Origin of the sequence: Clostridium sp. NSJ-145, from assembly GCF_021044725.1 — a bacterium.
GTDB lineage: Bacteria > Bacillota > Clostridia > Clostridiales > Clostridiaceae > Clostridium > Clostridium disporicum_B.
In genome coordinates, this window is sequence record NZ_JAJNOS010000005.1 from 1 (window position 1) to 57,671 (window position 57,671).

A 57,671-nucleotide genomic window follows, 5' to 3' on the forward strand; every position below is an offset into this window, starting at 1 on the left:
AATGCAAATCCTATTTGTTGCATAGGAATCACATTTTTTGTGAAGTTTTTCATATTATTACTATGCGCAAAAAAGGAAGTTCAAATTCGAACTTCCTTTTCTTTATCGGCAAATATCAAATTTTTTTTGATACAGCCCCTTTTTTATTTGAAAATTGATTTCGGTTTTGAATTAGAGTAATTAAGAAAAGCTAAAACTATAAACATAGTAATAAGTAGCTTAGGTGGAGTATAAAAATTATCTATAATATTCATCCATTGAAATGCAAAAAAGGAAGAAATAAATCCTATTATAAGAATTTTATTATTTGTATGATAATTTTGCTTTAAGGATTTATAACATGTAACTACAACACAAATAATAAATAGCAAAAAGGTTATTGTCCCTATAATTCCTAATTCTGTTTGTACTTTTAATAAAATATTATGTGGATGATATGCTTGATATCCATCCCATACTCGAAGATGCATATTTTTACTAACATATGTTTTATATAAATATTGAAAGTTTTCATATCCTACACCAGATAAAAAGTTATCTTTAATCATTAATAAACTTATCTTCCATACTTTTAATCTTGATATATTTTGTGAAAAATCAAAGATTTCAAAAAATCTAACTCTAGCAGCTGGAATTATAAGTAGTATAATTGGAAGAACTAAAGTAATAATAAGATATTGCTTTTTATAAAGTATTGCAAATAAAAATGATCCCACAAATAATGCTAATAAAGCGTTTCTTGATTGACAAGTTATTAAACTAAATAGTTGTGCTATGAAAACTAAAGCATACATAAATTTTATAGATATTTTTTTACTTTTACAAATAAGAGCAAATACAATGAAAATTGATAATATAGTATATGCACCAAGATTATTAGAATTTTCTAAGGTAGATGTTATTCTGTGGGCTTCATCAATAATAGATGACTTAAATATACTTTGGTAAATAGCATAAAGCCCTACTATTAAATTGGAAAAAACAAATGTATTTAAAAATAAATAAAATCTTTTTTTATCTCTTAAATTAAATAGTAAAACTAAAAAGATAAATAAATACATAGAGAATCTTATGCTGTTACCTATAGTTGTAGCTTTATTAGTAGCTGGTATTACTGAAATATACATACTTAAGTTAAATAACATCAATGAAATAAATATTATATTATTTTTTAAATTAATTAGATAATTAAAAAATGATTTACGAATACTTTTATTAAGTAACAAGTTTAAGATTTGTATAAGGGCTAACAAAACTATTAGCATATCAGCATTAAATTTACCGTAGCTAGGCAGTATGGGATATAAAATTAAAAGTGCAATTAAGACCAATTGTACTAAATTTTCAAAAATATACATAATTAAACCTCTTAAGATATATTTTTGAGTAATACAGAAAAAATCTGTATTACTCAATTTAAATTTATTAGCGTGGAATTAATCCAATTTTCTTTTGCATTTTTCTAAGTGTTTTATTAGCTGCGTAGCTAGCTTTTTGTGCGCCGTTTTTATATATATCTTCTAAATACTTTTTATCTGATAATAATGTTTTAACTCTTTCTTGGACAGGAGATAGTTCATCTATAATTATATCCGCAACATCATTTTTTAAGTCAGCATAGCCTTTTCCTTTATAACTTTCTACGACTTCGTCAGGAGTTATATTTTTTATTGCACAAATAATATTAATTAAGTTTTTAACTCCTGGTTGATCATCAGTGTAGTTGATAACACCTATGCTATCAGTAACAGCTCTAGATATTTTTTTTCTAATAACTTCAGGAGAATCCATAATTAATATGTAGCAATTTGGATTTTCTTCTGATTTAGACATTTTCTTAGTTGGATCTTGTAGGTCCATAATTTTAGCCCCTTCTTTTGGAACATATCCCTCAGGAATAGTGAATGTTGGGCTATAAGTATTATTAAATCTAGTTGCTAAATCTCTAGCAAGCTCTAAGTGTTGCATTTGATCTTTTCCAACAGGAACTAAATTAGAATTATATAGTAATATATCCGCTGCCATTAATACTGGGTAATTAAATAAGCCAGAACCAATTGATTCACCCATCTTTTGAGATTTATCTTTATATTGAGTCATTCTACTTAATTCACCCATATAGCTATTACATGTTAAAAGCCATGAAGCCTCTGAGTGGGCTGGTACATGTGATTGTATAAATAGAGTATTCTTTTCAGGGTCTATACCTGAAGCAATATATATTGCTAAAACTTCAAGAGTTCTTTTTCTTAAATCAGCTGGATTTTGCTTAACTGTTATTGCATGTAAATCTACAACACAATAGTAGCAATCATATTCATCTTGTAATTTAACCCAGTTTTTTATAGCCCCAAGGTAATTACCTAAAGTTAAATCACCAGATGGCTTTATTCCACTAAATATTATCTTTTTTTGTTGTATATTATTTTCCAATGGAAACACCTCATTTCAATATTTTACGAAATACTTTACATAAGTATAATTATAGATTTACCACAATTTTATGTCAATGAAATGGTGGTAATTTGAGTTTTTATATAAACTTATTAAATTAAAGAAATTCTTTTATTAGATAAGTACATACTATTAATAGAGAATTCTATTATATTATTAAAAATTAAGAATAATTTAATAGTAGAAATTTGCTTTAGAAGATTAAAGTTGATATAATTTGTATGTTAATAAAATCCAAGTAAAAATGTTTATTGTGAAAGGATAATAATTATGGAACATGAAAATAAGTTTAAGATTTTAATGTTAGTAATACTGGATATTATTCTAATTAATGCAGCTTATATGATAAGCTTTTATATAAGATTAGGATCAATTTATAATGAACTTTATAATGATATATATGTTACGTATTTACCATTAATATTGATTTCTTATATCGGAATACTAGCGTTGTTTAAGATGTATAGAAGTATTTGGAGAATAGCAGGTATAGATGAAGTTATTCTTGGAATTGCAGGGTGTTTTATTGCAGGATTAATAAACTTTACAGTTTTAGAGTTTATGCCATTTAGAATCCCAAGAGTAGTTACAATATTATCTTGCTTCTTTATAACAGCGTTTGTATTAGGAATAAGACTTTCTTATAGATTTATTAGAAGAATATCTTTATATGGAAACATATATTTAGGTAATGGAGAAAGAGTTCTTATTTATGGAGCAGGAGCTTGTGGAAGTTTACTTATTGAAGAGCTTAGAAGAGCAACTGATAAAAAGTATAAAATTATTGGATTAATTGATGATAATCCTAATAAAAAAGGTAAGTATATAAAAGGCGTAAAGGTAATTGGTAATAAAAATATAATAGTAGAAGCTGTTAAGGATAATAGAGTAAAAACTATATTTTTTGCTATGCCATCTTTAGATGCCAAAACAAAAAGTGAGATATTAGATATATGTAAGGAAAGTAAAGCTAAAGTTAAGATAGTTCCAAGCTTTTATGAAACTATTGATGAGCAAATAGATTTAAGACATGTTAGAGATATTGATCTTAAGGATTTATTAGGAAGAGATGAAATTGTCTTAGATAAAGAAGGAATAAATGAATATATTAAAGATAAAGTTATATTAGTTACTGGTGGAGGTGGATCAATAGGATCCGAACTTTGCAGACAGATAGCAACTTTCAAGCCTAAAAAGCTTGTTATACTTGATATATACGAAAATTCTGTTTATGATTTACAAAATGAATTAAGCAGAAATATGCCAGAACTTGATAAGGATGTACTTATTGCATCTGTAAGAGATAAGAAGAAGTTAGAAGAAATATTTGCCGAATATAGACCAAACGTTGTATTCCATGCAGCTGCTCATAAGCATGTACCTCTAATGGAATTTAACCCTAGTGAAGCTATAAAGAACAATGTTAAAGGAACTTTAAATGTTGGAGAATGTGCAGATAAATATGGATGTGATAAGTTTGTATTAATATCCACTGATAAGGCGGTTAATCCAACTAATGTAATGGGAGCAACTAAGAGATTCTGTGAAATGATAGTTCAAGCTTTAAATGCAAGAAGCAAAACAGACTTTGTTGCTGTTAGATTTGGTAATGTTTTAGGAAGCAATGGATCAGTTATTCCATTATTTCAAAAGCAAATATCAGAGGGTGGCCCTGTAACTCTTACTCATCCTGATATAATACGTTATTTTATGTTAATACCTGAAGCAGCACAATTAGTTCTTCAAGCAGGAGCTTATGCGAAGGGTGGAGAAATATTTATATTAGATATGGGTAAACCTGTTAAGATTTATGACCTTGCTGTTAATTTAATTAAGTTATCAGGTTATGAACCAGGTAAAGATATAGAAATAAAGGTTACAGGATTAAGACCAGGTGAAAAACTTTATGAAGAATTGTTAATGAGTGAAGAAGGTCTTACAGAAACAAAGCATAAAAAGATATTTATAGGGAAACCTTCAACTTTTGATTTAGATATTCTTAAATTGAAGATTGATGAAATAATGAAGATTGCTGAAAGTGGAAATAAAGTGATGCTTAGAGAGAAGCTTCATGAAATTGTTCCAACATATAATCAACAAAAAGATGCTGAAGTTGCTGCAAGTAAAGAATAGATAAAAAAACCCTAACCAATTAAGGTTAGGGCTTATTTTATGCAATTATCTTCTTTCTCTGTTAGGTCTTTGAGCTTTTCTAGCTTTTCTACATTCAGGACATCTAACTGGATCATTTTCAAATCCCTTTTCTTTGTAGAATTCTTGTTCTCCAACTGTGAAAACAAATTCCTTTCCACAATCTTTACAGATAATCTTCTTATCTTCCATTTTAAAATACCTCCTAGAAATTCTTTGGGTTAATCTCCATAATTACATAATTACCTATACACCCCAAATGAATTTAAAGGGTAAAGACTACGTTATCTTATTATAAGAGAATTTCCAAATTTTTGATTACACTATCATTATAGCATAATATGGTATAAATGCAATTAAAATACATATGGTATTTTTAATTATTTTTTAGCTATTTTATGCACATTTATTTGGAAAGATAAAAATGCTATAAGTGGTACTAATACAAAGGTTACAAGGTTAATGTATTGATAATATTTTAATACATTAAATAATGTGTAATTATTTCGGGATAAAAAGCAAGCAAATATAAATATAGCTATTGAATATATAGTTATAAAAGCTTTTCTGCTTTTTATTTGCTTTTCGTAAATTAGGTAGATACCACATGTAGCAATTATGTATTTAACAAACATTCCGATTACAGTTTGAAATACAAAGAAAAATTCTCCGAATTCTAAAAATCCACCAATTTGTACAAGTTGACTTTGAACATATTCAGGGTAAAAGATATTGCTAGCTCTTAATGGACCAAAGGTAGCAAGAGTTCCAATAATAGAATATACACATATAAATCCAACAATAGCTAAGGCTATTAAACTATGTTTTTTTAATTTATTATTTTTATTTAAATATTTTAAAAATGGCAATGCAATTACAAAAGCAGAAAGAGAGCCAATTATCAATAATGAGGTATTTATAAGTTCTATTCCAATTCCATTACCAAACACAGGTAGAATATATTTCATATGTTTATATTTTTCTGTTACTAGTGAAAGGTTTATAAAGTTAAGTATTAAGGAACCAGAAGTTAATATAACAAAGATTAGTAGTGTAGTAAATTTCTTTCCTATTATAAAAAATGATGGTAATAGGAAAAAAAATAATATATACCAAACTGGGGTTTCTATAAAGAAGTTTGTTTTTATAGCATTTGCTTCTACTGTTGCAGATTCAAGTGCAGCTAAAAAAAGTCCTATAGAAAATATAAATAATAGTATGTTACCTAGTGTTTTTGAAAGTCCTAAGGTGAAAATTTGAGTTAAATCATAAGTCTTTCTTGAGTCCATAATATAAATTAAGTACATAGCAAAAGCTAAAAAGACTATGTATGCTATTATTGTATAAATCCATGTATCCCTTCCCCCTTCAGCTATAAATAATGAAGAATATGTCTTAAAGGATATGAAGGTCACTCCAAATATAAAAAGTACAAAGTGTTTTGCTGATAATTTACTCATATTTAACCTCTCTTTTTCAATATATAAAGTTTACTCTATTTATTATTAGCTAAAAAATGAATATTAAACCTAGCTGGAGGAATAATATCTTTAGGTGATGAAGATGGATAAACTAAAGAAAATTAAAGACAATTTTGAAGGTTGTTTTGATGTAAAATATAGAGATATTAAAACTATATTAGGTGATGCAACTTTAATTTTTATTGATGACTTATGTAATGGAACTTGGCTAATGGAATATACAATACTTCCATTAAGAGGTTTTGGAAAGTTAAAAGATAGTAAAATAACTACACCTCAAGACCTTTTAGATAAGGTCCTTGATATGAATATGGCTGGCTTGGCAAAGGATGTAGATGATGCAATATCGCATGTACTACAAGGAGACGCAATTTTAATATATGAAAACTTTGAAGAAATAATATATTGCGAAGCTAAGAATTTTCCTAGAAGAGGTATTGGTATACCGGAAACAGAGTCAGTATTGAAAGGGCCAAAAGAAGGATTTAATGAGCTTATTGTAGATAATGTAGCACTAATAAGGAGAAAACTTAAAAATCCTAATCTTAAATTTGAAGCTGTAGTATTAGGAGAAGAATCTAACACAGCTGTTGCGATAACATATATTAAAGGAATAGCACCAGATGAATTAGTTAACTCAATAAAAGAAAAAATAAAAAATTTAGATTTAAGATTCATTTTAGATACAAACTATATAGAAGCTAATTTAAAGAAGCAAAAATCTTTCTTTGATACTGTAGGTTATACTGAAAAGCCTGATGAAATAGCGGCAAAGCTAGTAGAAGGAAGGATTGGTATAATAGTTGATGGAACACCGTTTGTTATTACAGTACCATATTTCTTTTTAGAAAATTTTCAAATGCCTGATGATTACTATTTAAACAGGTATTATACAAATTTTAATCGTGTGTTAAGATGGATAGCGTTTTTTATAGCTGCATTTTTACCAGGATTATATGTGGCAATAATCACATATCATTTTTCAATGATACCAACGTTATTTATTTTTAGATTAGCTGTATCTAGAGCAGGGGTTCCTATACCAACATTTATAGAAGTATTAGTAATGATGTTTGCATTCCAATTTATAAAGGAAGCAGGTTTAAGGCTACCACACCCAATAGGTAGTGCAATGAGTATAGTATCTGCACTTATTTTAGGAGATGCGGCTGTAGGAGCAGGAATAGCTTCAAGGATAACTATAATTGTAATAGCTCTTAGTACTTTAAGTTATTTCTTAATCCCTAAGATACATGGAGCGTTATCTTTTTGGTCAATAGTAATATCCTTAGCTAGTGCAGCTTTTGGATTGCCAGGATTTTTTGCAGGTTCATTGATATTTATAATTCAAATATGTGAATTAGATTCAGTTGGATATCCATTTTTATTCCCAATGGGAAGTACAGAGCAGTATAGTTTTAAAGATGTACTTTTTAGAGGTAGATTAGATAGGATATCAAAGAAGGTTATACTTAGGAGGGAAAAAGTTGATTAGAAAATTTAGTGCAGTAAGTCTTTTAATTATAATTGTTTTGCCTCTTTTATTAACTGGGTGTTTTAACTATAGAGATATTAATAGAGTAACCTTTAGCACAAGTATTATATTTGATGTCGACGAATTAGGAAGAACTATAATTTATTTAGATTGTATAAAACCTTATAGAAGTACTAATGACAGTTCAGACAAAGGTAAAAGAATTATTTATAAGGGTGAAGGAAAAACAGTAGTTGAAGCTTTAAGTAACATAAATATGATATCAGGATATAAGCTAAATTATAGTCAAACTAAGGCTTATATATTTACTGAGAGAGCAGCGCAAAAAGGTATAAAGAAGTTTTTAGATTTAATAAATGACAATAACGAATTTCAAATGAAGAGTAGCGCATTTGTATATTATGGGGATGTGCAAGAACTTTTAAAAATAACATCTAGTGATGAGGAGTATTTAGGGTTATTTTTAAATGAATTAGTTAAAACAGATAATAATGATGCTAAATTTATTAAATCTAATATAAACTATTATTTAAGCAATACTCTAATGGGAAGCAATACATTAATGTTATCTGCTATGAAATTAAAGAAAGATGCTATAGATGAAAAAGTAGAGATTGGTGAAGGAGCAGTATTTAAAAATAATAGGTTAGTGGAAAATATGCCAGCAGAAGATGTTGTTGCATATAATCTTTTAACTCGTAATATTAAGCAAGGAAACTTAGAAATACCTAATCCACAAAGTGATGATGGATTTATTACACTTCAAATTTTAGATAGTAATGTGAAAGATAGTCTTAAATATGAAGGAGGTAAATTTATATTAGTTAAGGATATAGGTATTGATGTATCTGTTGCAGAAGCACAGGAACAATTTGTAGTAGATAGTGATGTGTTAAATTATATAACTAAAAATGAAGAAGCTTTTGTAAATGAATATGCAAAGTTTATTTTTAATAAATATAAGGATAAGGACTTAGATTTATTTGATATAAAAAGAATGGTAGAGGTTTACTATCCGAAGAGTGAGATAGCTAATCCGTTAAAGTATACTGATATAGAAGTTAATACAAAAGTAACTATCAAAGGTACAGGAGTTACAAGAAATAGCCTTTGATTTATTTAAGAGTTAAAAGTTAAGAATTATTGAAGAAACTGTTTAGGCAGTTTCTTTTTTTGTGTGTTAAAAGCAATACTGCTAATTTTATTCATAAATTATTAATTATTCTTTATTAAATATTAATTGAAAGTAGGGCATTTTTACAATTAAATGAATATTATATAGTATACCAATATTTTGGGGCTTAAGTATGGAAGAAAAAAAATTATTATCTATAATTGCAAAAGGTGAAGGAATAAAAGTAGATTTTAAGAGAGAACTATATTTAGATTATGAGTCTTGTAAGAAAGAGCTTGCTAAAGATGTATGTGCAATAGCAAATTCTCGAGGGGGAAGAGGATATATCATAGTTGGTGTAGAAGATAAAAGTAGAGAGATTGTTGGTGTTAAAGATTTAAATTCTTTAAATGAAGAGAAGATACAACAAATAGTATCTAGTAGATGTGAACCACCTATACCAATAATGGTAGAGATAGTAGATGTGAAAGATAAGAAAGTTGGAATAATAGTCATTTATGATGGAGGACAAAAACCTTATCAGATTAGAGAGACAGGTGCCTTTAATATACGTAGAGGGTCAACAACTGATACTATGAGAAAAGAGGAATTAGTAGCAGCATTTGAAGAAAATCTACTTTTGATAGTTGAAACATGTCCTATAATGAAAAGTACAATAGATTTTTTAAATATGGAGTTAGTAAGTAAATATTTTCAAAGTAAAGGAATATATATAAATAAAGAGAATGAAAAATATCTCTTAGAAAGTGCAGGTATTATATATTTAGATACAAGTAATAAAGTTTATAGATGTACTCTAGGGGGATTATTAGTATTTTCAGATATAAACAATATATGCATCCCACAAAACATGGTGAAAATAGTAGACAAGAGTAACGATTCTAAAGATAACGTTATCACTATAGGTGGGAATCTTTTAAACATAATCCACGAAACAGAGAAAGAATTAAGAAATATATTAAAAGTGGGTTATCCTATAGATGCTGTTATGGAAGCAGTAAAAAATGCAGTACTATATAGGGAGTATTCTATTTTCAATAAGATGATAGAAGTAATAGTAACTAAAAAATCAGTTATTATTTTAAGCCCAGGTCAAATGATTATTAAAAATAATAAAGGAAAGAATATAAAATATAACAGTAGGAATATGTGGATATATGAAAAACTAATATCTTTAGATAAAGATAATACCTTTACCAATGATGGCTTCGGTATTAAAAGAATGAAAAACGCATTTAAAGGAAGAGGATCAGTGAAACTAATAAATTCAGTTGTTGAAAATTGTTTCAAAGTGATTTTGCCATACTATAAAGATGAATAATAAAAGATTATTTGCGAACAATAGTGTTAAGGAAAAGTTAATAAATAAACTTAATAAAAAATTTTAATAGGTCAATAATTAGATGTATAAACATCTATAATAATTTAATAGAAGGAGTGATTCCAATGATTCAAGTTTTTTGTGCAAGAAGAGGTTCAGGAAAGACTAAAAGATTAATAGAATTAGCTAATAATCAATATTTAGAATCAAAAGGAGATTCAGTTTATATCGATGATGACTGCAGACCGATGTTTCAATTACACACTGGAATAAGATTTGTAGAAACTAATGAGTTTAGAGTTTGTGATTGTGATAGTTTTTATGGGATGCTTTGTGGAATAATATCATCTAATTACGATATAGAAAATATCTATATCGATGGCTTATCAAATATAGTTAAATGCACTATGAAAGAATCTACTGAGTTATTTAAAAAGATTGCAGGTATAACTGAGAAATTTGGAATTAACGTTTATATTAATGTAAATGTAGATAGTACAGAAGAAGTACCAGATTGCATAAAGGAATATGTAGCATAAATACGGAAAAACTAACTTGATATATACAAACAAAGAGGAGTTGCGGGTGCAACTCCTCTTTTAGTAGGGATTATATTAATGATACATTGCTTATGTAATAGTGAGTGAAGCTAACTTGAAATTATATAATTGTAGTGTAATGATGAATGGTGTTTTTTGAAAAGTTTCTTGATAAAGAAAGTTTTTATAGATATACTGTATATAGAGAAAAACGTAGGAGGTTACTGTAATGGCTAATGTTTTAGACGAATTACTAGATCGTGGATATATAAAACAATTTACTCATGAAGATGAGACTAGAGAATTATTAGAAAAGGAAAAAGTTACTTTTTATATAGGTTTTGACCCAACTGCAGATAGTTTACATGTAGGTCACTTCATAGCTATGATGTTTATGGCTCATATGCAAAGAGCTGGACATAGACCAATAGCTTTAATCGGTGGAGGAACAGCTATGGTTGGAGATCCATCAGGAAAGACAGATATGAGATCAATGCTTACTAAAGAACAAATAGCTCATAATGTTTCATGCATCAAGAAGCAAATGGAAAAGTTTATAGACTTCTCTGATGATAAAGCTATATTAGTAAACAACGCTGATTGGTTACTTAACTTAAATTATGTTGATTTCTTAAGAGAAGTTGGAATGCATTTCTCTGTAAATAGAATGTTAACAGCTGAGTGCTTTAAGCAAAGATTAGAAAAAGGTCTTTCATTCTTAGAATTTAACTATATGTTAATGCAAGGATATGACTTCTACGTATTAAGTGAAAAGTATGGATGTAAAATGCAACTTGGTGGAGATGACCAATGGTCAAATATGTTAGCTGGAGCTGACCTTATAAGAAGAAAGAGTCAAAAGCAAGCAATGGCTATGACATGTACTCTTTTAACTAATAGCCAAGGACAAAAAATGGGTAAAACAGTAGGTGGAGCTTTATGGTTAGATCCAAACAAGACATCACCATTTGATTTCTACCAATACTGGAGAAACGTTGATGATGCAGACGTTGAAAAATGTTTAGCGTTATTAACATTTGTACCAATGGATGAAGTAAGAAGATTAGGAGCCTTAGAAGGTTCAGAAATAAATAAAGCTAAAGAAGTATTAGCATTTGAAGTTACTAAGCTTGTTCATGGAGAAGAAGAAGCTACAAAAGCTCAAGCTGCAGCAAGAGCATTATTTGCAGGTGGAGCTGATATGAGTAACGTTCCAACTGTTACAATATCAAAAGAACTTCTAGGAACTTCAATATTAGATATAATGGCTCAAACTAAGATAGTACCATCAAAAGCAGAAGGTAGAAGACTTATTCAACAAGGTGGATTATCTTTAAATGGAGAAAAGGTTACTGATATTGCAACAGTGTTAACAGAAGCTGACTTAAAAGATGGTGAAGCTTTAATTAAAAGAGGAAAGAAAAACTACAATAAAATAGTAGTAGAATAATAATGCTGTAAAAAGAGTTGCTAGTTTGGCAACTCTTTTAAATTAATAATTAAAGATAATATCATTAAGTATTTTTTAAATATATTTTATAAATTGAGTAGAAATTTCTAAAATAATTATTAATTATTATCTATTAATTATTTGATGTTAGTTAATAATTATAAATGTAGTATAAAAATTTTACAGACAAAGTAATTAGAATATAATATAAATTATGAAAGAAAGATTTTATTAAAGGAGAAAATTTAATGGCTTTATATGCGATATCAGATTTGCATTTGGCTTTTAATGTTGATAAGCCTATGGACATCTTTGGTGAAAGATGGTTAAATCATGATGAAAAGATAAAGAAGAATTGGGAAAGTAAAATTAACGAAGAAGATACTGTTCTTATAGCAGGAGATATTTCTTGGTCCATGAGAGCTGAAGATAGTAAGTATGATTTAGATTGGATAGATAGTTTACCAGGAAAGAAGATTATTTCCAAAGGGAATCATGATTATTGGTGGCAAAGTATTAGTAAACTAAATAAGATGTACGAAAATACTAAGTTTATACAAAATAACTTTTATACTTATGAGGATTATGCAGTATGTGGAACTAGAGGATGGACTTCACCAGATAGTGATAAATTTACTCAGCATGATAGGAAAATATATGATAGAGAACTTATAAGATTAAGATTATCATTAGATATGGCAAAGAATGCTGGATATTCTAAGTTTATAGTTATGGTTCATTATCCACCAACAAACGAAAATTATGATGAAACAGAATTTACTAAAGTTTTTAAAGAGTATGGAGTGGAGAAGGTTATATATGGACACCTTCATGGGCCAGCAAATTTAAAAATTAAAAATGATACAGTAGATGGAGTAGAATATGTGAATACGTCTTGTGATTTTATAAATTTCGATCCAGTAAGATTGCTTTAAAATAAATTTTTATGAATGTGTAACAAAAGATAGTATAATTACATAAACATATTATTTTGGTATAATGGAACAGTGAGTAAAATTAAGGGTGGTTTACGAATGGCTATACAAAGTTGGAAAACTTTTTTATTGCCTTATGAGCAGGCAGTTGAAGAGTTAAAAGTAAAGTTAAAAAGTTTAAGAAAAGAATATAGAAAAAGAAATGAATATTCACCTATTGAATTTGTTACAGGAAGAGTAAAAGAAGTATCTAGTTTATTAGAAAAAGCTAATAAGTTTGGAATACCTTTAGATAGAGTTGCTCAAGAGATGGAAGATATAGCTGGAATAAGAATAATGTGCCAGTTTGTTGATGATATTGATAAGGTTGTAGAGCTTTTAAGAGCTAGAAAAGATATGCAAATACTTTATGAAAAAGATTATGTAAGAAATGTAAAAGCAAGTGGATATAGAAGTTATCATGTAATAATAAAGTATTTAGTTAATATGGCTGATGGACCTAAAGAAATATTAGCTGAATTTCAGATAAGAACTTTAGCTATGAACTTTTGGGCTACGACTGAACATTCTCTAAATTATAAATATAAACAACACATTCCAGATGAGATTAAGGTAAAATTAAAAAGAGCAGCAGATGCAGCTTTTGACCTTGATGAACAGATGCTGGAAATAAAGGATGAAATAAAAGATGCTCAAAAGTTATTTGAGGTTAAATCAGATATTATTTCTAACATTATGAATAATATTTTAATTTTAATGTCATCTGGGAAAGTAGCTGAAGCAAGTAGATATCAGGTAGCTTTAAATAGACTTATTGAAGAGGGAGAAGTTTATGAACTCTCAAATCTTTTAGCAATGATAAAGAAGGATATTGAAAAGTATAAAGACAACTAATGAAAGGTGAGATTATGAGCTGTATATTTAAGATAAAAGAGGGATTTAATAGCTTTACTAATACTGAAAAAAAGTTAGCTAATTATATTCTTAAAAATAAGGAAGAGGTTGTGAACTTATCTGCACAAGAACTATCAGACAAAGCGGATATATCACCAGCAGCAGTGGTAAGATTTTCGAAAACTTTAGGATATAAGGGTTTTACTGCATTAAAGGTTGATTTAGCTAAAGATAGAGATGAAAGAGAAAATGACACTAGTGTTATAATAAGTGAAAATGATTCAATTAATGACATAATAAGGAAAGTTAAGGTATCTAATACATCTAGTATAGATGAAACTATAGGGCTTTTAAATGTTGATACTATTAATAATATAGTAGAAGCAATGGTTAATGCAAAAAGAATATATTTATTTGGAATAGGCGCTTCGGGAATAGTTGCAATGGACTTGCAACAAAAGTTACTTAGAATAAATAAGAACTCATTATACCAAATGGATCCTCATACTCAAATATCATCATCTGTTCATATTACTAATGAGGATGTTGCCATAGGAATAAGCTATAGTGGTGAAACCAAAGAGGTAAATACTCCATTAAAGATAGCAAAAGAAAATGGAGCAAAAACTATAGCTATTACAAGATATAATAAAAATTCATTATCAAAGATAGCTGATTATAGTGTATATTTGCCAAATGATGAGAAAGATTTAAGAGTTGGAGCTATAACTTCTAGAATTGATGCATTAACTATAGTTGATATATTATATCTTGGAGTAGCTAAAAATGATTTTGAAAGAACTAAGAGAGATATAAAGAAAACAAGAGATATAATTAATAGAATTAAATAGCAGCTTAAAAAGTAGATAGACTATTTTTGGTCTATCTACTTTTTTTCTATAATTTAGGTGAAATAAAAATAAAAATTAAAAAAGAATGAAAAAAAATAAAAGAAAATTACAGAAAATGTTTACAAGAAAATGAAACAATGTTACAATACATATATAAATTATAGGAGGTATTGAGCGTGACAAATAAAGAATTAGTTGTAAAAATTATTGAAAAGCTTGGTGGTAAGGAAAATATACTAAGCGTTGAAAATTGTATGACAAGATTAAGATTAGATATTAAGAGTATGGAAAAAGTTAATATCAACGAACTTAAAAAACTAGAAGGTGTACTTGGTGTAGTTGAAGGCGATGGTGTACAAGTTGTTGTTGGACCTGGTAAATCAGCTAAATTATGTACAATAATGAAAGAAGATTTAGGGGTAAAAGAAATTACTCAAAATGTTGGAGAATGGGAAGCTAATAAAGAAAAGATAAAGTCAGGACAAAAGCAAAATGCACTTAAAAAGGCTTTAAAGACTATAGGTGAAATTTTTGTTCCATTAATACCTGCAATTATAGCAGCTGGTATATTTAATGGATTCTCTGGATTAATTACAAACTTACAAAGCACTGGAAGTTTAGCTGTAGATAGTAACGTATGGAATACAATAAGATCATTCCTTTCATTAATGGGTGGAGGATTCTTAAGTTATTTTGCAATTTTCACTGGTATTAATGCAGCTAAGAAGTTTGGGGCAACACCAGCTTTCGGGGGAATGCTTGGTGCTATGTCATTAATGACAGGTATAAATGATATTTCTAGAATATTTGGTTTATATAATGAAGAAGTAGCCCTTAAATCTATATTAACTACAGGTAAGGGTGGAGTTATCGGGGTAATTATCGGAGTATTTATATTATCTATTATTGAAAAGAAAATAAGAAAGATAGTACCAGATGTATTAGATATAATATTAACACCAATGTTAACGTTAATAATTTCAACTGTAATATTTGTCATGATAATCATGCCATTATCAGGGTTTGTATCAGATTGGTTAGTTGCAGGTTTAGGATTATTAATAAACTCAACTAATCCAATAGTTAGTGTAATCTCAGGATATGTTTTAGCAGCATTATTCTTACCAATGGTATTATTAGGATTACATCACGGATTAATTCCAATATATGCATTACAATTAGAAGCTTTAGGTGGAGTTTCATTATTCCCAGTTTTAGCTATGGCAGGAGCTGGACAAGTTGGTGCAGCAATTGCTATATATATAAAAGCTAAGAAAGTTAAAAATCAAAGCTTAACTCAAGTTATTACAGGTGCATTACCAGCAGGTATATTAGGAATAGGTGAACCATTAATATATGGAGTTACTTTACCATTAGGAAAACCATTTATAACTGCAGGCTTAGGAGCAGGTTTTGGTGGTGCATATGCCATGTTTACGCATGTAATGGCAAATGCGTGGGGGCCATCTGGAATAGTAGCTATTCCACTAATGCAACCAGATTCTATGCTTAATTTCTTCATAGGATTATTAATAGCTTATGTAGGTGGATTTATATTAACTCAAATCTTTATAAAAGAAAATGATGTTAAAAATGTTTAATTAATATTTGAATTATATTTGTAAAAAACAAAATATAAATAGATAAAGTACCAAAGATTATATATAATCTTTGGACTTTTTTCTTAAAATTATAAAAAGGATAAAATGAAATTTAGAAATTTAATTTCCTAAAAATAAATAAAATATTGAAATAATATTCAAAATGTTATATTATAAATTTATAAAGAATACATGGAGGTACATCATGGAAATCAATTTACAAAGATTAGATACAGAGCAAGTAAATGAAAATACTAAAAATATAGATAATTTATCAACTTTAGATATGGTTACTGTAATTAACAATGAAGATAAAAAGGTTGCTTTAGCTGTAGAAAAAGTTTTACCTAATATAGCAAATGCAGTTGATGAAACTTATAAAAGAATAAAGTCAGGTGGAAGACTTATATATATTGGAGCTGGAACTTCAGGAAGATTAGGCGTTTTAGATGCATCTGAGTGTCCTCCAACTTACGGAGTAGAATTTGAATTAGTTCAAGGTATAATGGCTGGTGGAAGAGATGCCATGTTTAAAGCTAAAGAAGGAGCTGAAGATTCTAAGGAATTAGCTGTCGAAGATTTAAAAGCAATAAACTTAACTGAAAAAGATATGGTTATAGGATTAGCAGCATCAGGAAGAACACCTTATGTTATTGGTGGACTTGAATATGCAAAAGAAATAGGGGCAGGTACAGGGTCAATTTCTTGTGTGCACGATTCAGAAGTTTCAAAAGTAGCAGAATTCCCAATAGAAGCTGTAGTAGGAGCTGAAGTAGTAACAGGATCAACTAGAATGAAATCAGGAACAGCTCAAAAGATGATACTTAATATGATTTCTTCAGGGGTTATGATTAAGCTTGGTAAGGTTTATGGAAATCTTATGATAGATGTTAGACCAACGAATGAAAAGCTTGTAGAAAGAGCTAAAGGAATAATAATGAAATGTACAGATGTTACAAGAGAAGTAGCAGAAGAATACATGAGATTATCAGGAAATGATGTACGTCTTTCTATCTTTATGATATTATCAAAACTAGATAAGGAAGAAAGCATAAATGTATTAAATAAGAATGATAACAATATTAGAAAAGCATTAGAGAGTATTAAATAATCTGATAGAGAAGGTTTAGTTATTAAAATATATAACTAGAATAATTAAAGGTTATTTTATTAAAAAATATACTTATAGTAAATATATATCTAATTTGAAAGTAGATATTAATTACTATGAGTATTTTTTATTCTTTACGAGGGGAAATTATATTTTTATAAATATATTAATAACTTTATAAAATGTTAAATGAGGAATATAGTTGATTTAAAGAATAAGAATAAATAAATGAATTAGCGCACAATAATAAAAAATATTTTACAAAAATATTATATTGAAATTAAGTTGTATATACATGTATAATACAATGTATATATGTTATAAAAACAATAAAATAAATTTATTTAAATTGGAAATCATAAATAATAAGAAGATTAATTTGGGAGATGTGATTATGGGGAAATTAGGAATTTCTATTTATCAAGAAAAATCAACAGAAGAGGAAATTTTAAGATATATAGATAAAGCTGCTGAAAATGGTTTTTCTAGAATATTTTCTTGTCTTCTATCTGTAGATGAAAGCAGAGAAGAAATAGTTAAAAAGTTCAAAAAGACAAATGAATATGCTAAAAGTAAAGGTTTTGAAATAATAGTTGATGTAAGTCCAGCTGTATTTGATAAGCTAGGAATCAGCTATGATAACCTAAGTTTCTTTAAAGAAATAGGAGCAGATGGAGTAAGATTAGATGAAGGTTTTGGTGGATTCCAAGAAGCATCTATGACATTTAACCCAGAAGGTTTAAAGATAGAAATAAATATGAGTAACTATACTCACTATATTGATACAATAATGGATTATATGCCAAATAAAGAAAAATTAATAGCTTGTCATAACTTCTATCCTCATAACTATAGTGGACTAAATTTTGACCACTTTATGAGATGTACAGAAAAGTTCAATAAACTTGGATTAAAAACAGCTGCATTTATAACAAGCCAAAATGAAAATACATTTGGTCCATGGCCAGTAACTGATGGACTACCAACTTTAGAAATGCATCGTAACCTACCAGTTGATGTTCAAGCTAAGCATTTAATTGCTTTAGATAACATAAATGATATTATAATTTCAAATTGTTATCCTACAGATGAAGAATTAGAAGCTATAGGATCAATGAGAAAAGATATGGTTACATTTGATATTGTATTAAATGAAAATACACCAGAAATAGAAAGAAAAATACTTTTTGAAGAAATGCATTTCCATAGAGGGGATTACTCTGATAATTTCTTAAGATCAACACAAAGTCGTGTTAAGTATAAAGGACACTATTTTGCATTATTTAATGCTCCAGAGATAATAAGAAGAGGAGATGTAATAATAGAAAGTAGTGAATATGGCCATTATGCAGGAGAGCTTCAAATAGCTTTAAGAGATATGGTTAACAGCGGTAAGACTAATGTAGTTGGACATATAAGAGAAGAAGAAGTATTTATCTTAGATTACATTAAACCATGGCAAAGATTCTGCTTTAAAGAAGCAAAATAAGGTGTGAGCAATAGCTCACACTTTATTTTTTTATTGATTTGGTTATTTAGGAGAATTTTAGTTAAGTAAACACTTAATTATAATTGATAATAATTATTAGATAATATATAATACTTTATATAATAAGATTTTGAAGGTGAAGTTATGAGTGTAAATATTAAGAAGTTATATAATGATCCACTATATATAAGAAATATTGAGAATCCTACAGAGGATGAACAAATTGAAGCTGTAAAGAGAAACGGGATGGTTATAAAATTTATAAATAATCCATCAAATGTTGTTAAGAGAGAAGCTATTTTAAATAATCCATTATGTATAGAATATATAGAGGATTTACCAGAGGAGTTAGCAATATTAGCAGTACAACTTTTATGGAACTCTATAAAATACGTAAAAAACTTAACTAACAATATTATGAGAGAAGCTGTTAAATCTAAAGGATGGGCTATTCAGTTTATAGAAAATCCACCAGAGGAGATTAAGCTTTTAGCAGTAGAAAAAGATTTTGATGCAATAAAGTACATAAAGAATCCAAGTGAAGAAGTTCAAATAAGAGCTATAGAAACTTACTGGGGAGCTATAAGATTTATAGATAATCCTACATTAGAAGCTAGAAGATGTGCTATAAAAATTGATGAAGAATCAATAAATTATATTATGAACTATGATTTTGATGATTTAAAGATATTTATCGGAGATAACATAAACATAGTAAAGTATGTTTATGATTCAATAGATATAGATACTATATTAGAGATTATACAAGAAAAGATATGTAAAGATGATATTGATTATAAATATATGAGAGACTTCTTAGAATTAGAAGTATTAGAGATGGATAAGATAGACTTCGTTAAGAATTATGGAAGTAAAAATGCGAAGATGACATTAATAGATTATAAATTAGGGCTTTAGTAAGTAAATAAGGAGCAGATAAAAATGAATTTTACAGAAGCAATGAATACTATTGAATTAGTAACAATGACTAATGATGTTCCACTAATAATAGGGGAAAGTGGTATAGGAAAAACTTCAATGGTAAGACAAATAGCTAAGAACAATAATTTAGCTATAGTAAATATAGATGCTAACCTTTTAAAGGAAGGTGAAATAGGGGGGCTTCCATTTGTAAATAACGGAAGAACTGAGTATGCTACACATTACAAGTTAACAGAAGTATCTTCTTTATTGAATGATAACAAGTATGATGGTGTAGTGCTATTTATAGATGAATTAAACAGATGTGAACATGCTGTTCAACAAGAATTAATGAATTTGATTTTGAATAGAGAAATAAACGGATACAAGCTTGATTCATCAGTAAAGATAATTGCAGCAATGAATCCATCAAATAAGTATGATAATTTTGAAAATAGTGATTATCAAGTTATTGATATGGATGCTGCCCAAGAAGATAGATTCGTATGGGTTGAAGTTGATTCAGACAGTAAAGAATGGATTAAATGGGCAATGACTGATGAAGCTGATATTGAAGAAGAGGTCATAGAATTTATATCACAATTTCCAAACTACCTTCATATGCCTTATGCAAATGAGAATATAAAACCAACGCCTAGAAGCTGGGAGAGAGTATCTAAAGCATTTAAAATGTATAAAAATAATAAAGATAAATATAGTGAAGCTATTATTTTCAATGCTGTAAAAGGTAATGTAGGTGGAGGAATAGCTACAGACTTTATTGGATTTGCTAGAAACTTTAATAGTCCCCTTATAAAAGCTGAAAATCTTCTAGATTATGATTTTATACCATATGAAATTAAGGAAATGATTCAAAAAGAAAATCATTCAAGATTATATATGTTAGCAAAGAGATTAGTACAATTATTAAACGAAGAAGAAAATAGAGATAAGATTAAGATATTAGGAGAGGTTTTAATGTGCTATCCTAAAGACTTAAGATTAGGCGTTATGAAAGATATAAAAGAGGATTATAATGGTGGATTATATAAGGAAATTTTAAGTCAAGATACCTTTATAGAAGCTTTCTTTGATATCTACGAATAGAGGTAGTATTATGAACTTTGATGTATTTAAAGATGAGCTTATTAAGGATTATATAGAGCTAAATACTAAATCAGATTTTGATAAGAAATTTTTGAGTTTAATAGAAGCATTAGTTATTGAAATGATGGAAAATGAAGATACTTTTTTCGGTTCTTTTATGATTCAGACTAAAAGAAATGTTGATTTTGCTATAGAATGGCCAATTGTAACAATACCTGTAACTGATGGATTTAGAATGAGTTTTAATCCAAAAAGTTTTTTATCTTATACTAAAAATGAAATGAAGGCTTTAATAAAGCATGAAATATATCATATTATGTTTAATCATTATGAGCGTGAAAGAGATTTAAGGCAAAGATATGATAAATTAGCAGTAAATATTGCATTAGATATATCAATAAATCAATTTATAAAAAATATACCTATGGAGTATACTAGGCTTCATAATATAAATATGAAATATAATTTAGAATTACAAGAAAATATGAGTTGTGAATATTATGCTGAAAAGCTTCATAAGGCCATAAATGATAAAAAGGAACCTTTAAAGATAGATACAAAAGATAAGAGCGATATAAATATAAAGAATGCTCATGATTTATGGTGGCAATCTTCAATTTCCCAGGAAATTAGCAGAAACTTAGCAAAAACTGTAGCTATAAACTCTTATAATGGAAAAGCCCCAGATGAAATAGGACAAATTATACTAGGCTACGAAGAAAAAGCTGAAATATCGTGGCAGAAGTTATTAAAAAAAATGATTCCATCTCTTAGAGCAGGAGCAAAAAAGAGTATAACTAGAAGAAATAGAAGACAGCCAGATAGACTTGACCTTAAGGGAGAGCTACCTAATAATATACCGGAAATATTAGTGGCTATAGATATAAGTGCTTCAATGACTGATGAAGAAATAAATAAGATTATGATAGAAATTTTAGAAATTTCAAAATCAAGAGGTAATATAATTACTGTTATAGAATGTGATGATGAGATAAGAAGAATATATAAAATTAATTCTATTAAAGATATTAAAAAGAGAAAAAGTAATAATGGGTCTACAAAGTTTTCTCCAGTATTTAAGTACATTAAATCTAATAATATGAGAAATGTAATATTAATTTACTTTACTGATGGTGTGGGAGAAAAAGAATTAGAAATAAGACCAATAAATAAAAATACAATTTGGGTATTAACAGGTAAAGAAGAATTATCTCTAACTAAATCCTATGGACAGATAAAGAGAATAAGTAAAGATACTGTAGAAGGTACAGGTGGGAGCACCGGACTTGATATGCTAAGAAGCACAGTAGATGAAATACATGTATGTAAATACAACTAAATAAAATATGAGTGAAATTTACAGGTGAAAAGTCGACTGTGTCGAAGGGGAAATACTACTATCGTATATGGAAAGGTAACTATGTTAAAGAGAAAATGCTAGTGTCATTGCAGTGAAAGTAGCAATATATATATTTTCTCTATTGCTGTTGGCAATGGTTTCTCTGTTACGTCAGTGATATTTTCCTTTCAGCTTTAACTGATTTTCCCCTTTGCACAGCCCACCTTCAACCAAATTGCCTCTCACTTTCCTTTATTTACAATGCTAAATTAAGTTGTAATTTATTTAACTCTTTCTCGAAGTTAACAATTATGATATAATTACCATGTCGGGGGGAGATTTATGAATAATAAATTAGATAAAAAAAGTAGTTGTATATTAACTATTACTTTAATTTTATTAATAAGCTTATTAGTAAACGTTTACCAAAGTATAGCTGGAATAGAATATAAAAAAGAAATTGGAAATGAAATAAATAAGAGTATAGAGGAGATAAGAACAAGAAATGAATCTATCCTATTAACTCTTGAGGGATGTATTTCATCACAGAGTATTACAAGTGAAGAAATATTAACATTGTATAAAAATTATAATTTAATAAATATTGCAGAATTAAACTTATGGGAAAAATACTTAAAGAATATAGAAACTTCATGGTTTAAAAAGGATAATAAGGTAGATTTAACGGGAACTGACCAAAATGAGGTATTTGCTAATATAGAAGGACTAATATATAACTTGTTGATTAATTATATGTCAAATGATATGAATTCAATTAAGTTAGATGATAAATTAGCTATGGATATTTCGGTTATGAAAGAGATATCTTATGAGTTGAACACATATATCAATAGTTTTATGGAAGAGAAGTTAAGTAATTTAGAAGGTGAAGAAAAAGCCGAAAAGATGATTAATAAAGGATATTGGATAGATATATTAAAAGGTATAGAAGAAATAAATAGTAAATATAAAAATTATATGTTTAAATTATAAAAATAGAGCTATTGATATATCAATAGCTCTTATTATTTTTAGTGGTGGCAACCGCCTCCACAAGATCCACATCCACCTTCAACTTCGATAACTGGTTTTAAAGATAAACCTCTTCCGCCATTTTCTTCTGAAGATAATAATTTAAATCCACCAAATTCATCGATTAATTTTGATTCAGCTATGAAAGTAATATCATTCATAGTTTCAACTACGTCATTTTCATTAGCATCGTCAACAGTTATGTTAAATGCTGGACCACTACATCCAAACCCTGCTAAGTTAATTCTTATGCTGAATTTTTCTATTTCATTATCTTGTAAAAATGCCTTAAATTCGTTGTATGCTTCTTCGCTTATTATAAATTTATTCATATTTATTCACCTCATATTATTTATATTCAAATTATATTTATAGTATACCATAATAGTCGGAAATGGCAAGAGGTTTTTTAGGTATATATTGTAAAATAATAACATATGAGAAAAACCTTGAAATTTCTATAAATTGTAAATATAATATTTACTATGTTTAGCATAATATAAAGTGTATAATGGTATTGGGATAAAATTAAAGTACGAAAAATAGAAAGGGATTGTTAAGATTGAAGCCTTTTGATAGAGACTATGTCTTAAGTAAAATAAAGGAATATAATAGGAAGATAAGACCTCGTAAAATTGGTGATTTTGAGATAAAGAGGATAGATGGATTACAAGGAATCGTTCAAGGGTACTTGTATGAAAGAAAAGATAGAATAAGGTTAAAGATAGCAGAACTAGTTCATGATTACGATCATGTTTGGATGAGACTAACACCTTTAGAAATAGAAGGTTCATATTTTGCCATAGAAAGAGCAAAAGGAAAAGTTGGTATAGTAGGACTAGGTCTTGGATATGTTGCTCAAGAAATGGCAAAGAAAGAAGAAGTAGATGAAGTTATAGTTTATGAAATAAGCAAAGATGTAATTGATTTATATAATTGCAATTTCAAATATAATCCTAAGATTACTATTATTAATAAAGATGCTTTTGAAGCAGAATCAGAAGAATTTGATTTTTTCTATGCCGATATTTATGAATATAAAATAACTAGTCAGATTGTTAAAGATTATGAAGCTTTTAATACTTTACATAAGATAGAGGAGTATTCATTTTTTGGAATGGAGCATTTTTTATTAAGCTGTAGCTATGAAGAAATAGTATGGGTTTATATACCGGAAAATTGGATGGAAATGGCTAGAGAAGCTTATGATGCATTAGAACAATCAGAATTATTAGATTATTATAAGCCTTTAGATAAAGAGATTGTTAGTGCAGTTTTACAAAAATTTAAAATAGTTCTTGATAAGATGTAGCGAAAGCTACATCTTTTTTTATATAGTTGTCATAAAATAAGTTGAATATATGAAAAAGTTAGTAAAATACAATAATTTGTAGTACTAAATTTCTTGAGAAAATATAATAGTTAAAGATAAAATTAAAATATAATTACATAATACTTTAATATAGTCAATTAATTTTTATTTCTTAATTTAAAATATAGATAACATATTTTCGATAAAAACTTTTACAAATATCTAAAAGATAAGTACATATATAGTACCTTAATCAATGAACATAGTAATCAAATTTATATATGAAAGTGAGAGAATTATGTTTTTTAAAAGTAATTATTTAAAAGAAAATAAATATCATAAATTAAAAATAAATTTGATTATATTATACTTATTAAACTTATCTGATTTATTTTTTACTAAACTTCTTTTGAAACTTGAACCTACAATGTTTATAGAAGCTAATGTTTTTTTAGCACCAGTAATAGATGGATTATTGCCATACTTTTTTAAAATTGTAGTTATAGCAGTAATTCTTTATTATTGGTACTTTAGAAGTAGATATTCAAATGAAAAAGAAATTAAGAGATCATTAATTGCGAGTATAGGATTAGTGAGTTTTTATATATTAATAAATTTATTACATCTATTTAATGTTGGATTTATGATTTTAAATTGGCAATATTAATTAGCTTTATAACTTAAGTTTATGAAAAAAAGGTGGATTAAAAAATCCACCTTTTTCTAGTTTATAGACTGACTAAATTGCAATAGCCTAATTAATTTAGTTAATTATAAAATTACTTTACAACAATATTAACAAGTCTACCTTTAATAACTATAACTTTAACTATTGTCTTGCCTTCAGTAGCTTGAACTATAGCTTCATCAGCTAAAGCAGCAGCTTTAATTCCTTCTTCATCTAAATCAGAAGCAACGTTGATTCTAGCCTTAATCTTACCATTAACTTGGATAGCTATTTCTATTTCATCTTTAACAAGAGCTTTAGCATCATATGAAGGCCAAGCTTCGTTAAATACTGAATAAGAACCAGTTAATAGATTCCATTGTTCTTCAGCAAAGTGAGGAGCAAATGGAGCTAAGATTTTTATAAAGCTTTCACAAACTGTATTTAAGAATTCTAAATTCTTAACTTCTTCTTTAATATATTTAGATAAAGCATTTATGAATTCCATCATTCTTGCTATAGCAGTGTTAAATTGCATCTTATCAGCATCTTCAGTAACACCCTTAATAGCATTGTTTAACCAGAAGTTTAGTTCTTTTTCAGCTTTATCCATTGTAGTTTTATTATTTTCACCACTTTGAATAGCTTCTCTACACATATCAAGGTATCTTTCTATTCTATCAACGAATCTAGCTACTGACTTAATACCATCATCACTCCAAGCTCCACCTTCTGTGTAAGCAAAACCAAACATTAGGTACATTCTAAATACGTCAGCACCGTATTCTTTAATATAATCATCTGGAGATATTGTATTTCCTTTAGATTTTGACATCTTTAATCCGTCTGGTCCTAGGATAAGTCCTTGGTGAGTTAAGCTCTTAAATGGTTCATCGAAGCTTAAGTAACCCATATCTCTTAAAGCTTTAGTAATAAATCTTGCATATAATAAGTGCATACAAGCATGCTCTGGTCCACCAACATATTTGTCAACTGGAAGCATCTTATCTACTAATTCCTTATCAAATGCCTTTTCAGTGTTTTTATTATCAACATATCTCATTTGATACCAAGATGAACATACGAATGTATCTAATGTATCAACTTCTCTCTTAGCTGGTTTACCACAGCAAGGACAAGTAGTATTTACGAACTCTTCACACTTAGCAAGTGGTGATTTACCATCTGGAGCAAACTCAACGTTGTAAGGTAATTCAACTGGAAGATCTTTTTCTGGAACTGGAACAGCACCACAATCATCACAGTATATTATTGGAATTGGAGCACCCCAGTATCTTTGTCTTGAAACTAACCAGTCTCTTAATCTGTAATTAACTTTAGCAGAACCTAAGTTGTTCTCAGAAAGTTTTGCAACTATAGCCTCCTTAGCTTCTTCAGTAGTTAATCCATCAAATTCTCCAGAGTTAACTAGTTTTCCATATTCACAGTATGGAAGTTCGATTTCTTCACCTTTTTTGCTCACTATAACTCTTTCTATTGGTAAGTTAAATTTAGTAGCAAAAGCAAAATCTCTTTCATCATGAGCAGGAACAGCCATAACAGCACCAGTACCGTAAGTTGCAAGTACGTAGTCACCAACCCAGATTGGAACTTCTTTACCGTTTATAGGATTTATAGCATATGAACCAGTAAATACACCAGTTTTTTCTCTTGATAGAGATTGTCTTTCTATATCAGATTGCTTCTTAGCAGCCTCTTTATATTCTTCAACTGCAGCTTTATTTTCAGCAGTAGTTAATTTATCTACTAATTCATTTTCAGGAGCTAAAACAACATAAGTAACACCATTTAAAGTATCAACTCTAGTTGTGAATACATCAAAGCTAAGATCTGAATCCTTAACCTTGAAAGTAACTTCAGCACCAGTAGATTTTCCTATCCAGTGCTTTTGCATAGCAACTGTCTTTTCAGGCCAATCTAAAGTATCTAGTTTTTCTAACAGTTCATCAGCATACTCAGTTATTTTGAAGAACCATTGAGTTAAGTCTTTTTTAGTAACTTCTGTTGAACATCTTTCACAAGCACCATCAACTACTTGCTCATTAGCTAAAACTGTATTACAAGATGGACACCAGTTTACAGGAGCTTTCTTTCTGTAAGCTAATCCGTTCTTTAATAATTGTAAGAACACCCATTGAGTCCATTTATAATATTCAGGAGTACAAGTTATAACTTCATTTTCCCAGTTAAACATAGCCCCCATAGCTCTTAATTGTTCTTCCATTGTCTTGATATTCTTTTCTGTAGAATCCCAAGGGTGGATACCTGTTTTAATTGCAAAGTTTTCAGCTGGTAATCCGAAAGCATCAAATCCCATTGGTTGGAATACGTTGTAGCCTTGCATCTTTTTTAATCTTGCCCAAGAATCAACAGGTCCATAGTTAAACCAGTGACCAGCATGTAATTGGCTTCCTGATGGATAAGAGAACATCTCTAAAACATAAAGCTTTTCACCTTCGGCATCAGGATTAAATTTATAAAGTTCAGTTTCTTCCCACTTTTTTTGCCATTTTTTATCTATGGCAGTTCCGTAGTTACTCATATTTAAAACCTCCTCGTTTAGTCAATTATAAATTAAAAAAAGCCCTCATCTCAATTAAGAGACGAAAGGCATTGTTTCGCGGTACCACTCTTATTAAAACTTTAACTTATAACAGTTTAAAGTTTTCACTCAAATCCGTAACGGGGAATCCGTACTTGCTTTTAACAAGTAAGCTCAAAGGCAAGTTCCTATAATTGTATCACTGTTTTCCACCAAACAACAGCTCTCTATAGATTACAAAAATATAGTACTACTCCTTATCAGTGCAATAATTATTTATAAAAATATGTATTAATTATATAGTAAGTGGTTGTGATAAGTCAATAATGATATAAAAAATGAAAGACAATATTATAAATTAATATATGAAATTATAATATATGATTAATTATCTAATAAGAATATTAAATGCATTTTTGATAAAACTAAACTAAGAAATAATATTTTACAAAGGATGGAGTGTTTTTATGGCAATTTTAAACAGTATTCTAGGGATAGCATTTATATTCCTAGTAGCTTTTTTGCTTTCAAACAACAAGAAAAAGATAAATTGGAGAACTATTATAATTGGATTTTTAATTCAATTTGGATTTGCGCTTGCTGCATTAAAATGGAGCGTAGGTAAATTTATATTAAGCAAAATAGCATTAGGAGTACAGTCTGTAATAAACTATGCAAATGAAGGAATAAAATTCTTATTTGGTTCATTAACTAATGATGGAAGTATATTTGCAGTTAATGTATTAGGGGTAATAATATTCATATCAGCAGTAGTTTCAGTATTATACTACTTAGGTATTATGCAATTTGTTATAAAAATAATAGGTGGAGCCTTATCTAAACTTTTAGGTACTTCTAAGTTAGAAACTATATCAGCTTCAGCTAATATATTCTTAGGTCAAACAGAAGCACCACTTTTAATTAAGCCTTATGTTGAAAAACTTACTGAATCAGAACTATTCACAGTAATGGTTGGTGGATTAGCTTCAGTTTCAGGTTCAATTTTAGTTGGATACTCTTTATTAGGTATTCCAATAGAATACTTAGTATCTGCAAGCTTTATGTCAGCACCAGCAGGATTGATTATGGCAAAGATTATAATACCTGAATTAAAACAAGCAAAAGTAAATGATCAAATAGAAATGGTAAAAGACGATTCTGCAAATGTTGTTGATGCAGCAGCTAAAGGGGCTATAGATGGATTAGGTTTAGTTTTAAATATAGCGGCAATACTTTTAGCATTTGTAGCTTTAATAGCACTTATTAATGGTGTAATAGGATGGGGTGGAGGATTCTTCGGAATAGCTAACCTAAGCTTACAATCTATTTTAGGATATATTTTTGCACCAGTAGCAACAATAATTGGTGTGCCGATGAAAGAATCAATTGCAGTAGGTTCGTTAATAGGTCAAAAGATTATATTAAATGAATTCGTAGCATTTACAAGTCTTTCACCACTAATGGAAACATTATCTGCTAAAGCTTCAGCAATAGCAACATTCTCACTATGTGGCTTTGCTAATATTTCATCTATAGCAATCCTTATTGGTGGAATTGGTGGTATGGCACCGAGTAGAAAAGGTGATATAGCGAGATTAGGATGGAAAGCTATTATAGCGGGAACTTTAGCTAACCTTCTAAGCGCAACTATAGCAGGACTTTTATTAACAATATAGTTTAAATAATACCCTCTGAGATAGATCTAATTATTAGATAGCTTTAGAGGGTATTTTTTATTGATAAAATTAATAACTTAATATAGATATTTATTAAATAGGTTATTGATATAATGACAAATTTTAATTGTATTATAATATAGGAAAATTTAAATTGTATTATTTTGAGTATTGATATTATGAAAAATTTTTATATAATAAGAATGTTTGTAATGTTTTATATTTAAAATAGGAGGTAAAGATATGAGCTGTTTAGGAAATATAGTGTGGATAATATTTGGCGGATTCTTTGGAGCTATAGGATGGATATTTACAGGAATATTATGGTGCATAACTATAGTTGGAATACCTGTGGGAAAACAATGTTTCAAAATGGCAAAGCTACAATTCTCACCATTTGGAAAAGAAGTTATAACTGTAAGCGATAGTAGTACAAGCCTTATTTTAAATATATTTTGGATAATCTTTGGTGGATTTGAATTATGCATAGCTAATCTTATAAGTGCATTGATTTTATGTATAACAATAGTAGGTATACCATTTGCAGTTCAAAGTTTAAAGTTAGCCAAACTATCATTAATGCCCTTTGGGAAAAAAGTAAAATAAGCATATTAAACTTGGTATTTAAAAGTACTAAAGTTAAATAAATTTATACAAAAGAAAAGGAGAAAATATGGCAATTTTAAACAGTATAGTAGGAATTGTTTTTATTTTTCTAGTAGCTTTCTTATTATCAAATAATAAGAAGAAAATAAACTGGAGAACAATTATAATTGGATTTTTAATTCAATTCGGATTTGCTGTTGCTGCATTAAAATGGAGCGTAGGTAAATTTGTATTAAGCAAAATAGCATTAGGAGTACAATCTGTAATAAACTATGCAAATGAAGGGATAAAATTTTTATTTGGTTCACTAAATAATGATGGAAGTATATTTGCAGTTAATGTATTGGGAGTAATTATTTTTACATCAGCAATAGTAGCAGTTCTGTATTATTTAGGTGTAATGCAATTTGTAATAAAAATAATAGGTGGGGCACTATCCAAACTTTTAGGAACATCAAAGTTAGAAAGTTTATCAGCTTCTGGTAATATATTCTTAAGTCAAACAGAAGCACCGCTTTTAATAAGACCTTATGTTGAAAAATTAACTGAGTCAGAGCTTTTCACTGTAATGGTTGGAGGAGTTGCATCTGTATCTGGATCAGTATTAGTTGGATATTCATTACTTGGTATTCCAATAGAATATTTAGTATCTGCAAGCTTTATGGCAGCTCCTGCAGGACTTATTATGGCTAAGATTATAATACCTGAATTAAAACAAGCAAAAGCAAATGAACAAGTTGAAATGGTAAAAGATGATTCAGCAAATGTTGTTGATGCAGCGGCTAAAGGTGCTATAGATGGATTAGGTTTAGTTTTAAATATAGCAGCAATACTTTTAGCATTTGTAGCTTTAATAGCACTTATTAATGGATTAATAGGATGGATTGGAGGATTCTTTGGAATAGCTAACTTAAGCTTACAATCTATTTTAGGATATATTTTTGCACCAGTAGCAACAATAATTGGTGTACCGATGAAAGAATCAATTACAGTAGGTTCATTAATAGGACAAAAGATTGTATTAAATGAATTCGTTGCATTTACAAGCCTTTCACCACTAATGGCAACATTATCTACTAAAGCTGCAGCAATAGCAACGTTCTCACTATGCGGTTTTGCTAATATTTCATCTATAGCAATTCTTATTGGTGGAATTGGTGGTATGGCACCAAGTAGAAAAGGTGACATAGCAAGATTAGGATGGAAAGCTATTATAGCAGGAACTTTAGCTAATCTTCTAAGCGCAACAATAGCAGGACTTTTATTAACAATATAGTTTAAATAATACCTCTGAGGTAAATCTAATTATTAGATAACCTTAGGGGTTATTTTTTTGTTTATAAAATTATATTTAAAAAATTCTAAAGTAATTTTATATATTACTTTTTATGTTAACTTAGAATTTTTTATCTTAAGAAATTTTTAATAATTATCTTGAAAGAATTGTAAGATTTCTATTCTATTATATATATAAGAAGAATCTAGATTGTTAGAAGTCTTAAAAGAGGATGATATGATAATTCTCATGATATAATAAATAAATGAAGAAAGGGGAGTAGGAACATATGAATAAAAATAGAGTATTAGTAGTAGATGACGATAAGGAGATAGTTGAAGCAATTGATATATATTTAAAAAATGAAGGGATTGAAGTTATTAAGGCTTATGATGGTATGCAGGCTATAGAAGCTTTAATAGAAAAAGAAGTACATCTTATTTTAATGGATATAATGATGCCTAAAATGGATGGACTTAGAACAACTATGAAAATAAGAGAAGAAAAAAACATTCCTATTATATTAATATCAGCAAAATCTGAGGACACAGATAAAATATTAGGTTTAAATATGGGTGCTGATGATTATATAACTAAGCCATTTAATCCGTTAGAAATGATTGCAAGAGTTAAATCACAGCTTAGAAGATATACTATGCTTGGAAATTTCGGAACTGTACAACAAAGAGGAGAATCTAATTCAATAATTAGTAGTGGTGGTTTATCTTTAAATCTTGATAGTAAAGAAGTTGTAGTAGACGGTGAAATTATTAAGGTAACAGCCACAGAATTTGGGATACTAGAATTACTTTTAAGAAATCAAGGAAGAGTATTTTCTATAGATGAAATTTATGAAAAAGTGTGGAAAGAGCCAAGTTATAATGCTGAAAATACTGTGGCAGTTCATATTAGAAGGATTAGAGAAAAGATTGAAATAAATCCTAAAGATCCAAAATATTTAAAGGTGGTGTGGGGTATTGGATACAAAATTGAAAAATATTAAAAGTAAATATTCTGATTATATAATTTATGGTTTAATTCTTATACTATCTTCATCTATATTTTTATCTGTAATGGAAATTAGAAATAATTACAGATTTTTTTCTGAGAAGTCATTATATTTAGGTGGAGAATTAAATAGTGAAATAGAAAGTTATGCTGCAAAAGCTGTAGATTATTCTTTGTTTTATAAGTCTTCGGATTATGCAAAAGATAAAGAGAACATAACGGAAAATGATATAGAGATATGTAAAGATGAAATAAGAGTAAAGATAGAATCTGAGACATCGGAGAAAATTAATTCATTATATAATGATTCAAGTTTTAAATACATGTCAGATGAGCGGATAGAAAAGAAAATAGAAGAAGTAAGCAAAGAAGTAGAGGATAAATATAATTTTACAGATGATGAGTTTGAGCAATATGTATTAGAAAGAAAAATTAAAAGTTACAATACTTTGAGTAATGAATTAAATTCTTATAAAAACTTAAATTTTAGTGCTTATGATGAAACAACAAAAAAATGGATTAGTAATGAGAAGAAAGATATAGCCAATCTAAAAACTAATAGCGGATATTTTGCAGAAATAAATATAGCTACTAACGGAAAGTTAAGTAAGAATATTTACGTAGATGGAAAAAGCATAGAAGAAGAGGATTATTATAATTATTATGATTATTATTATCCTTATACGTACTATGAAAGTGTAGTTTCAAGTGAAACAAAATATGAAGGCTATGATGCTGATTCGATTGAAAATCATAATATAGTAGCTTATGTTTGGGTTCCTAAGCAGATAGCAAAGGGAGATTCAGTATACTCAGCATGGCAAATAGCTAATGAAAATAGAAATAGACTTTTACTTAGCGGAGTAGTTTTACTTGTATCAGTTTTAATTCTTTTATGTATAGCACGAGTGTTAAAAAAGAAGAATTATATTAATAATATAATAGATATAATAATAAATAAAATAAAGGATTATCCAATAGAGTACAAATTAGCAGTTGGATTAGGAATTTGGATAATATATATGATGAGTAGATCATCGATATATTATAAGGGATATATATCGTGGTTTAATTTTAAAAATATTATATTAACAGCAATTCTTTTTGGAGTTTGGTATATCTTATTAAGAGATTTATACTTAAATTACAAGGAAAAAACTATATTAAAAAATAATATTAGTGTAAAACTGTGGGCTCAAATTCAAGTATTGATGAAAAATGGATCAATATTTAGAAGTATTTTATTAATGTTTTTAATATATGCTACAATTGGAGGAATACTATTATTTATGGCTATGGTAGCATATGATTTATTTCCGGTATTTTTAATTGCAGGAATAGTAGTAACCATAATATTTATTATTATAGTTCTTAAAAAATTAGCTTATTTAGAAAAAATAATGGATGGGGCCAAAGATGGAGCTGAAGGAAGATTAACTTATAAGATTGAAGAAAAAGGTCAAGGCAGATTTAGAGACTTAGCTCATAATATCAATAATATGAAAGAGGGGCTAAGGGAGTCTCTTCAAAATGAAGTCAAAAGTGAAAGAATGAAAACGGAGCTTATAACTAATGTATCTCATGATTTAAAAACTCCATTAACTTCGATAATAAATTATATTGATCTTTTGAAAAGGGAAGATATAGAGCCAGAATCAGCAAGAGATTATGTTAATGTACTTGATAATAAAGCACAGCGATTAAAGGTCTTAATAGATGATTTATTTGAAGCGTCAAAAGCTGCTAGTGGAGCAATGGAACTCAATATTGAAAAGATTGAAATAGTTCAATTGCTTAAACAAGTGCTTGGTGAAAATGATGAAAGAATAAGTAATCATGGATTAAGCTTAAGAGTAAATACTCCTGAAGAAAAAGTGTTTATAAAAGGTGATGGAAAAAGATTATATAGAGTATTTGAAAACTTAATTTCTAATATAGTTAAATATTCTATGGAGAATACTAGAGTATATATAGATATTATTAAAGAAGATGAGTGTGTAAAAATAGTGATGAAAAATATTGCTGCATATGAATTGAACTTTGACGTTAATGAGATAACTGAAAGGTTTAAGAGAGCAGATGAAGCACGTACTAGTGAAGGTTCAGGTTTAGGGCTTGCTATAGCTAAGAGTATAGTGGAACTACATGGAGGAACATTTTATATAGAAGTAGATGGTGATTTGTTTAAATCCATAATAACTCTGAAATGTAGTTAAGTTTAATAAATTATATAATATTATAGGATTGAGTTAGAATGAAAAATCACTATGATATTATTAATAGATAATAATTGTTAGATAATAAAATTGGATAAAAGTACTTTAAAAAGACTACCATTAGAAATGATGGTAGTCTTTTTTATGCTTAAATGATAATATTATCAAATGATAATTAATATCAAATAATATATTGGAAAATAAGATGTTTCAATAACTGAGAGTCATTATCAACTATAAAAAATATTTAAAAAATTTCAAAAAAAGACTTGCAATTAATAATTATTATTATATAATAATAAATGTAAGGTGCATTAAGCACTGATAATAAATCGTAAGACAAAGAGTAAAAGATGTTAGAAGATAGATAATAAATGTTTGAATAAATAGGAGGATTTAATTATGAAGAAATTTGTATGTACAGTATGTGGATATGTTCATGAAGGAGATGCTGCACCAGCAGAATGTCCAGTATGTCACGTTGGAGCTGACAAATTCAAGGAACAAGGTGAAGGATTAAACTGGGCTTGTGAACACGAAATTGGAGTTGCACAAGGAAGTCCAGAAGATATAATGGCTGATTTAAGAGCAAACTTTGAAGGAGAATGTTGTGAAGTTGGTATGTACTTAGCAATGGCAAGAGTAGCGCATAGAGAAGGTTACCCAGAAATCGGTCTTTACTGGGAAAAAGCAGCTTATGAAGAAGCAGAACACGCAGCTAAGTTTGCTGAATTATTAGGAGAAGTTGTTACAAGCTCAACTAAGAAGAACTTAGAATTAAGAATAGCAGCAGAAAATGGAGCAACTGAAGGTAAATTTGATTTAGCTAAGAGAGCTAAGATTGCTAACTTAGATGCTATCCATGACACAGTTCATGAAATGGCTAAAGATGAAGCTAGACACGGAAAAGCTTTTGAAGGATTATTAAACAGATATTTTGGTTAACAAACTGTAAAAATGTTATAAAATAACCATTAATATATTTACTTTGCTAAATTATTCTATATAATTAAAATGTATAAAATAATAATTAATTGTTGAAAGATGGAGGGTTTAATTATGAAGAAATTTGTATGTACAGTATGTGGATATGTTCATGAAGGAGATGCTGCACCAGCAGAATGTCCAGTATGTCACGTTGGAGCTGACAAATTCAAGGAACAAGGTGAAGGATTAAACTGGGCTTGTGAACACGAAATCGGAGTTGCACAAGGAAGTCCAGAAGATATAATGGCTGATTTAAGAGCAAACTTTGAAGGAGAATGTTGTGAAGTAGGTATGTACTTAGCAATGTCTAGAGTAGCTCATAGAGAAGGTTACCCAGAAATCGGTCTTTACTGGGAAAAAGCAGCTTATGAAGAAGCAGAACACGCAGCTAAGTTTGCTGAATTATTAGGAGAAGTTGTTACAAGCTCAACTAAGAAGAACTTAGAATTAAGAATAGCAGCAGAAAATGGAGCAACTGAAGGTAAATTCGATTTAGCTAAGAGAGCTAAGATTGCTAACTTAGATGCTATCCATGACACAGTTCATGAAATGGCTAAAGATGAAGCTAGACACGGAAAAGCTTTCGAAGGATTATTAAACAGATACTTCGGATAATAAAAAGAAAAATCTAATAAAAAACAAAACCTATCATAAAAATATGAAATAAAAACCAGAAGATATTAATTCTTCTGGTTTTTTTGTTTATATCTAATGTTTTAAAAGGAAAAGTTTGATTATTAACTAACTTAATTAAGTGTTTCATAATGTACATAAATGTGGATTTTATATATTTAAACCAAATAAAAAAGAAAAAAATGGATTTAATAGAAAAAATAGTTGACTAAAATTGTTAAATATAATACAATAATTTCGAACTGGTTTTAGAACATGTTCTATATTTGAGGGGGGAATTACAAGTGAAAAGAAAAAAATTAAGCACTGTTATTATTAGTGCACTAATGACTTTAACTATTGCCACAGGTTTAGTTGGCTGTGGACAAAAATCAACTTCAGAAGATTCAGCTATTACTTTTAAAGCTGGTACTTATGAAGCAACAGCGAAAGGGCATAATGCAGATTTAAAATTATCTGTTACTGTCGATGAAACATCTATTAAGGAGATAAATATTTTAGAGCATAATGAATCTCCTGGAATATCAGACCCAGCGTTTGAGAAAGTTCCAAATGAAATAATTGAGACACAAAGTGTAAATGTAGATAGCGTTTCAGGGGCAACTGTTTCAAGTATGGCTATAATAACAGCTGTAACAGAAGCACTTAAGCAATCAGGAGTAGATATAGATGCTTTAAATAAGAGAGCAGAAGGAAATGCTGTCGAAGTTGAAGATATCGAAAAAACTACTGACGTTCTTGTAATCGGTGCAGGGGGAGCAGGTATGGCTGCTGCAGTTACAGCGCACCAAAATGGAGCTGAAGTATTAATAATTGAAAAAATGGGTAAAGTTGGTGGTAATACTATGATATCTGGTACTGCTTACAATGCTGTTGACCCAGTGAGACAAAAAGCACAAGGAATAGAGGACTCAGTTGAAAAGCATTATGAGCAAACTTTAGAGGGTGGAGACAATTTAGGAAATCCAGAATTAGTAAAGACACTTACTGAAAATGCTTACTCAGGAATTGAGTGGCTTGAAAGTTTAGGCATGCAATTTAAGGATGAGGTATTCACTGTTTTAGGTGGATTATGGCCAAGAGCTCATAAACCAGTTTTACCTTTAGGTACAGGATATTTTGAACAAGCATATATGCCATATTTAGAAGAAAATAATGTGGAAGTTATGCTAGAAACAAAAGCTACTGAACTTATCGTAGAAGATGGAAAAGTAGTTGGAGTTATAGCTGAAGGTTCTAAAGGAAATAAAGTAACTATAAAAGCAAATAACGGTGTAATATTAGCTACTGGCGGATTTGGTGCTAATGTTGAGATGAGACAAGAATATGATGGTATTTGGGGAACTTTAGATGAATCAATAGGTACTACTAATCATCCAGGAGCTACTGGAGATGGTGTTGTTATGGCTGAAGCTATAGGTGCTGAATTAGTGGGTATGGATAAAATTCAATTACTACCAATGGGTGATCCTGAAACAGGAAGTCTTACTGGTAATATAGAGCAAGGCGTTGAAGATCGTATATTTATTAACAAAGAAGGTAATAGATTTGTTGATGAAGGTGAACGTAGAGACGTTATGACTAAAGCTTTATTTGAGCAAACTGATGACTTTATGTGGATAGTTGTTGACCAACACTCATATCCAACAGGAGATACAAAAAATAACTTTAACGAAACTATAGATGAGTTAGTTGAAGCAGGAAGAGCTTATAAAGCTGATACTTTAGAAGAATTAGCTGAAATGATGGGTGTAGATAAAGATAACTTTATAAATGCTGTTAATAAATTTAATGAAGCTGTTGATGGAGCAGAAGATGAGTTTGGAAGAACTTTATTTGCGAATAAAATAGATACAGCACCATTCTATGCAGCAGCTAGAAAGCCAACAGTTCACCATACAATGGGTGGAGTTAAGATAAACACTAATGCTGAAGTTGTAAATACTAATGGAGAAGTTATTTCAGGATTATTCGCAGCTGGAGAAGTAACAGGAGGAATCCACGGATCAAATAGATTAGGTGGAAATGCTCTTGCAGATATAACTGTATTTGGAAGAATTGCAGGTGAAAATGCAGCTAAAGCAAACAAATAAGAATATAAGCAGATAATAGTTAATCCCCTAAATTGATTATTATTATATAGGCCATAGAAGTTTTCTTCTATGGCCTAATTTATTTAATTGAATAGATAAAGTAAAGTGGTGATTATAGGTACCTTATGATAAAATAGTATAAAATATTAAATAGAATGCAAGAGTATTTCAGGAGTATAGATATGAGCAAATGCACTAGAAAGCAAATAGAAAAAAGAAAACAAATAATTGAGGCTACAAAGAGCATTATGGATGAAATAGGATTTGAAAATGTAACGGTAAGAGGTATATGCAAGGCAGCTAATATTTCTATAGGAACTTTTTATCATTATTTTAATGATAAAGGAGATATAATAATTCAATTATATACAAGTGTTGATGAGTATTTAAGCGAGATTGAGATAGAAAAATTAAGTGATGAAGATGAACTAAAAAATATAATTACATTTTCAGAAGAGTATGGTAGATTCGTAGCTGATAGTGGGTTAAGTGTAGCAAAACAAATATTTGGAGCAGCAATTAATACTGAATCTGATCAGATTTATAGATCTATAGAAAGAGATATAAATAGGATTATATTTAACATAATAAAAAGGGCTAAAGAAAAAGAACAAATTAATACTGACTTTAGTACAGAAGAAATTTCAAATATGATATTAATAAATATTAGAGGAATAGTTTTTGATTGGTGTAAGTTCCAGGGTCAGTATGATTTAGTTGCACAAATAAGAAATAGTATCAGTATATTTGTAAGAGGCATTAAAAGATAGTAAAAATATTTTATAAAAATTAAAGAAGTAGCCTTTGTATTAGCAAAGATTAATATAGTATATAATATTAATTGTATATAAATATAATAAGGGAAGTTGGTGAAATATTGGGAGCGTATATATTTTTAGCAGCATTAATATTTTTTATAAATATGGTATTAGTGTTCTCGTTAATATTTATTGAGAGAAAAGAGCCTGATACTACATGGGCATGGTTATTGATATTATTAATATTACCAGGTATAGGGTTTATAATATATTTAATGTTTGGCCAAAATCTAAGTAGACAAAAATTGTTTAGGGAAAAAAAGATAATAGATAAAGTTAAGACTAAAGCAGTAAAAGAGAAACATGAATTATCTAAAAAGGATGATAAAAAGTTTATAGATAATTATAAGAGCTTAATACTTATGAATTATAATCATTCAGGGTCAATATTTACTAATGGAAATGATGTTAAAACTTATATAAATGGAGAGGATAAGTTTAGAGATCTATTTAATGATATAAGAAACGCTAAAAAATTTATACATATAGAGTACTATATCTTTAGATTTGATGATTTAGGAAAAGCTTTGATAAATGAGCTTAAGTTAAAAATTGAAGAAGGTGTAGAAGTAAGATTATTAGTAGATGGAATGGGCTCTAAGAGTCTTAAAAAGAAAGAAATACGATATATTGAAAGCATAGGAATCAAATTTTCAGTATTTTTCCCAGGAATATTACCTCATATAAATACCCGTATAAATTATAGAAACCATAGAAAAATAGTTGTAATAGATGGAGATATAGGTTATGTTGGTGGATTTAATGTAGGAAACGAATATGTAAATAGAGGAAAACAGTTTGAGTTCTGGAGAGATACTCATATAAGGGTTCAAGGTGAGGCTGTAAATGAATTAAATAAGAGATTTATCTTGGATTGGGATTATGCTGCAGAGGAAAATATAAATGATATGACGGAGTTTTTCCCAGAGCATAAGATTTATGGAGATGTAGGTATGCAAATAGTATCTTCTGGGCCAGACCATATGGAAGAGTATATTAAGAATGCATATATGAAAATTATTAATGATGCCAAAGAATATGTATATATTCAAACACCATATCTAGTTCCAGATGGACCTGTTATAGAAGCATTAAAGATATCAGCATTATCAGGCGTTGATGTAAGGATAATGGTTCCTGGAAAGCCAGATCACTTTTTTATGGAATGGATGTTAAGTGCTAATATTGGACTATTACTTGATTATGGAATTAAATTTTATAGATATCAAAAAGGCTTTATACATGCAAAAACTATAGTATCAGATGGAAAAGTATGTAGTATTGGGACAGCGAATTTGGATATAAGAAGCTTTAAATTAAACTTTGAAGTAAATGCTATTATGTATAATGAGGAAATATCAAAAGAACAAGAAAATATTTTTTATAAAGATCAAGAAAAGTGTAAGCTTGTCACCAAGAAAGAGTACGATAATAGAAGTAGATCCCTTAGAATTAAAGAGTCATTAATAAGGCTAATTGCTCCTATCTTATAAAATGCGTGTTGACAATATGGTTAAAATTGGTATAATTAACACAAGAGAAAAATAAAACATTATACGAGGTATTATTATGAAAGGATTAAGAAAAGAATTATTTGCAAAATTATATAGCTATTTTTACTTTTTTATGTTCTGGGGCTTTTATTTTAGCGCTGGCTATTTCTTTTGCAAAAATAAATATAATTCTATCTTAATGGGAGTATAATAATAGTACACATTTTTATAATGTTATATAAATAAGTGTTAATAATTTTGTTATATCAAAGAGAACTCATTAAGAGTTCTCTTTTTATATTTAAACTCCAAATTTAAATTTGGCTAGTTTGAAATACTCCTACGAACGTATGTGAGTAGCGAGTTTCATTTAAATAGTAAATTTTTAATTTGGAAAGCTTATAGCACACCTACGAGTGAATGCGAGTAGTGTGTTTCATTTAATTATTGACTAAATAAAAGGGGGCAATTTAAATGGTTGTAATTTTAAAACCAAAAACAAGTACAGAGGAGATTAATAAATTAACTAAGGACTTAGAGTCAAAAGGGGTTACAGTTAATCCTGTAATTGGAACAGAGCTTATTATTTTAGGATTAGTAGGAGATACAAGTAAAATAGATCCATGTTATATTGAAGCTAATCCTTATGTAGAGAGAGTAATGCATGTTCAAGAGCCTTTTAAGAAAGCAAATAGAATGTTTCATCCAGAAGATAGTATTATAGATGTAAATGGAAATACTATTGGTGGAAGAAAGATTTCTATTATTGCGGGACCTTGTTCTGTTGAAACTGAAGAACAAATATTAACTGTAGCAGAAGATGTTAAGAAATATGGGGCAAGTTTCTTAAGAGGGGGAGCCTTCAAGCCAAGGACTTCACCTTATAGTTTCCAAGGGTTAAAATATGATGGATTGGAGCTATTAAAGATAGCTAGAAAACAAACAGGATTACCTATAGTGACAGAGATAATGTCACCATATGATATAGATATATTTGCTGAGAATGTAGATGTAATTCAAGTTGGAGCAAGAAATATGCAAAACTTTGACCTTTTAAAAGAACTTGGTAAAATAAATAAACCAATACTTTTAAAGAGAGGTTTATCAGCTACCATAGAAGAATTACTTATGAGTGCTGAATATATAATGGCAGGTGGTAATGAGAATGTAATTCTTTGTGAAAGAGGAATAAGAACATTTGAAACTTATACTAGAAACACTTTAGATTTAAGTGCGATACCTGCAATTAAAAAGTTAAGCCATTTACCGGTAATAGTAGATCCAAGCCATGCTGCAGGAAAGTGGTGGATGGTTGAGCCTTTAGCAAAAGCTGCAGTTGCAGTAGGTGCAGATGGACTTATAATAGAAGTACACAATGACCCACAAAAAGCATGGTGTGATGGACAACAATCAATTAAACCGGAATTATTCAGAAATATTATGAATGATTTAAGAGTAATAGCAGAGGCAGTTGGTCGCGAAATTTAGGAGGAGTAAAAATGGATTTAGTTGTTGATTTAGGGGAAAGAAGCTATCCTATTATAATAGAAGATGGATTATTAGATAGAGTTGATGTTGAGATAAAGAAAGTCTTTAATGGTAATAAGATATTTATATTAACTGATAATAATGTTAATAAGTATTATGGAGATGTTATTTATTCAAAACTAGAAGAAGTAGGTTATGAAGTTAAAAAACATGTATTATCTGCTGGTGAAGAAAGTAAGAGCTTCTTTACCTTACCAGAGGTTTATAATTCATTATTAGAATTTAATCTTACTAGAAGTGATTTGATAATTACTTTAGGTGGTGGAGTAATTGGAGACCTTGGAGGGTTTGTTGCATCAACTTATCTTAGAGGTGTTAGCTTTGTCCAAATACCAACATCACTTTTAGCTCAAGTTGATAGTAGTGTTGGAGGGAAAGTTGCAGTTGATTTAGAAAAAGGAAAAAATCTTGTAGGTAGCTTCTATCATCCTAAGTCAGTACTAATAGATCCATTAGTATTAAAGACTTTAGATAAGAGATTCTTAATTGATGGAATGGCTGAAGTTATTAAGTATGGATGTATAAAGGATAAAGAACTTTTTAAATATCTTGAAAATATTAATGATTATAATGAATTAATCAACAATATTGGAATTATTATCCACAGATGCTGTGGTATAAAAAGGGAAGTTGTGGAAAAAGATGAGAGAGATAATGGAGAAAGAATGTTATTAAATTTCGGTCATACTATAGGTCATGCAATAGAGCAATATTATAATTACTCTAAATATACTCATGGAGAAGCTGTGGCTATAGGAATGTATAATATTTCTCTTATAAGTGAAAAGTATGGTCTTACACAGGTAGGTACAAGTGTGAAAATAAGAAGTATTTTAGAAAAATATGACCTTCCATATAATATGGACATTGATATAGAAAATATTTTAGATACTATGAATTTAGATAAAAAGAAATTAGGTAAAAAGTTAAATTTAATTATTTTAAATGAAATAGGAAAATCTGAAATTTATAAAACTACAAATGAGTTTTTCAAAAAGTAAAGGTGAGATATTATGGCAGATTTAAAAGTATATCCATCAAAATTAGAAGGAAGTATAAAAGTACCTCCTTCTAAGAGTATGGCACATAGAGCGATAATTTGTGCAGGTCTTAGTGATGGAAAAAGTAAAATTGATAATATAGATTATTCTGATGATATAATTGCAACTATTGAAGGGATGAAAGCTTTAGGTGCTAATATTATTAAAAAAGGTGACAGTTTAGAGGTAGAAGGCATATATTCATCTTCATTAAATAGAAAAGTAGAGAGAGTTATTGATTGTAATGAGTCAGGGTCTACTTTAAGATTTTTAGTTCCAATAGCATTATTAATCCCTGGTAAAAGTAAATTCATAGGAAGAGGTAATTTAGGGAAAAGACCTTTAAAGACTTATTATGAAATATTTGATAAGCAAGGAATTAAATATTCTTATGAAAATGAAAAGCTTAATCTAGATGTAGAAGGAAATTTAAAAGGTGGAGAGTTTTATGTTGAAGGTAATGTAAGTTCTCAATTTATTACTGGATTACTTTTTACACTTCCATTATTGAAGGAAGATTCAAAAATAGTAATAACTACAGAGATGGAATCTAAAGGATATATTGATTTAACACTATCAGCTATGAAAGAGTTTGGAATTGATATAATTAATAATGATTATAGAGAATTCATTATAAAAGGAAATCAAAAGTATACTTCTAGAGATTATAGAGTTGAAGGTGATTATTCTCAAGGAGCATTCTTCTTATGTGCAAATGCATTAGGGAATGATATTGAAGTAAAAGATTTATCTCTTAAATCCCTTCAAGGAGATAAAGAAGTAGTAGATATATTAGAGAGAATGGGTGTTGAATTTATCAATTCTGAAAATGGTATTAGAAGCAAAGTTAAGAATGAAATTAATTCAACGATAATAGATGGATCTCAGTGTCCAGACATAATACCAGTACTAGCTGCAACGGCTGCGTTGGCAAAGGGAAGAACAGAAATAATAAATGCGAGTAGGCTAAGAATTAAAGAGTGTGATAGATTAGCTGCCGTAAATAGCGAATTATCAAAGCTTGGAGTAAATGTGGTAGAAAATGAAGATGGACTAATTATTGATGGTATTGATAGTTTAGATGGTGGTATTGAAGTTTGGAGCCACAAAGATCATAGGATAGCAATGACATTAGCAATAATTGCTACTAGATGTAAGAATCCTATAATTATAAAGGATTATGAATGTATAGCTAAATCTTATCCAAATTTTTTTGAAGACTATAAAATGTTAGGAGGTAAAGTAGATGAGTGGAATGTGGGGAAGTAAAATAAAGATATCTATATTTGGTGAATCCCATGGAAATGCTATAGGAATAAATATTGATGGATTACCTAGTGGGTTAGAATTAAATTTAGAAGATATAGCTTATGAAATGAGAAGAAGAGCTCCAGGTAAGAGTCCATTATCTACAGCTAGAAGTGAAGAAGATATTCCAGAAATATTGAGTGGATATTTTAATGGAAAAACTACAGGAACACCTCTTTGTGCAATTATAAGAAATACTAATACAAGATCAAAGGATTATAGTCTTTTAAAGGATGTAATGAGACCAGGTCATGCAGATTATAGTGGAAATATTAGATATAACGGTTTTAATGATTATAGAGGTGGAGGGCATTTTTCGGGAAGAATAACTGCACCTTTAGTTTTTGCAGGAGCTATATGTAAGCAAATATTAAAAGAAAAAGGTATAGTAGTAGCAGCTCATGTTAAGTCAATAAAGGATATTAAAGATAAGAGTTTTCTTGATTCAGATATAGATTTAAATTCTGTAGAGGCATTAAAAACTTTTGAGTTACCTTTAATAGATAAAAGTATTGAAGAGAATATGAGAAAAGAAATATTAGAAGCTAAGGAAGATATGGATTCAGTAGGTGGAACTATTGAATGTGGTGTATTTGGAATAAATCCAGGTGTAGGAGATCCATTTTTTGATTCAGTAGAATCAACATTAGCTCATCTTTTATTCTCAGTACCGGCTGTAAAAGGTGTTGAATTTGGACGAGGATTTGAATTGACTAATATGAGAGGTTCTCAGGCTAATGATGAGATATATTATGAAGATGGAAAAGTTAAAACTAGAACTAATAATAACGGTGGAATATTAGGGGGAATAACTAACGGTATGCCAATAATATTTACAACTGCCATAAAACCAACTTCATCTATTGGAAAAGAGCAGAAAACAGTAAATATTAATACAAAAGAAAATACAATATTAAAGGTTGAAGGAAGGCATGACCCTTGTATAGTTCAAAGAGCTATCCCAGTGATAGAGGCTGTTACTGCAATTGGAATATTAGAGCTATTATCGTAAAGTGAAAAGTTTAGATTGCGCAAAAGGTAAAAGGATTACCCTTGGTAATAGAGAAAAGTTTTGCTATACGAAAGGGGAAAAGTTGCCTAAGACAAGATTATGGTTTTGATTTGCAAAAGGTGATAGATTCCATTTGAATAGTGATGCTTTTGCTTTGCAAAAGGTAAAATAATTGCAGTTGGAAATTGAGATAGAGGAATGAACGTAGAGAAATATAAATAGAAGTGAGGTGGAGATTATGGATCTTTCAGATTATAGGAAGGAAATTGATGAGATAGATGAAGAGATGACTAGGCTTTTTGAAAGGAGAATGGATATCTCTGTTAAGGTTGCAGAATATAAAATTAATAATAAATTACCTATCTTTAATGGTGGAAGAGAAGCTGAAGTAATTCATAAAAATGTTAAAAGGTTAAAAAATTCAAGCTATGAATCATTAATAAGAAAGTATTTTAATCATTTAATGGAGTTAAGTAGAGCACTTCAACAAAGGAGATTTAATGAATGTAATAATTGCTCTACAGAAGCAAATGGAAAAATTAGAGATGGTAAGTTAGGATTTCAAGGTTTAGAAGGCTCTTTCAGTGAAGAAGCAATGATAAAGTATTTTGGAGAAGAGAGAGAAACATCTCACTATGAAACTTTTGAAGACGTATTTGAAGCTTTAAAAAATAATGAAATAGATTATGGAATTTTACCGGTAGAAAACACTTCAACTGGTGCTATAACAGAAGTTTATGACCTTATGAATAAATATGGTTTTTATATAGTTGGAGAAGAGTGTATTAAGATAAATCAACATCTTATAGGATTAGAAGGAGCTACTTTAGATAATATAAAGGAAGTTTATTCACATCCACAAGGTTTTCAACAAAGTAGTGAATTCTTGAAAACTAATAAACAGTGGATATGTATACCTTACTACAATACAGCAACAAGTGTTAAAAAAGTATATGATTTAAATGATATAACAAAAGCAGCTATAGGAAGTGAAAGAGCTGCTAAGCTATATGGGCTTAAAATATTAGCTCATAATATAAATAACCAATATGAGAATCAGACTAGATTTTTAATAATAGGTAGAAATTTAGAATTTGATGAAAATTCAGATAAAGTAAGTGTTGTTTTTTCATTAGAAGATGAAGTGGGAACATTATATAGTCTCTTAAATCACTTTGCAGAAAATAACATAAACTTAAAGAATATTGAATCAAGACCAATTAAGAACTCACCTTGGAAGTATTTATTGTATGTAGATTTTGAGGGGAATTTAAATAGTATTGAAGTTAAAAATGCTTTGAAATTAATTCAAAAGAATAGTGGGTATTTTAAGTTGCTTGGTAATTATAAAAAATTTAGCTAATTAGGAGTTAATGTTATGGATTTTTTTGGGCTATTAGGAGAAAAATTAAGTCATAGTTTATCACCTGAAATTCATGGTACTATATTGAAAAGTATAGATAAATGTGGAGAGTATAAGCTTTTTGAAATAGAAAGAGATAAATTAGGTGAATTTATTGAAGCAGTTAAGCTTTTTAATGTAAGAGGATTTAATATTACTATACCTTACAAACAAGAAATAATGAAATATTTAGATTTTGTATCTGAAGAAGCTAAAAGAATTGGGGCTGTTAATTCTGTAGTATTAAAAGATAATAAACTATATGGATATAACACAGACTACTTTGGATTTGGAGCTACTTTTGAGAGGAAAAAAATTACTTTTAAAGATAAGATAGCAGTAATCTTAGGAACAGGTGGAGCTTGCAAAGCAGCTTTAACATATATTTTAGATAATGAAATAAAAGAATTATATTTAGTTAGTAGAAATCCGAAGGATGTAAGCTTGAATGTGGATGATAAGAGGTTGAAAGTTATTAGCTATGATGAATTAAAGTGTATAAAAGGCAATATTATTATTAACTCTACGCCTGTTGGCATGTATCCTAATAAAGATAGATGTCCGATAGGAAAGGATATAATTGATAATTATGATGTAGTAATGGATCTTATATATAATCCATTAGAAACTAAATTTTTAGAGTATGGAAGAAAGAAAGAAAAGATAACTTTAGATGGTCTTTATATGTTAGTAGCTCAAGCTGTAAAAGCTCAGGAGATATTCCAAGAAATTAATATTGATGATGAGATAATAGATAATATATACCGAGACTTACAAGATAAATTTAAGTAATTGAGGGTGTTATTATGGAAAAGACTAAAAAAAATATTCTTTTAATAGGAATGATGGGTTGTGGTAAGACAACGTTGGGAAAGATATTAGCTAAAAAATTATCTTATGACTTTATTGATATGGATAGTTATATTGAAGAAATATCAAATGATACAATTTCTAATTTATTTAAAGTAAGTGAAGATAATTTTAGAAATTGGGAAACAGAGAGCTGTAGAAGATTAAGTAAACTAAAAGGGACTGTTATTTCAGCTGGTGGAGGAATAATAAAAAAAGATATTAATATGAAGCTATTTGATGAAAATAGTATAATAGTTTTTATAGATAGACCAATAGAGAACATTTTGGAAGATATAGATGTATCTAAAAGACCTTTACTGTCTGATGGAAAAGAAGTATTATATAAGCTAAAAGAAGAAAGATATGATTTATATAATAAGTATTGTGATTATAGGATTGTTAATGATGGAAGTATAGAAGAGGCTTTATATGGAATTGTTGAAGTTATTGAGAAGAATTAAAGTAAAGTGCGAATCACTTTGGTGAAAAGTTTGACTACGTCAAAAAGGAAAAAGTCACTGACATGACAGTGAAAATATTGCTTATGGCAATAGTGAAAAATGTTTATATTGGTACTTTTCACTTTAACTTAAGTTAACTTTTTACTGCTACAACAGTATCTTATTCATCTCGATGTAGTCGACTTTTCACTGTGAAGTTTGCTTCGCACTTTATTTAGGAGGCGGGATTTTAAGTGAAGGTAATAGTAATAAACGGACCTAATTTAAACATGGTTGGAGTTCGTGAAAAAGGTATTTATGGTACTAGAAGCTTTGAAGATATATGTGATTATATAAAAGATGAAGCTAATAAAAGAAATATAGAAGTAGAGCTTTATCAAAGTAATATAGAAGGGGATATAATAAATCAAATTCATAAATGTTACTATGAAGATTTCGATGGTATTATTATAAACCCAGGAGCTTATACGCATTATAGTTATGCAATACATGATGCTATAAAAAGTGTAAATATAAACACTGTAGAAGTTCATCTATCTAATATACACGCAAGAGAAGAGTTTAGACATAAATCTGTAACAGCACCAGCATGCATAGGACAAATATGTGGGTTTGGAGAAATTGGGTATATCTTAGCAATGGATGCGTTAAAAAAAGTTAATAGTTAAGAATTAACAAATAAGAGTTAAGAATGAAACTATTAACTATTCATTATAAAAAGGAGTGATAGTATGATAGTTGTAATGAATCCAAATGTAACAGATTCAGATATAGATATTGTAAAAAAAGAGTTAGAAAGTAAGGGGTTAAGCGTTCATTTATCACAAGGAAGTACTTATTGCATAATTGGAATAGTTGGAGATGCTTCAAATATAGATCCAGATAAGTTATTAACTTTTGATGGAGTAGATAATGTACTAAAAGTACAACATCCTTTTAAGAAAGCAAATAGATTATTTAAGCCAGAAGATTCTATAGTTAAAGTAGAAAATACTTTAGTCGGAGGAAATAATTTAGGAATTATGGCAGGACCATGTTCTGTAGAAAGTGAAGAACAAATAATAGATATTGCTAAAAAAGTTAAGGCTTCAGGTGCAAACTTCTTAAGGGGGGGAGCATTTAAGCCAAGAACTTCACCATATAGCTTCCAAGGATTGGAGCTTGAAGGATTAAGATTATTAAAGTTAGCAAAAAAAGAAACTGGACTTCCTATAGTTACAGAAATAATGTCAACAGATTACATAGATGATTTTGTTAGAGAGGTAGATGTAATTCAAGTTGGTGCAAGAAACATGCAAAACTTTGACCTTTTAAAACAATTAGGGAAAACTAACAAGCCTATTTTATTAAAAAGAGGATTATCAGCGACCATTGAAGAATGGTTAATGTCAGCTGAGTACATAATGGCTGGTGGTAATGAAAATATTATTCTTTGCGAAAGAGGAATAAGAACTTATGAGGGATATACAAGAAATACTTTAGATTTAAGTGCAGTTCCTGTAGTAAAGAGATTATCACATTTACCAATTATAGTTGACCCAAGTCATGCAGCAGGATATTGGTATTTAGTTGAGCCGTTAGCAAAAGCTGCAATTGCGGCAGGAGCAGATGGACTTATGATAGAAGTTCATAATAATCCACAATGTGCTTTAAGTGATGGACAACAATCTATAAAACCAGAATCATTTGACCAACTTATGAAGAAGATTAAGGTGTTGGCTGAAATGGAAGGAAAAAGAATTTAATATAGTTAATAGTTAAAAGATAAGAATAAATAGTTATAGCTAATACTATACAAAAGTTTTTATAAATTAATTTTAAAGTCAGCGTAAGCTGACTTTCTTCATACATTATTAACTATTAATCGTTAAGTGAATAAAAGGGGGCTATTTATGAATATTGTTATAATAGGACTTGGTGTGATTGGCGGAGGATATGCTATGGCATTAAAGGAAGCTGGTTATACTGAAGTATATGGGGTAGATAATAACATAGAAACATTAGAAAAGGCTAAGTTTTTAGGAATAATTAAAGAAGGTTGCCTTACAGGTGAAAGTGTTATTCCTAAGGCAGATTTAATAGTTTTGGCTGTTTATCCTGATTTAGTTAAAAAGTTTATTCAAAATAATATAAAGTTATTTAAAGATGGATTAGTTATTACTGATGTAACAGGAATTAAGGAACCTTTTATAGAGGAAGTAACAGAGATACTTCCAGATAATATAGATTTTGTTTTTGGACATCCTATGGCAGGACGAGAAAAAAAGGGAATAGATTATGCTACTAATACTGTATTTAAAGGAGCGAATTATCTTATAACTGTAACTCCAAAAAATAAAGAGAAAAATATAAGTTTAATTGAAGATTTAGCATATAAGATGGGCTTTAAAAGGGTTAAGAAAATAAGTCCAGAATATCATGATGAAATGATTGCTTTTACGAGTCAACTTCCACATGCATTAGCTGTGGCATTGATTAATAGTGATATAGAAGGTAGAGATACTGGAAGCTTTATTGGTGATAGTTATAGAGAATTAACTCGTATAGCTAATATTAATGAGACACTTTGGAGTGAACTATTTTTAGGGAATAAGAATAATTTAATTGTATCAATAGAAAATTTCCAAAGGGAGCTTGAAAGTATAAAAGAATGTATTAAGAACGATAATAAAGAGGGTCTAGAAAAATTATTTATAAAATCCACAAAGAGAAGAGAAAATTTATAAATTTTAGGAGGGTATTTATGTATTGTGAGAACTGTGGAATGGTAGTGAGTGATAATAGTAATTTTTGCTCAAATTGTGGGGCTAAAGTTAAAAAGCCTATACTAAAATGTAGTAACTGTGGAGCAGATGTTAAAGAATATGATACTGTCTGTGAAAAATGCGGACAAATAATAGAGCGAAAAACAAGCAATCATACTAAAAGCTCTACAGATGTAGAAGTATCATCAGTTAACTCAAATGCAAATAGCAACAGTACAGCTCAAAATACAAATGTTAATAAAAAACAAAAGTCTAAAGTTGTTGCTGGGATTTTAGGTGTTTTAGTTGGACCTTTCGGAGTTCATAGATTTTACTTAGGATATATAGGTATAGGAGTACTTCAATTAATATTAACATTTTTAAGTTTTGGATTAGCAAGTCTTTGGGGATTTATAGAAGGTATATTAATTCTTTGTGGTGTTGGAATCACAGAAGATGCTGATGGAGTACCACTTTCGGACGATTAAAATCGTGGTGAAAGGTTCCTACGGCAGATAAAAGGTCAGTTATGCTGAGGTGAAAAATTAGTTGCACTAAAATGAAAAATAATCTTTTACGAAGTAAAATAGGGAAAAATTTTGAGTTTGCATAAGTAAAAAGGGCGATTAACGCCCTTTTGTTTTACCTTGTATTCCTCTTTCGGCTAATATATCGTAAATAGTTTGAGAAGTTGTATCTTCTAATGTATATCCTAATAGCTTAACTATTTCTTCAAGTTTTTCAACAGAAGTTGTTTCGATTTCTAGGTAAGGAAAAGGACAGAAGCTTTTATCATTTATATCTATTTCTACAAGTGAATCATTAATTTTATAGCTTTCTCTATATTTGGATATAGACTCTTGAAGTTTAAGTCCTAAAGAAGTGAAAATTCTTCTAGCCATTTCTTTATTATCAACTATAACCTCATTTTCTTCCATAACTTTAAATGTATCTTGACTTAACATTTTTTTAGTAGTCATAAAAACTGTCTCTTTACCTTGTATTCTATCTACTGTAGTTCTTATTCTAGCATATCCTTTAGCAGATAAAAGTCTACCATCTTCAAAATCATATATTTCATTTACTTGGTCTTCAGATTTAACTTTTTCTCCACCAAGTGAAATCAGTTTATTTCTTATATCATCAACATCAATATCTACGATTCTTGTTTCTAATTCTTTCATTCAAAATACTCCCTTCAAATGTCATTAAAAATATTATAAACTAATGCTATAATAATAGCTATAATAATATATGTTTGACTACAATAGTAAGAGGTGTAAGGTATGGAATACATTAATGATATAAATATTCAAGAAGCTGTGATACATATTTTAGATAGTAATAGCGATGAGCCTATCTTAAATGAGTATAATTTAGAGTTGACTGAAGATATTTATAAATTTTTATATAGGCATATTGAGAAATGCTTAAAGGATGAAGAGTTAAAGACAGCTGTATTTAATCCAGAAAGAAATATAGTAAAAGAAATAGTACAGGATTATTTAAATGGAATAGATAAAGATATGATAACTTTATCTAGAGAACTAGCAAGACAACTTTTCGTAATAATGAAGGGAAATGTAAACATACCATCTTGTGATTTGATAGTTGCATTTTTGATAACGGACCAAGGACCTTTAATAGCAATATTAAAGATGGATTATGTTAAAAACTTTACTCATCAAGTTGATTTTGTTGGGGATAAAATAGGAATCGGAATAGTACCTCAAGCAGCAGGTCTTCCAGGTAGTTCTCAAAGAATACAGAAGGCGGCATTTATTAAACCAATAAGAGATGATCAAAGATTTGATTTATGGGTAATTGATAAACAGAAGAAGAGTAAAGAGGATGATGAATATGGAGCAAACTATTTTTTAAATAGTTTCTTAGGTTGTACAATAGTTGCTAATAATAGAGATATGACAAAAACTTTCTTAAAGGCTGCAGAAACTTGGACTAGAAGTAATGTAACAGAGGATGCAGATAAGGCAGAAAGAATAAGAACTACTATAAAGAGTAAGCTAAAGGAAGAGGATTCAATAAGTATAGATGATATTTCAAATCAGCTTTTCAAAGAAGAGCCTAAAGCAAAAGAGGAGTTTGCTACATTTGTTAAAGGACATGGATTAGAAGATGAAATTGCAGTTGATAAAATGTGGGTTGAAAAGAAGCTAAAAAGAATTAGATTAAAAATAGATAAGGAAATTGATTTATATATTGATGAAGAGGCATATCATGATCCAACTAAGTTTGAAATACAAAGAAATGGCGATGGAAGCATAAATATGATAATTAAACATGTAATTAATTATATTGAAAAATAGAGTAAAACAATTGGTGGTATCGCAAAATAGATAAATATATTTTGCGATACCAACTTATATTTTTATATATTTAGGGAGTACACTATTTAATTACTTTGCAGCCTCAGTTAAACATTGAACAACAGCCTTCTTAATACGCTCTGAAGTTAAAGTAGCTCCAGATACTGCTTCCACATCTACAGAGTTTGTTTCAACTATTTTTGCAGGAATATCTTTGATAGCTCCAGATGCGACTGCTTCTGTTTCTTTGTTATCTCCTACAACAACCTCTGATATTTTACCATCAGCAATTGTTACATTTACAGTCATTGGACCTTCTTGTCCATCAACTGTTGCTTCATATTTTCCATCTTTAAGTTCTTTACTCATATCAAATTCATTTTCGCTAGTCTTATCTTTAATAAATAATTCCTCATCTAACATGTTTTCAGCTGGTTTAACTTCGTAGCCAGTTGCAGGTTCAGTTGACATAGCATGTCTAGCAGCTAAACGACCAAATACTACTGGTCCCATAACTCCTGTACCACCAGAAACGAATTTACCCCAGATACCACCTACAACTTCTCCAGCAGCATATAAACCAGGAATTGCAGTACCAGATGCATCTAATACTTGTAAATCTGTATTAGTTTGAATTCCACCTAAAGTCATTATACATAAAGCATTAAGACGTACTGCATAGTACTTTTGACCTTCTATTTTGTTGTTAGCTAATTTAAATGTGTTGAAGTTTTCATCATAACTACGACCGAACTCATCAGTTTCACCAGCTTCAACTGAAGCGTTGTATGAGTCTACAGTAGCTTGTAATTTCTCTACTGGAACTTCTATCATTTCAGCTAATTCTTCTAAAGAATCTGCTTCATAAAGTGCGTGTTTTCCTGGAGCACCTTCAGCACCAAATCTTAAATCATACATACCAGCCGCATTATTAGCACGTAAGTCTTCTAATATTTTATCTGTGAATATATCAAATTGAACTGCATCTGATTGCTCTTCAAGGGCAACTTCTCTTATTGATGGATTAGCTTCTGTTTCATTTACAAAACGCTCTCCCTCTTTATTTACAACTATACCACCAGTTTTCCAAGTGTAAGTTGAAGCTATAATTCCAGTTGTTGGATCGTCTTTACTAGCAAGACCCATAGGGAACGTTGGGATATATCCCATTATTTCATCATCTTGTAAAGCTCCACCAACTTTTTGCATCATTAATAAACCATTTCCATCAGCTGTTGCTGGACTTCCAGTAATGTAGCTTCCACCATAAGTAGCGTATTTAGCCATAAGCTTATGGTTAGCAGAATATCCACCTGTAGCTACGATAATACCTTTTTTACTATTGTAACGAGTAACTTTTCCAGTTTGAGTATTTTCACCGCATACGCTAAGTACTTGACCTTCATCATTAGCAATTAAATCAGTAGCTTTTGTTAAGTATTCAACTTCAATTTTGCTGTTTGATTTAAGAAGACCATCTAATACTTCATGTAATGGTGATTTATAATTAGTTTTATCTTTTGCTTGTGCCTTATAGGTACGTTGAATAGAGTAAAGTGCATGCTCAGGAGCAAAAACTGCACGATTTCCTTGCTGATCTTTCGTAAATTCATATTCGCTTAATCCATTATCCCAAAGCCATTGGAATGCATCCTTGTCTTCTTCAACAAATATTTCAATCATTTCTCTGTTAGGTTTTCCACCAAAGTCACTTCCAGTGTTCATTATATCTTCTACAAACGATTCAAGAGTATCTTCAATTCCATCTTCCTTTTGAATGATTGTTTCAGCAGCTGACATTGATCCACTAGTAAAGTTTAGTGATCCACCAGTTTTATTAGTAGCTTCAAGAATAATAACCTTTTCAGCTCCATTGTTAACAGCCTCTAAAGCTGCAGATAAACCTGCTGCACCTGCACCTACGATAACAAGATCTGCAGATTTCTCATCATCAAATTTAATTTCTTGTGTTTGTAGATTCGTATCATCATTACCAGATGTGCTTGTACATCCAGTAAACGAACCAACAGTAATTGCTACTGATAATAGTAGTAGTAAAGCTTTTTTTATCATTTAATTATTCCCCCTTATTGAATATGTTAACATAATAACATAATTGTATTTTTTTTAACAATAACATTTCTGTTTTAAAACTTATACAAATCATAACCAAACTTTCCAAAATAATGATATAATTAGAATTAATTTTATACATGAGGTGAACTATGAATAATAAAAAAATAAACTATTTTCCAGTGCTTGAAGAAGATCGTGTATCAAGGTATTTAGCAGCTCTTAAATATAAACTAATTACTTTTGGAATATGGCAGCAAAATGAAGATGTTCCCATGCATAATGAAGTTCTTGGACATTTTAAATTTATATATATAACTAATGGTTCTTGTACCCTGACTATAGGGAACGTAGACTATGAGGTTAAAAGTGGAGATACTCTATTATTTCCTCCTTTTATAACTTATCGTGCAACCTGTCATCAAGGTGAAGAGCTTAAATTTTATTTTTTACACTTTGATGTGGCTCCTGTTGACAAAAGAAATCTTTTAACCATGTTATTAGACTTACAGGATATTGCTATATACAAGGGGTTAATTACAGAGCGTTCTATAGCTAACCTTGGAAATCTTAATCAACAGCTTTTAGATAATAAACCTGGGATTTATTATAATATAAGTAACCTATTACATAGTACAATCTTTGCTGCTCTAAACGCTTCTGAACCAAGTGATTTATTAGGTCTAGCCAGTGAAGTAGCTGCAACAAATGAAGAACTTATAATTCAAGATTGTGCAAAATATATTGATACTTATATCCATGAACAAATACAAGTTGACGACCTTTGTCGCCATGTTAATGTATCACAAAGTTATCTATACAAATGTTTTACAACTGTTTTGGGAGTATCTACTAAGGATTTCATACAAAAGCATAAGCTGAGAAAAATAAGTGTAGAACTATTATCGAAAAGTATACCTTTACAAGAACTTGCAGATAAATATGGATTTTCCTCTGCAAATCATTTTAGTACAGTATTTAAGAAATATTATGGATGTTCCCCAAGTGCTTACAAACAAAAGCACCTAGAAAAGTTTAATTTAGAAAATAGTATATAATAAAAAAGCTAGCCTTTCTTCTGATTAGTGAGAAGAGGGACTAGCTTATTATTGTGCGCTGATTGTGCTAGTAGATGAAACTAAAACATTAATTTAACTAATACAACCGTGACAATTTGAATAGAATATATTTATATATAAAAACTATTAAGTAGTGCATAAATATATTTTTTGATAGTTTTAAAATTAGAAAATATTCTCAATATTTGGAACCTGTAGTTCTTTCATGTGTTTAGTACTATATTTTAATAAATGAAGAGAAGCTTCACTTTCGCTTATATCATCATTTTCAAGGTATACTGAAAGCTTTAAAGCTTCATTTAACATAACATCATAATCCATATGGTTTATGTATATAGCGGCTATAGCACCTCTATCTTGAATCATATCAAATAAATCCATTGCTTTTTCAAAACTTACTTCTACATTATCAGTTTTTATTGACTCTTCCATTTCATCACAGATGTTAACTATATCAGTACAAAGACTTTTAAATTTAAAATCAGCATAAAACAAAAAAATAATTAAGGCTAAGAAAAGTGAAATTGAAATTAATGAATTTTTTATTTAAAACACCCCTTTTCATAGTCATCATACAGTTGGCATATAATTTTACCATTAGTATCTGTCATATATAGAAGTACATCCTTTATAGAATTTATTCCATGTTTTTTTAATTCAGCCTCTATCCAATATTTATTTTTACCACTAGTAGTTAAAGAATTCTTATTTACGTGGCCATCTAACACATAAATAACTGGAAGACGAGGTCTTTGATTGGAAGAACTACTAGTAGTTTTATTTGGACTATTACTTCCTTGAATATTAATAGTAGAAGTTCCGCTATTAGCAGGTGGTGAACTAGAAGAATTTGCCTTAGAAGAACTATTTTGACTAGAATCACCAGATGAGCTACTAGATTGCGATTGGTTTTCTTTAGATGAACTAGATTCTGAGGAAGCGTCATAAGTTAAAAAAGACATTTGCCCATTATTCTCTAATATCCCGTATTCGATTTCATTTAAATCAAAATAGCCAGCTAATCGTAACTCTTCCATAAGTTCGTCTAAGTTAATCTGTTGACTTTTCAAAGCTTTAAAATTTATCTTACCTTTACAAATTAGTATACTTGGTTCACCTTCAAGAAATTTTCTTGCAGCTTGACTTTTTAATTGAAGCTGAGTTAATACAG

At 29.1% G+C, this 57,671-nt stretch carries 51 protein-coding genes and 1 other annotated feature (1 of these 52 running past the window's edge); of the genes, 41 read left to right on the plus strand and 10 right to left on the minus strand.

What is annotated here, in order from left to right; translation table 11 throughout:
* Positions 1–143 precede the first annotated feature (143 nt).
* Both LQE93_RS05755 and trpS read right to left on the minus strand, forming a co-directional pair.
* Positions 144–1,358, minus strand: coding sequence for an O-antigen ligase family protein (locus LQE93_RS05755; RefSeq protein ID WP_231072580.1), 1,215 nt, complete (start codon positions 1,356–1,358; stop codon positions 144–146).
* Positions 1,359–1,425: 67 nt separating this feature from the next.
* The gene (trpS, locus tag LQE93_RS05760; RefSeq protein ID WP_231072582.1) at positions 1,426–2,433 is read right to left on the minus strand and encodes a tryptophan--tRNA ligase; all 1,008 of its coding nucleotides are present in this window, start codon (positions 2,431–2,433) and stop codon (positions 1,426–1,428) included.
* Between the two features lie 291 nt (positions 2,434–2,724).
* Here trpS and LQE93_RS05765 point away from each other — a divergent pair, with 291 nt between their 5' ends.
* Entirely contained in the window at positions 2,725–4,587 is a 1,863-nt protein-coding gene (locus tag LQE93_RS05765; protein WP_231072584.1) for a nucleoside-diphosphate sugar epimerase/dehydratase, read from the plus strand.
* Positions 4,588–4,632: 45 nt separating this feature from the next.
* Here LQE93_RS05765 and LQE93_RS05770 read toward each other — a convergent pair whose 3' ends face one another.
* Both LQE93_RS05770 and LQE93_RS05775 read right to left on the minus strand, forming a co-directional pair.
* Entirely contained in the window at positions 4,633–4,797 is a 165-nt protein-coding gene (locus tag LQE93_RS05770) for a zinc-ribbon domain-containing protein (protein WP_055265290.1), read from the minus strand.
* A gap of 188 nt (positions 4,798–4,985) precedes the next feature.
* Complete coding sequence (locus tag LQE93_RS05775; protein ID WP_231072585.1) at positions 4,986–6,065, minus strand: endospore germination permease; 1,080 nt, start codon at positions 6,063–6,065, stop codon at positions 4,986–4,988.
* Between the two features lie 103 nt (positions 6,066–6,168).
* Between LQE93_RS05775 and LQE93_RS05780 the strand changes: the two genes are divergently transcribed.
* The 15 genes from LQE93_RS05780 (at position 6,169) to LQE93_RS05850 (ending at position 23,267) form a co-directional block, all read left to right on the plus strand.
* The gene (locus LQE93_RS05780) at positions 6,169–7,581 is read left to right on the plus strand and encodes a spore germination protein (RefSeq protein WP_231072587.1); all 1,413 of its coding nucleotides are present in this window, start codon (positions 6,169–6,171) and stop codon (positions 7,579–7,581) included.
* Positions 7,574–8,695: a Ger(x)C family spore germination protein gene (locus LQE93_RS05785; RefSeq protein WP_148315751.1), complete on the plus strand. Its 1,122-nt coding sequence runs from the start codon at positions 7,574–7,576 to the stop codon at positions 8,693–8,695. The genes LQE93_RS05780 and LQE93_RS05785 overlap by 8 nt, the downstream gene beginning before the upstream one ends.
* Positions 8,696–8,888: 193 nt before the next feature.
* Positions 8,889–10,037 (plus strand): AlbA family DNA-binding domain-containing protein, encoded by a 1,149-nt coding sequence (locus LQE93_RS05790; protein ID WP_055265284.1) that lies wholly within the window; start codon positions 8,889–8,891, stop codon positions 10,035–10,037.
* Positions 10,038–10,162: 125 nt separating this feature from the next.
* Positions 10,163–10,576, plus strand: a complete 414-nt coding sequence (locus tag LQE93_RS05795) for a hypothetical protein (protein WP_055265282.1) — start codon at positions 10,163–10,165, stop codon at positions 10,574–10,576.
* A gap of 229 nt (positions 10,577–10,805) precedes the next feature.
* Positions 10,806–12,026, plus strand: coding sequence for a tyrosine--tRNA ligase (gene tyrS / locus LQE93_RS05800; RefSeq protein ID WP_055265280.1), 1,221 nt, complete (start codon positions 10,806–10,808; stop codon positions 12,024–12,026).
* Between the two features lie 248 nt (positions 12,027–12,274).
* The gene (locus LQE93_RS05805; protein ID WP_055265278.1) at positions 12,275–12,961 is read left to right on the plus strand and encodes a metallophosphoesterase; all 687 of its coding nucleotides are present in this window, start codon (positions 12,275–12,277) and stop codon (positions 12,959–12,961) included.
* A 99-nt stretch (positions 12,962–13,060) separates the two neighbouring features.
* Entirely contained in the window at positions 13,061–13,855 is a 795-nt protein-coding gene (locus tag LQE93_RS05810; RefSeq protein ID WP_055265276.1) for a GTP pyrophosphokinase, read from the plus strand.
* Between the two features lie 14 nt (positions 13,856–13,869).
* Positions 13,870–14,706 (plus strand): MurR/RpiR family transcriptional regulator, encoded by an 837-nt coding sequence (locus tag LQE93_RS05815; RefSeq protein ID WP_231072589.1) that lies wholly within the window; start codon positions 13,870–13,872, stop codon positions 14,704–14,706.
* Positions 14,707–14,882: 176 nt separating this feature from the next.
* Positions 14,883–16,307, plus strand: coding sequence for a PTS transporter subunit EIIC (locus tag LQE93_RS05820; protein WP_231072590.1), 1,425 nt, complete (start codon positions 14,883–14,885; stop codon positions 16,305–16,307).
* Positions 16,308–16,509: 202 nt separating this feature from the next.
* The gene (gene murQ / locus LQE93_RS05825; protein ID WP_231072703.1) at positions 16,510–17,418 is read left to right on the plus strand and encodes an N-acetylmuramic acid 6-phosphate etherase; all 909 of its coding nucleotides are present in this window, start codon (positions 16,510–16,512) and stop codon (positions 17,416–17,418) included.
* Positions 17,419–17,812: 394 nt separating this feature from the next.
* Positions 17,813–18,907 carry a DUF871 domain-containing protein gene (locus LQE93_RS05830; protein WP_231072592.1) on the plus strand — a complete coding sequence of 365 codons (1,095 nt, stop codon included), beginning with the start codon at positions 17,813–17,815 and terminating at the stop codon, positions 18,905–18,907.
* Between the two features lie 144 nt (positions 18,908–19,051).
* On the plus strand, positions 19,052–19,825 hold the full coding sequence (locus tag LQE93_RS05835) for a hypothetical protein (protein WP_231072595.1): 774 nt from the start codon (positions 19,052–19,054) through the stop codon (positions 19,823–19,825).
* Between the two features lie 24 nt (positions 19,826–19,849).
* Positions 19,850–20,935 (plus strand): AAA family ATPase, encoded by a 1,086-nt coding sequence (locus LQE93_RS05840; protein ID WP_055265264.1) that lies wholly within the window; start codon positions 19,850–19,852, stop codon positions 20,933–20,935.
* 10 nt (positions 20,936–20,945) lie between these two features.
* The gene (locus LQE93_RS05845; protein WP_231072596.1) at positions 20,946–22,274 is read left to right on the plus strand and encodes a vWA domain-containing protein; all 1,329 of its coding nucleotides are present in this window, start codon (positions 20,946–20,948) and stop codon (positions 22,272–22,274) included.
* A gap of 342 nt (positions 22,275–22,616) precedes the next feature.
* The gene (locus tag LQE93_RS05850) at positions 22,617–23,267 is read left to right on the plus strand and encodes a hypothetical protein (protein WP_055265260.1); all 651 of its coding nucleotides are present in this window, start codon (positions 22,617–22,619) and stop codon (positions 23,265–23,267) included.
* Between the two features lie 38 nt (positions 23,268–23,305).
* Here the strand turns inward: LQE93_RS05850 and LQE93_RS05855 are convergent, their stop codons facing one another.
* Entirely contained in the window at positions 23,306–23,638 is a 333-nt protein-coding gene (locus tag LQE93_RS05855; RefSeq protein ID WP_055265258.1) for a HesB-like protein, read from the minus strand.
* Positions 23,639–23,868: 230 nt separating this feature from the next.
* On the opposite strand from LQE93_RS05855, the gene LQE93_RS05860 reads away from it, so the two are divergent.
* Positions 23,869–24,618, plus strand: a complete 750-nt coding sequence (locus tag LQE93_RS05860) for a hypothetical protein (RefSeq protein WP_186839596.1) — start codon at positions 23,869–23,871, stop codon at positions 24,616–24,618.
* Between the two features lie 298 nt (positions 24,619–24,916).
* Positions 24,917–25,285, plus strand: a complete 369-nt coding sequence (locus LQE93_RS05865; protein ID WP_231072598.1) for a DUF5658 family protein — start codon at positions 24,917–24,919, stop codon at positions 25,283–25,285.
* 112 nt (positions 25,286–25,397) lie between these two features.
* Here the strand turns inward: LQE93_RS05865 and leuS are convergent, their stop codons facing one another.
* The gene (gene leuS / locus LQE93_RS05870) at positions 25,398–27,848 is read right to left on the minus strand and encodes a leucine--tRNA ligase (RefSeq protein WP_231072600.1); all 2,451 of its coding nucleotides are present in this window, start codon (positions 27,846–27,848) and stop codon (positions 25,398–25,400) included.
* Between the two features lie 54 nt (positions 27,849–27,902).
* Positions 27,903–28,121: a binding site (T-box leader), on the minus strand.
* Between the two features lie 194 nt (positions 28,122–28,315).
* On the opposite strand from leuS, the gene LQE93_RS05875 reads away from it, so the two are divergent.
* The 21 genes from LQE93_RS05875 to LQE93_RS05975 all read left to right on the plus strand — a co-directional run bounded on the left by LQE93_RS05875 (position 28,316) and on the right by LQE93_RS05975 (position 51,509).
* Positions 28,316–29,524 (plus strand): NupC/NupG family nucleoside CNT transporter, encoded by a 1,209-nt coding sequence (locus tag LQE93_RS05875; protein ID WP_231072601.1) that lies wholly within the window; start codon positions 28,316–28,318, stop codon positions 29,522–29,524.
* A gap of 243 nt (positions 29,525–29,767) precedes the next feature.
* Positions 29,768–30,130: a YccF domain-containing protein gene (locus LQE93_RS05880; RefSeq protein WP_055265248.1), complete on the plus strand. Its 363-nt coding sequence runs from the start codon at positions 29,768–29,770 to the stop codon at positions 30,128–30,130.
* A gap of 67 nt (positions 30,131–30,197) precedes the next feature.
* Positions 30,198–31,406 (plus strand): NupC/NupG family nucleoside CNT transporter, encoded by a 1,209-nt coding sequence (locus LQE93_RS05885; protein WP_055265246.1) that lies wholly within the window; start codon positions 30,198–30,200, stop codon positions 31,404–31,406.
* 289 nt (positions 31,407–31,695) lie between these two features.
* Positions 31,696–32,409, plus strand: a complete 714-nt coding sequence (locus LQE93_RS05890) for a response regulator transcription factor (RefSeq protein WP_055265244.1) — start codon at positions 31,696–31,698, stop codon at positions 32,407–32,409.
* Positions 32,384–34,630, plus strand: coding sequence for a HAMP domain-containing sensor histidine kinase (locus tag LQE93_RS05895; RefSeq protein WP_231072603.1), 2,247 nt, complete (start codon positions 32,384–32,386; stop codon positions 34,628–34,630). Before LQE93_RS05890 ends, LQE93_RS05895 begins: the two co-directional genes overlap by 26 nt.
* A gap of 402 nt (positions 34,631–35,032) precedes the next feature.
* Complete coding sequence (locus tag LQE93_RS05900) at positions 35,033–35,575, plus strand: NADH peroxidase (protein WP_186839600.1); 543 nt, start codon at positions 35,033–35,035, stop codon at positions 35,573–35,575.
* A gap of 114 nt (positions 35,576–35,689) precedes the next feature.
* Positions 35,690–36,232 (plus strand): NADH peroxidase, encoded by a 543-nt coding sequence (locus LQE93_RS05905; protein WP_186839601.1) that lies wholly within the window; start codon positions 35,690–35,692, stop codon positions 36,230–36,232.
* A gap of 302 nt (positions 36,233–36,534) precedes the next feature.
* On the plus strand, positions 36,535–38,343 hold the full coding sequence (locus LQE93_RS05910; protein ID WP_231072604.1) for a flavocytochrome c: 1,809 nt from the start codon (positions 36,535–36,537) through the stop codon (positions 38,341–38,343).
* Between the two features lie 182 nt (positions 38,344–38,525).
* Positions 38,526–39,113: a TetR/AcrR family transcriptional regulator gene (locus LQE93_RS05915; RefSeq protein WP_186839145.1), complete on the plus strand. Its 588-nt coding sequence runs from the start codon at positions 38,526–38,528 to the stop codon at positions 39,111–39,113.
* Between the two features lie 107 nt (positions 39,114–39,220).
* Positions 39,221–40,654: a cardiolipin synthase gene (gene cls / locus LQE93_RS05920; protein WP_186839146.1), complete on the plus strand. Its 1,434-nt coding sequence runs from the start codon at positions 39,221–39,223 to the stop codon at positions 40,652–40,654.
* 474 nt (positions 40,655–41,128) lie between these two features.
* Positions 41,129–42,142 (plus strand): 3-deoxy-7-phosphoheptulonate synthase, encoded by a 1,014-nt coding sequence (aroF, locus tag LQE93_RS05925; RefSeq protein ID WP_055264546.1) that lies wholly within the window; start codon positions 41,129–41,131, stop codon positions 42,140–42,142.
* An 11-nt stretch (positions 42,143–42,153) separates the two neighbouring features.
* Positions 42,154–43,203, plus strand: coding sequence for a 3-dehydroquinate synthase (gene aroB, locus LQE93_RS05930; RefSeq protein WP_231072606.1), 1,050 nt, complete (start codon positions 42,154–42,156; stop codon positions 43,201–43,203).
* Between the two features lie 12 nt (positions 43,204–43,215).
* Complete coding sequence (gene aroA / locus LQE93_RS05935) at positions 43,216–44,511, plus strand: 3-phosphoshikimate 1-carboxyvinyltransferase (protein WP_186839149.1); 1,296 nt, start codon at positions 43,216–43,218, stop codon at positions 44,509–44,511.
* Positions 44,489–45,562, plus strand: a complete 1,074-nt coding sequence (aroC, locus tag LQE93_RS05940) for a chorismate synthase (protein WP_186839150.1) — start codon at positions 44,489–44,491, stop codon at positions 45,560–45,562. The genes aroA and aroC overlap by 23 nt, the downstream gene beginning before the upstream one ends.
* 235 nt (positions 45,563–45,797) lie before the next feature.
* Positions 45,798–46,925, plus strand: coding sequence for a chorismate mutase (locus LQE93_RS05945; RefSeq protein ID WP_231072706.1), 1,128 nt, complete (start codon positions 45,798–45,800; stop codon positions 46,923–46,925).
* A 15-nt stretch (positions 46,926–46,940) separates the two neighbouring features.
* Positions 46,941–47,756 (plus strand): shikimate dehydrogenase, encoded by an 816-nt coding sequence (gene aroE / locus LQE93_RS05950; RefSeq protein ID WP_231072608.1) that lies wholly within the window; start codon positions 46,941–46,943, stop codon positions 47,754–47,756.
* A 14-nt stretch (positions 47,757–47,770) separates the two neighbouring features.
* Positions 47,771–48,277: a shikimate kinase gene (locus LQE93_RS05955; RefSeq protein ID WP_207731884.1), complete on the plus strand. Its 507-nt coding sequence runs from the start codon at positions 47,771–47,773 to the stop codon at positions 48,275–48,277.
* 233 nt (positions 48,278–48,510) lie between these two features.
* Positions 48,511–48,945: a type II 3-dehydroquinate dehydratase gene (aroQ, locus tag LQE93_RS05960; RefSeq protein WP_231072610.1), complete on the plus strand. Its 435-nt coding sequence runs from the start codon at positions 48,511–48,513 to the stop codon at positions 48,943–48,945.
* 63 nt (positions 48,946–49,008) lie between these two features.
* Positions 49,009–50,022 (plus strand): 3-deoxy-7-phosphoheptulonate synthase, encoded by a 1,014-nt coding sequence (aroF, locus tag LQE93_RS05965; protein WP_231072612.1) that lies wholly within the window; start codon positions 49,009–49,011, stop codon positions 50,020–50,022.
* Between the two features lie 147 nt (positions 50,023–50,169).
* Positions 50,170–51,003, plus strand: coding sequence for a prephenate dehydrogenase (locus tag LQE93_RS05970; RefSeq protein ID WP_186839153.1), 834 nt, complete (start codon positions 50,170–50,172; stop codon positions 51,001–51,003).
* A 17-nt stretch (positions 51,004–51,020) separates the two neighbouring features.
* On the plus strand, positions 51,021–51,509 hold the full coding sequence (locus LQE93_RS05975) for a TM2 domain-containing protein (protein ID WP_186839154.1): 489 nt from the start codon (positions 51,021–51,023) through the stop codon (positions 51,507–51,509).
* A 138-nt stretch (positions 51,510–51,647) separates the two neighbouring features.
* Here LQE93_RS05975 and LQE93_RS05980 read toward each other — a convergent pair whose 3' ends face one another.
* Positions 51,648–52,205 (minus strand): class IV adenylate cyclase, encoded by a 558-nt coding sequence (locus tag LQE93_RS05980; RefSeq protein ID WP_186839155.1) that lies wholly within the window; start codon positions 52,203–52,205, stop codon positions 51,648–51,650.
* Between the two features lie 102 nt (positions 52,206–52,307).
* On the opposite strand from LQE93_RS05980, the gene LQE93_RS05985 reads away from it, so the two are divergent.
* Positions 52,308–53,348: a nucleoid-associated protein gene (locus LQE93_RS05985; protein ID WP_231072613.1), complete on the plus strand. Its 1,041-nt coding sequence runs from the start codon at positions 52,308–52,310 to the stop codon at positions 53,346–53,348.
* A 90-nt stretch (positions 53,349–53,438) separates the two neighbouring features.
* Here the strand turns inward: LQE93_RS05985 and LQE93_RS05990 are convergent, their stop codons facing one another.
* Positions 53,439–55,421, minus strand: a complete 1,983-nt coding sequence (locus LQE93_RS05990) for an FAD-dependent oxidoreductase (RefSeq protein ID WP_231072615.1) — start codon at positions 55,419–55,421, stop codon at positions 53,439–53,441.
* A 152-nt stretch (positions 55,422–55,573) separates the two neighbouring features.
* Here LQE93_RS05990 and LQE93_RS05995 point away from each other — a divergent pair, with 152 nt between their 5' ends.
* Positions 55,574–56,479, plus strand: coding sequence for a helix-turn-helix domain-containing protein (locus LQE93_RS05995; protein ID WP_055264534.1), 906 nt, complete (start codon positions 55,574–55,576; stop codon positions 56,477–56,479).
* Positions 56,480–56,665: 186 nt separating this feature from the next.
* On the opposite strand, the gene LQE93_RS06000 is transcribed toward LQE93_RS05995, so the two are convergent.
* Positions 56,666–56,995 (minus strand): DUF4363 family protein, encoded by a 330-nt coding sequence (locus LQE93_RS06000; RefSeq protein WP_172675742.1) that lies wholly within the window; start codon positions 56,993–56,995, stop codon positions 56,666–56,668.
* Positions 56,996–57,042: 47 nt separating this feature from the next.
* Positions 57,043–57,671 carry the 3' portion of a DUF421 domain-containing protein gene (locus LQE93_RS06005; RefSeq protein WP_186839158.1) on the minus strand. 211 nt of this gene lie beyond the right edge of the window, so 629 of the gene's 840 nt are visible here — the last part of the coding sequence; the start codon falls outside the window, past its right edge — the gene reads right to left on this strand; it ends in the stop codon at positions 57,043–57,045.

Coding starts and splice junctions, on each gene's coding strand:
- LQE93_RS05755 (WP_231072580.1), bottom strand. CDS start 1,358: ATGTATATTTTTGAAAATTTAGTACAATTGGTCTTAATTGCACTTTTA.
- LQE93_RS05765 (WP_231072584.1), top strand. CDS start 2,725: ATGGAACATGAAAATAAGTTTAAGATTTTAATGTTAGTAATACTGGAT.
- LQE93_RS05770 (WP_055265290.1), bottom strand. CDS start 4,797: ATGGAAGATAAGAAGATTATCTGTAAAGATTGTGGAAAGGAATTTGTT.
- LQE93_RS05775 (WP_231072585.1), bottom strand. CDS start 6,065: ATGAGTAAATTATCAGCAAAACACTTTGTACTTTTTATATTTGGAGTG.
- LQE93_RS05780 (WP_231072587.1), top strand. CDS start 6,169: ATGGATAAACTAAAGAAAATTAAAGACAATTTTGAAGGTTGTTTTGAT.
- LQE93_RS05790 (WP_055265284.1), top strand. CDS start 8,889: ATGGAAGAAAAAAAATTATTATCTATAATTGCAAAAGGTGAAGGAATA.
- LQE93_RS05795 (WP_055265282.1), top strand. CDS start 10,163: ATGATTCAAGTTTTTTGTGCAAGAAGAGGTTCAGGAAAGACTAAAAGA.
- tyrS (WP_055265280.1), top strand. CDS start 10,806: ATGGCTAATGTTTTAGACGAATTACTAGATCGTGGATATATAAAACAA.
- LQE93_RS05805 (WP_055265278.1), top strand. CDS start 12,275: ATGGCTTTATATGCGATATCAGATTTGCATTTGGCTTTTAATGTTGAT.
- LQE93_RS05810 (WP_055265276.1), top strand. CDS start 13,061: ATGGCTATACAAAGTTGGAAAACTTTTTTATTGCCTTATGAGCAGGCA.
- LQE93_RS05815 (WP_231072589.1), top strand. CDS start 13,870: ATGAGCTGTATATTTAAGATAAAAGAGGGATTTAATAGCTTTACTAAT.
- LQE93_RS05830 (WP_231072592.1), top strand. CDS start 17,813: ATGGGGAAATTAGGAATTTCTATTTATCAAGAAAAATCAACAGAAGAG.
- LQE93_RS05835 (WP_231072595.1), top strand. CDS start 19,052: ATGAGTGTAAATATTAAGAAGTTATATAATGATCCACTATATATAAGA.
- LQE93_RS05840 (WP_055265264.1), top strand. CDS start 19,850: ATGAATTTTACAGAAGCAATGAATACTATTGAATTAGTAACAATGACT.
- LQE93_RS05845 (WP_231072596.1), top strand. CDS start 20,946: ATGAACTTTGATGTATTTAAAGATGAGCTTATTAAGGATTATATAGAG.
- LQE93_RS05850 (WP_055265260.1), top strand. CDS start 22,617: ATGAATAATAAATTAGATAAAAAAAGTAGTTGTATATTAACTATTACT.
- LQE93_RS05855 (WP_055265258.1), bottom strand. CDS start 23,638: ATGAATAAATTTATAATAAGCGAAGAAGCATACAACGAATTTAAGGCA.
- LQE93_RS05865 (WP_231072598.1), top strand. CDS start 24,917: ATGTTTTTTAAAAGTAATTATTTAAAAGAAAATAAATATCATAAATTA.
- leuS (WP_231072600.1), bottom strand. CDS start 27,848: ATGAGTAACTACGGAACTGCCATAGATAAAAAATGGCAAAAAAAGTGG.
- LQE93_RS05875 (WP_231072601.1), top strand. CDS start 28,316: ATGGCAATTTTAAACAGTATTCTAGGGATAGCATTTATATTCCTAGTA.
- LQE93_RS05880 (WP_055265248.1), top strand. CDS start 29,768: ATGAGCTGTTTAGGAAATATAGTGTGGATAATATTTGGCGGATTCTTT.
- LQE93_RS05885 (WP_055265246.1), top strand. CDS start 30,198: ATGGCAATTTTAAACAGTATAGTAGGAATTGTTTTTATTTTTCTAGTA.
- LQE93_RS05890 (WP_055265244.1), top strand. CDS start 31,696: ATGAATAAAAATAGAGTATTAGTAGTAGATGACGATAAGGAGATAGTT.
- LQE93_RS05900 (WP_186839600.1), top strand. CDS start 35,033: ATGAAGAAATTTGTATGTACAGTATGTGGATATGTTCATGAAGGAGAT.
- LQE93_RS05905 (WP_186839601.1), top strand. CDS start 35,690: ATGAAGAAATTTGTATGTACAGTATGTGGATATGTTCATGAAGGAGAT.
- LQE93_RS05915 (WP_186839145.1), top strand. CDS start 38,526: ATGAGCAAATGCACTAGAAAGCAAATAGAAAAAAGAAAACAAATAATT.
- aroF (WP_055264546.1), top strand. CDS start 41,129: ATGGTTGTAATTTTAAAACCAAAAACAAGTACAGAGGAGATTAATAAA.
- aroB (WP_231072606.1), top strand. CDS start 42,154: ATGGATTTAGTTGTTGATTTAGGGGAAAGAAGCTATCCTATTATAATA.
- aroA (WP_186839149.1), top strand. CDS start 43,216: ATGGCAGATTTAAAAGTATATCCATCAAAATTAGAAGGAAGTATAAAA.
- aroC (WP_186839150.1), top strand. CDS start 44,489: ATGAGTGGAATGTGGGGAAGTAAAATAAAGATATCTATATTTGGTGAA.
- aroE (WP_231072608.1), top strand. CDS start 46,941: ATGGATTTTTTTGGGCTATTAGGAGAAAAATTAAGTCATAGTTTATCA.
- LQE93_RS05955 (WP_207731884.1), top strand. CDS start 47,771: ATGGAAAAGACTAAAAAAAATATTCTTTTAATAGGAATGATGGGTTGT.
- aroF (WP_231072612.1), top strand. CDS start 49,009: ATGATAGTTGTAATGAATCCAAATGTAACAGATTCAGATATAGATATT.
- LQE93_RS05970 (WP_186839153.1), top strand. CDS start 50,170: ATGAATATTGTTATAATAGGACTTGGTGTGATTGGCGGAGGATATGCT.
- LQE93_RS05975 (WP_186839154.1), top strand. CDS start 51,021: ATGTATTGTGAGAACTGTGGAATGGTAGTGAGTGATAATAGTAATTTT.
- LQE93_RS05980 (WP_186839155.1), bottom strand. CDS start 52,205: ATGAAAGAATTAGAAACAAGAATCGTAGATATTGATGTTGATGATATA.
- LQE93_RS05985 (WP_231072613.1), top strand. CDS start 52,308: ATGGAATACATTAATGATATAAATATTCAAGAAGCTGTGATACATATT.
- LQE93_RS05990 (WP_231072615.1), bottom strand. CDS start 55,421: ATGATAAAAAAAGCTTTACTACTACTATTATCAGTAGCAATTACTGTT.
- LQE93_RS05995 (WP_055264534.1), top strand. CDS start 55,574: ATGAATAATAAAAAAATAAACTATTTTCCAGTGCTTGAAGAAGATCGT.